Genomic DNA, 42,141 nt, shown 5'->3' on the forward strand with positions numbered 1-42,141 from the left:
AACAAATTATTTTGGGATGCCAGAGCAAAAAGCTTAGAAGAACAAGCTGTGGGTCCATTGTTTGCTAAGAACGAAATGGGTAATGATGCAGCAAACTTACTAAAAGGTTTACGTGCCAATCAAACCTATGTGTCTTTGTTTAAGCAAACCTTTCCAGAACACACTCAAATCGATTTAGCACAGGTTATTAAAGCCTTAGTGGCGTTTCAAAGTTCGTTGATTTCTCTCAATAGCCGCTACGACCAATATGCTCATGGTTATCATCAAGCTTTAAATGAAAATGAGATTGCAGGTCTAAATATTTTCCGATCTTTTGTTGCTCGCTGTGCTGAGTGTCATCAGCCGCCGTTATTTACTAATAACCAAATTGCAGTTATTGGGGTGGCTGAAAAAAACGGAGATGAATTTGATCCGGGTGCTCAAATTACTTTTAACGCTTCTAAGCTAAGAGGTGGTTTTAAAGTTCCCACCCTTAGAAATATTGCAAAAACTGCACCTTACATGCATGCAGGAAACTTCACAGATTTAAGGGATGCAGTAGAGTTTTATAATAAAGGGCGAGGACATGAAGTGCCAGAAGGAGAGTCTTTGCAGTTACATTGGCATATTTGGGAGCCAAACTTAACTGATAAAGAATTAGACCTAGTTGTTGAGTTTCTAGGAGCCTTAACGGATGAAAGTTTAGTCCCAAGAACACCTAGAGTTGTTCCATCAGGTTTGCCGGTAATTGATGTTAAATATCAACAAAACCAACAAGAGCAGCAATAATAAAAATAGCACTCTTTTTTAAGGAGAGAGACAGTATGAAAGCAGGAAAAACCATAGCGATTGTATTCATCCTAGCAGCCTTTGTAGGTGGTATTTATTTGGGTAAAACCGGCTCAGTGAATACACTTATTACCGACAGTTCAGATGGAGCAAGTTATTCTGGTGGCTACGATAAATCGGCAGATAATCAAAGTTCAACTAAGAAATCTGCGGTGGCAAAACGCACCGAACAAGGCGAAATTATAGTGGTCAATCCAGGTGACTTGATTATGGATGCGGTTAAAAGTGCAAACCCTGGAGATACTATCCAAATCATGCCCGGTATCTATTCTGAAACAGTTTACATTGATAAAGATGATATTCGAATTGTAGGTGTGATCAAGGAAGGCGAACGCGCCACTATGGACGGTAAAGGCAAGTTAAATGATGCCATCTTGTATTCAGGTAACAATGTGGTAGTTGAAAACTTGCTTATCACTAAATACAAAGGTAACGGTATCATGGGACAAGCGGGCAACAATTTTGAGATCCGCAATAACATCATAGTTGATACTGGTGTGTATGGTGTTTTTCCACAATTGGGTAAAAATGGTATTGTTGAACACAATATTATTTCAGGTATCGAAGACGCTGCTATTTACATAGGTATGAGTGACAATATTCATGTTGCCCATAATGAAGTATTTGATTCTGTAGCTGGGATTGAAATCGAAAACAGTCGTCACGCTATAGTTGAAAATAACTATGTACATAATAATACAGGTGGGGTTTTAGCCTTTATTACGCCGGGGTTGCCAATCAAAACCACTTTTGATGTGATTATCCGTAATAACTTTATCACTAATAATAATACCGCTAATTTTGGTGCACCAGGCTCTACTGTCGCGGGTATTCCTGCCGGTACAGGTATATTAATTATGGCTGCCGATGAAGTCATTGTTGAAGATAACATTATTACCAATAATAAAACCGCCGGTATTATTATAACGGATCATGAAAATGCGCCTAATACGACTATCGATCCTGAATCTGATACTAAACCTGATCGCGTCATGATATTAAATAATCTGATGACAAATAATGGTTATGACACTTTAGACGATGTAAAGGCACTCATGCTAACTGAATTTAAACAAGGAAATCCGGATATTATTAGAGTTGGGACGTCCCGTGATAGTTGTATTATTAACCGTCATAGATATGTGACTACAGGTGTGTCTGATTGGGCAGAGTGTAATTTCACTAATACTGATAACATAGTGTCATATATTTTAGATGAGCCGGTTGCGCCTCGTGAAATAAAAGGCAGTGAGAAAGGTAAAATTGCTTATTTGGGTATATGTGCTGGTTGCCACACTTACACAGGCAGAATGATTGGCCCTCCTGTACAAATCATTCAAGCTTTATACATGGATAACCCTGAAGGATTAGCTAAATTTATCGCTAACCCAACTAAGAAGCGTGAAGACTATCCAGAAATGCCTCCACAAAATTATCTTGATGAAGAAACTAGATTAGCGGTAGCGAAATATATGTTGGGTGTGATTCGATAATTCGCCATCCAATAATTTAGGGATGAATAAAAGCCGTGTTTATCACGGCTTTTTAGTTTCTAGGTTTTAGCATTTAACGGGACATTCTAAATTTAACAGCAATAAAAAACAGAGATAAGCTAATCAACCATATTGGCCAGTCACCTAATTTTCTATAGGGTGTTTCTCCACTAACTAATTGAATTTTATCAGTTAATACAGCATCTTCAAATTGTGGTAATTGACTTTGAATGGCACCAGTGTGGTCAATAAAGGCAGTGATGCCATTATTGGTTGAGCGAAGTACAGGTAAACCAAATTCTTTAGCTCGAACTTGGGCAATTTCTAAATGTTGTGCGGGGCCATGTGAGGCGCCAAACCAAGCATCATTGCTGACTGTAATTATAAAGTCAGTGTTAAAATATAAATTACTGGCTATCTGCCGTGGAAAGGCTATTTCAAAACAAATAGCGGGGGCAAAGTTAAATCCGTTTGCTTGAATATTGGCCTGTTGGTAATCACCACGAGTAAAAGACGACATGGGCAAATCGAAGATAGGTGCTAAACCACGAATCCAGCTTTCTAAGGGAATAAACTCGCCAATTGGCAATAAGTGATGTTTAGCAAAACGATTGGCATGTAAATAGCGATAATGACCAACTGTCACGCCATCTATCTGATTAGAAGACGCTGAGTTCTTAACACCTAAACCAATTAAATTGTTGTAAGCTTGTTTAGTTTCAAAATTGTAATTAACGATACCGGTAATTAAGCCTGTGTTGCTGGCTGCAGCAATGGAGTCCAAATCTCTGAGGTAATCCAAGGCTATTGGCTCTAATTGTGGAATGGCCGCTTCAGGCCAAATAATCACATCGTTGTTCAACCAATGGTTGGAAGTCATCTCCAAATATTTGTCCATAGTGGGTTGATCTTGCTCTGGTGTCCATCTGAGTTCTTGACGAATGTTACCTTGTACCATAGCTATTTGAGCAGTATTGCCCGTAGGGGTTGCCCAATTAACTTGATCCAAAACCACACCAGATATAAAAATTATTCCAGTTAAGCTTAGATTTGAAAGCCAATGCTTACGGATAAAGCTTAAGGCTAAACTACTACAAATGATAAGGATTAAAGCATTTAAGCCAAACTCGCCGATTAATGGGAGCCAACCAGCAAGTGGGCTGTTGATTTGACTGTAACCAAGAGACAACCAAGGGAAGCCTGTAAATAACCAACTTCTCAACCATTCAATACTTAACCAAACAAAAGGTAGGGCTAATGGCCAAAGCTTAAGACTGAAATATCGCTTAATTAGATAACTGGCCAAGGCAGGAAACAAGGCTAGGTAAGAGCACAATAATAACATCAAACCAATTGAGGCGATGAGTGGTAAACCACCAAAATCAGCGATACTTACATGTACCCAGCTAATACCCGCACCAAACCAGCCTAAACCAAAAGCAAAACCTATTTTGAAACTTTGCTTGGGCTGGGTTTGGGCTAGTAGGTATAAATATATGGGAAGGCTAACAAATAGCACAAGCCAATAAGAAAAAGGCGCATACCCAAAAGTCATAAGCGCACCAGCCAAAAAAGCCAGTGCGAATTTAAACTTAGTAGCAAACATTGTCATGGTGAGAGTGATGCTCAGATAGGAAATTAACCGTTAACTTAATGTTTCATCTAAGTCAGGAAGTGTAACTTTAAGTTGGACTAAACGTCTTTTGTCAGAGTTAGTCACTTTAAAGTTAATATTGTTTACCTCTACTTCTTCATCTCTTTGTGGCATATGGCCGAAAGCTTTTAACACTATACCGCCAATAGTATCGGCTTCTTCGACATCAAATGAGGTCTCAAAAAACTTGTTAAATTCATCCAATGGAGTGAGGGCTTTTACCGAATAAGTATACTTGTTTAACGGGCGAATACCGTCGTTTTCATCTTCTTCAACATCGTGTTCATCTTCAATTTCACCCACGATCAACTCTAAGATATCTTCAATCGTGACTAAGCCTGATACACCACCATACTCATCTACGACTATGGCCATATGATAACGTTGCTGGCGAAACTCTTTTAATAGCACATCCACGCGTTTGCTCTCAGGCACAATTACAGCGGGGCGTAATATGTTTCTAAGTTCGAACTCTTTGCCAGGGATAAAGGCATATTCAAGCAAGTCTTTTGCTAGCAACACTCCTTCAATATGGTCTTTGTCTTCGTTGATGACCGGGAAACGAGAGTGGGCAGATTCAAGTATAGTGGGTAAAAACTCTTCAACGGTTTGATCAATTTCTATGGTTCTCATTTGTGCTCTAGGGATCATGATATCCCTGACACGCATTTCACTGACTTCCATCACACCTTCCATCATCTCGCGAGTTTCTGGATTAATGACTTCTCGTTCTTGAGCGTCAGTGATGACCTCAACTAATTCTTCTTTACTATTCGGCTCTCCTGTAAAGTTTTGGACTATTTTACCAATCCAGCTCTTATTAGCAGAACCGCTTGTAGACGGGGGATTATCTTCGCTCATGATCTCGTTATTTGGTTAACTATACTTAAGTATATATTGTTGGATTAGCATCATTAATGATCTTGGTAGGGGTCGTCAATGGCTAATTGCTTTAAAATTGTAATTTCTAGTGTTTCCATCTCTTCGGCTTCATCATCTTGAATATGATCAAAACCAAATAAATGTAAGGTTCCATGTACAATCATGTGTGCCCAGTGATCTAAATTTTGTTTATTTTGTTGTTCGGCTTCATTTGCTACAACTTGAGTACATATGACTAAATCACCTAACAAATTTGGAACTTCAATATCATCAGTACTTTCATAAATATCAGAGCCATCTGTATTGTCTGGTAAGAAAAGTTCTGGCATTTCAAAAGGAAAAGACAATACGTTAGTGGGTTTGTCTTTTCCTCTATATTGATGATTTAATTCACAGATTTCGTCCTCATCCACTATACGAACGGTAATTTCTTTTTCATCTGCATTCAGATGGGAAAATACGGTATCTAGCCAAGTTTGGATCTGTTCTTGTGTTGGGATCTGCAGATTGTCAGTGGCAATTTGCAGGTCAAGTAATGCGCTCATATAGCTATCATTGATCGTTGCGATTTTGTTGACTGGATTGTTCTTGGTTTTGCGCTTCTTGTAACGCTTTTTTCTCAAGTCTTTCTTTTTCGCGCTGTTTGTCATGTGCTTCATAAGCCATAACGATCCGCGCAACCACAGGATGGCGCACTACATCGCCAGCACTGAAAAAGTTAAATGAAATTTCTTCAACATCACTTAACACATCAACCGCGTGTCTTAGCCCAGAACGTATGCCTCTAGGTAAATCTACTTGTGTGATGTCTCCAGTAATGACAGCTTGAGAATTAAACCCAATCCTAGTTAAGAACATTTTCATTTGTTCTACTGTGGTATTTTGACTTTCATCCAAAATAATAAAGGCATCATTTAAAGTACGACCACGCATGTAGGCTAATGGCGCTACTTCAATAACATTACGTTCAATTAGTTTTTCGACCTTTTCAAAACCTAACATTTCAAATAGAGCGTCGTATAAAGGACGTAGGTATGGATCGACTTTTTGTGACAAGTCACCAGGTAAAAATCCCAGTTTTTCACCAGCTTCTACCGCAGGACGAGTTAATAAAATACGTCGTACATCTTGGCGCTCTAATGCTTCAACGGCGCATGCTACGGCTAAATAGGTTTTACCAGTTCCTGCTGGGCCCACGCCAAAACTGATATCGTGAGTAAATATATTTTTTACATAGTCAGATTGGTTGGGATTACGAGGTTTGATCACACCCCGCTTAGTTTTTATATGGATTTCTTTGCCATAGTTTTTAGGGGCGGCTTGTTCTAAACCTTTTAATTCTTGAATAGCTAAATGTACTTTTTCAGAGTCAACATCAGCTAACTGACCACGCACAGGCTGGGTTTCTATATATAAATCTTTTAGAAGTTTAGTGGCACTTTTTACCTGTAATTCAGCACCCACTAGCTTAAATTCGTTATTTCGATAGGTAATCTCTATACCAAGTCGACGTTCAATCTGTTTTATATTGTCGTCTAACGGGCCACATAAGCTGGCTAAACGTTTGTGATCAGAAGGTTCGAGTGTTAATTCGTTACTAACTAGGTTACTCAATGATTATTCTCTTAATTATCTTTAGATTTAAGCTTTTAACTTTTAAATTTATTTATACGGCTGGGGTAAATGAACCCACGCCTAGATCGTCGATAGCAGCAGTGCTTTTAGCCATTATAGACTCTGGAGATAAGTCATTACGTAGATCCATCTCCGCTTCTGTTCTAATAACATTGCCCCGCAAAGAGTTAGCAAATACGTCAGTAATTTTGATATCCACAAAACCACCTATCATATCTGGCGTACCTTCAAAATTGACTACACGGTTGTTTTCAGTCCGTCCTGACAACTCCATAGGATTCTTTTTAGACGGGCCTTCAACTAATACTCGTTGTTCGGTATCCACCATGTTGCGGGCGATACGCAAAGCTTGTTGGTTAATACGTTGTTGTAACAAACTTAAACGCTGCTTTTTAGTTTCTTCAGTTACATCGTCAGGCAAGTCTGCAGCTGGTGTGCCTGGACGAGCGCTATAAATAAAACTAAAACTCAAATCAAAATCCATAGCCTGAATTAAATCCATGGTGGCTTCAAAGTCATCGTCTGTTTCACCAGGGAAACCAATAATAAAATCAGAGGACATGCTCAAGTTAGGACGAATTTTACGTAACTTACGAATTTTAGATTTATATTCTATGGCAGTATGGCCGCGTTTCATAAGGTTTAAAATACGATCTGCGCCTGATTGTACCGGTAGGTGTAAATGGTCTACTAATTCAGGGATAGTGGCATAGGCGTCGATAATATCGTCGGTAAACTCTACTGGGTGAGAGGTGGTATACCGGATACGATCAATACCGTTAATCGAAGCAACTAATTCTAATAATTCTGCAAAGGTACACACACTGCCGTCAAAATTAGGGCCACGGAATGCATTAACATTTTGGCCTAACAAGTTAACTTCTCGAACACCTTGTTCAGCTAACTGGGCAATTTCTAACAATACATCATCAACCGGGCGGCTAACTTCTTCACCTCTGGTATAAGGCACCACACAGAAAGTACAATATTTAGAACAGCCTTCCATGATTGACACAAAAGCAGATGGGCCATCGGCTTTGGGTTCAGGTAAACGGTCAAATTTTTCAATTTCTGGAAAGCTCACATCAACCACTGACTTACTGCCACCTTTAATTTGATTGATCATCTCAGGTAAGCGGTGCAAGGTTTGTGGTCCAAAAATCACATCAACAAAAGGAGCTCGTTTGCGTATGGTGTCGCCTTCTTGAGAAGCCACACAACCACCTACACCTATTATCAACTCAGGTTTGTCTTTCTTCAGGTTTTTCCAGCGGCCTAGTTGATGGAATACTTTTTCTTGAGCTTTCTCACGGATAGAGCAGGTATTTAGTAATATGATATCCGCATCTTCTGCTACTTCAGTCGCCTCGTAACCGTGTGTCGAGTCGAGTAGGTCTGCCATCTTCTCCGAGTCATACTCGTTCATTTGGCAACCCCAAGTTTTAATAAATAGCTTTTTTGTCATGCGGATCTTACTAACCTTTGTTTTACATATTCCAATAAGCGCAATAAAAATAATATCATTTCACTACGCTAAAAATCGAACCGCGCATTTTACGTGGTATTTACCTTAATCGCTACTTTTATGCAGCTTATTTATGCATATTTGTTTTCTAACAAATAGCTATATTTGAGTACCTTCTACGTAATGGGCTTGATATGCTTAAAGGAGACAATAATTAAGGCAGAACCCTTTACCTATGCAAAATCTACAAAATCTTTCTATTCAAAGCATTGAAGTTGCCAATGATAAACCCTTTGTTTTATTTGGTGGCATGAATGTTTTAGAGTCTCGTGACTTGGCCATGCGTATTGCTGAACATTACAAAGAAGTCACCACTAAACTTGGCATTCCTTATGTATTTAAGGCGTCTTTTGACAAAGCTAATCGCTCGTCAGTGAATTCTTACCGTGGCCCTGGAATGGAAGAGGGCTTAAAAATATTTCAAGAGATCAAACAGACTTTTGATGTGCCATTGATTACCGATGTACATGAACCTTTTCAAGCGGCACCTGTGGCAGAAGTAGTGGATGTCATTCAACTACCGGCATTTTTAGCACGGCAAACCGATTTAGTTGTGGCAATGGCTAAAACCAATGCCATTATAAACGTGAAAAAACCGCAGTTTTTAGCCGCCCATGAAATGCGTCATATCATCACTAAGTTTGGTGAAGCAGGTAATGATAAAGTGATTCTTTGTGAAAGAGGCTCTTGTTACGGCTATAACAACTTAGTGGTAGATATGTTAGCTATGGATGAAATGAAAGCCTATGCGCCTGTGATATTCGACGCTACTCATGCTTTACAAAAACCAGGCGGTCGAACAGATTCTGCCGATGGTAGACGTGCTCAAGCGGCACAATTAGCCAGAAGTGGCATGGCATTAGGCATAGCTGGATTATTTATTGAAGCTCACCCGAATCCAAACGAAGCAAAATGTGATGGACCATGTGCTTTAGCTCTGGACAAATTAGAACCATATTTGCAACAAATGAAAGCTCTGGATGATTTAGTTAAAGGGTTTGATGATTTAGATACAAGTGCCAAATAAGCTGGAGTTGTAATTAAAGTAATTAAGAATGGGATAAGTGTTTAAGGATAAACACTGGTAAGTTCTGCTGTGTGACCTAGCCACGCCATTGTTGGGGGCAGGTTGCACACAGCGCTAAACTTACTAAAGAGTTGTTAACACACAGAAATTAAAAATTACGAATTTTATTAAATTAGTCTTTAATAACGACTTTAAATTTGAATTTCGGTAATGTTTTATCTAGATCTTGTACCATTTCATTTGCTTTTAGTTCTACTCGGTCTGCATTAAGTTGTTTAGCAATAGTTTTCTTAATAGCTGGCTTTTCAACGTCACCCATGACTGTTTTAATCACATCGTTGATTTCAGCTATTAGGTCAAAATCGAATTTGTTTTCAACTTGAGTCTTAGTTGAACTGGGTTTTTCAATTTTAGCATTGGCTGTTTGAGTGAATAGAGCAGTGGCTAAGACCAATGCACTTAAAACTGTTTTTGTAAATAATGTTTTCATTTTGTTAACCTTAAGTTTAGTAATGTTAAGTTTGTATTTTAGTTCGTATTTGTTTATCTGTGTTTAGTGGTTAGATATTGTTTTAAAACAAATATTTCTTTCCACTGAATGAATTGTATACAAGTGTTTTTCCATATTAAAATGACTTTTTTTATTGTTGTTCATTAGAAAAACTAATGCTTTAATGTGTGTTCTATGTGCTGTTTGACTGAGTAACCCATGAATCGTCGACTACCTCCACTAAATTCTCTAAAAGCCTTTGAAGTTGCTGCAAGGCACTTAAGTTTTACCCGCGCTGCAGATGAGTTATTTGTGACTCAAGCGGCTGTGAGTCATCAAATAAAAGCATTAGAAGAATTTTTATCCATGAAACTTTTTGTGCGTAAAAAAAGATCTCTATATTTGACTGAGGAAGGGCAAAGTTACTATTTAGACTTAAAGGATATTTTTAAAGCACTAAACGATGCCACTGAAAAACTCTTGGTTAAAGGCGAAAAAGGTGCCATCACAGTCGCCCTGCAAACTAGTTTTGCTATTCAATGGTTAGTGCCTAGAATCAATGGTTTTAGCCAAATGAATCCAGATATTGACGTTAGGATTAAAGCTGTCAACGATAATGAAGGCTTTTTAACTGACGATGTTGATGTTGCCATTTATTACGGTCGTGGCAAATGGCCCGGTATAGTGGCTGACAAGTTACACACCGAATATCTTACTCCCGTTTGCGCACCTTCTTTGTTTCAAGGCGATAAACCTTTACAAGCGTTAGACGATTTAGGCCAGCATACGCTGCTACACGATTCTTCAAGGGAATCATGGCAAGAATGGTTAAGGCATTTTAATGTATTAGGGGTAAACGTAAACCATGGGCCTATTTTCAGTCATTCTATGATGGTTCAACAAGCCGCTTCATTGGGGCAGGGTATTGCATTGGGACATAGTGTTTTGGCTCGCTCTGAAATAGAAGCAGGGCGGTTAATTTGTCCATTTGAAGAAAAGTTAGTCACCAAAGAAGCCTACTATTTAGTTTGTGAACAATCTCAAGCCGATTTAGGCAAAATAACAGCGTTCCGTGAATGGTTATTACAACAGGTAAAATTAGAACAAGATGATCAAGACTTTAGTTGATCAAGCGGTTTCAGATAAAGATGAAAAACCTTTAGCCAATTTTGTGTTTGCTCATGGCGCAGGTGCCGGCCAAAACAGCGAGTTTATGCAAGATATAGCACTGCAACTAAGCCAACAAAACATCAATGTCATTCGATTTAATTTTGCTTATATACAATTGGCAATAGACACAGGTAAACGACGGCCACCTGAAAGGGCCGATAAACTGCTAATTCAATACAAACAAGTGATTGACCAAGTTAATTCTGAAATCCCCCTTTTTATTGGTGGTAAATCAATGGGGGGAAGAATGGCCAGTATGCTGGTGCAGGACTCTCCTGCTAAAGGCTGTATTTGCATGGGATATCCTTTTCACCCACCAGGTAAACCAGAAAAACTGCGTACTGCTCATTTAGGAGAGATGCAAAAACCACTTTTAATTATACAAGGGGAGAGAGACACCTTTGGAACCAAACACGAAATACCAAACTATCCGCTATCGTCAAAGGTTCAACTAGCCTATTTAACCGATGGAGATCACAGTTTTAAGCCTCGTAAAAAGTCAGGTAAAACGTTAGAGCAAAATATGCAACAAGCCGTCTTTCATATAACCGACTTTATAAAATCTCAGGTCGGTAGATAGTTGAGTATTTGATACAATACATTAATCGACGTTAGAAATATCTTTACAAGAACCTATATTCATTATGAAAATCATCTTATCTATTAGCGCTTTTAGCGGCATGCTGGCTGTTATATTAGGGGCGTTCGCAGCACATGGATTAAAAAGTAAATTGCCTGAGGCGTTGTTAAATGCCTTTCAAACAGGTGTGCAATATCAAATGTTTCACAGTTTAGCTTTAATCTTAATTGTGATTATGTACCGCCAAATGCCACAAGGATTATTAGTTTGGAGTGCTGGCTTTATGTTGGCGGGCATTTTATTTTTTAGCGGCAGTTTGTATATGTTGGCGTTAACCCAAGTGAAATGGTTTGGGCCAATTACCCCTCTAGGTGGCGTGTGTTTTATTGTTGGGTGGGCCTTGTTAGCAGCATCTGCAATAAAAGGCACTAATATAATCGAAGGGGCCAGCTAATGGCTGGTTTAATACTTTATTGCCGTGCTGGTTTCGAAAGTGACGTAGCTAATGAAGTACAAGAAAAAGCCAGCCAAATAGAAGTGTATGGCTATCCTCAAACCCAAAATAATACGGGCTACGTTCTTTTTAATTGTTATCAGCCAGAACAAGCTGAAATGCTGGCTAAAAAACTAAAATTTGCAAGCTTAGTGTTTGCTAGACAAATGTTTGCTTGCCAACACGTCATTGAAGACATGGATCCTGAAGATAGAGTAGGGCCAATCATTCAAGCCTGTGTTGACTTTCCTTTGTGTGGTGATTTACGAGTAGAGTACGCCGATACCACTGACGGCAGAGAGTTGTCTAAGTTCTGCCGAAAAATCAGTGTGCCGTTAAGGCAAAGTTTACGTAGAAAGAATAAATTAACCAATAAAGAAAACTCAACTAAACCCGTACTTCATGTGTTTTTCACTAGCAACAACAAAGCCTATGTTGGATATTCATTCAGCAATAATAACTCACCACTAGCACTTGGGATCATGCGTTTAAAGTTTCCTCATGCGGCGCCTAGTCGCTCTACTTTAAAACTAGACGAAGCCTTTCAAACTTTTATTCCAAAAGAAGAGCAGGATGTAAGATTGCAAGGCGGATTATATGCGGTGGATTTAGGTGCATGCCCAGGTGGATGGACTTATCAATTAGTTAACCGGGGCATGTTTGTGCAGGCGGTAGACAATGGGGCAATGGATCAAGCCTTAATGGAAACAGGGCAGGTGACCTACTGCCCTGAAGATGGCTTTAAGTTTAAACCTAAAAAGAATAATGTTTATTGGTTAGTCTGCGACATGATCGAACAACCCCAAAGGGTGGCTAAACTTATGGCGACTTGGGTAGCAGAGGGACGCTGCAAAGAAGCCATGTTCAACCTTAAACTGCCCATGAAAAAACGTTATGAGTCAGTACAAGGTGCACTAGAGATAATTGAACAAGTTATGCAGGCTAATCAAGCTGGCAGATATTTACTCCAAGCTAAACACCTGTATCACAACCGAGAAGAAGTCACTGTGCATTTAAGGTTGATATCTAAATAGGTAGCGGATTATAGACCTTGTTTTAATAAGCACAGTGTGTTCACTAAGACTTGGAACTCTATTGGTGAAGTGGATCTACACAAAGCTGCTAATCCAAACTCTTCAGTAAAACTTGTCACTCCCCGTTGATGATCTAGATGACTCGAACATTTCGTTAGTTAACATTCTAAATTACACATAATTTTTTTCGAAATATATTGTAATACAAATGGGTGTTTGTCACAATTCAGTTACATTATTGCTACATGGTTTGAATTATATATAAAATGAAACGATTACTGATAGGTTGCACACAAGCTTTACTTCTAGTGTTTTACGCGAATACAGGTATTGCCCAGCAAGGTAAAGCTGTTATCGATGCAGATGATTTAATGTTGCAAGGTAGCGGTTTTTTTATACGGGAAGGCTTAATTGGCTTTAGGGTTCAAGATGGTAAAACTCAAGGTGAAGTTAGTTCTACTGTGCCTTTAGGCAATAGTCGTTTCGATATTCAGTTACACACGGCCGGTGATAAGAATGGTCAGTCGACCTATACCTTAAAAGTGGGTGACAGTGTGGTTGGCAAGTTCACTTCACCCAAAACAACCAAGGATATCGATAAATCAGCTTCATATATTGCTAGCTTTAATAAGGTTGAAATTAACGAAGGTGAAAAATTTACTGTTTCTGTAGAAAACTCAAGCACTAATGGCAAAGACTACAGTCGTGGATATTGGTCAAAAATTGTGTTTAGTGCCATTGATTATGATCCGGGCAAAGATAAAGCCGATGTGTCTGCAATGCGCCTTCAAGAAGAAATTGAATCTGGACCAGCGTTAGTATCGCCAAGACAAACTGACGGCGACGGGACTGTGGTTATCTCTGGTGAACAAAAACAATGGCATGATGTGGTACTTACCTTAGATGGACCATTTGCCTACGAGCAAGATATTAATCCAAATCCTTTCTTAGATTACAGAATGTCTGTCACTTTCGCTCATGAATCAGGCGTGCCTACTTATACTGTACCAGGTTACTTTGCTACAGATGGCAATGCCGCCGAAACATCAGCTGTTTCGGGCGTTAAATGGAGAGCTCACGTATCGCCTGATAAACCTGGTTTATGGAGTTATCGTGTTTCTTTTGTTAAAGGTGAAAATGCCTCTGTGACGCCATCAGTAGGTGAGTATGTTTATCCTTTCCAAGGCAAGTATGGCACCTTTAACGTTGCTAAAACCGACAAAAAAGGTCGGGATTTTAGAGCCAAAGGCCGCTTAGAATATGTAGGCGGACATTACTTACGACACGCTGGAACGGGTGAATACTTCTTAAAAGCAGGCCCAGATGCACCAGAAACTATGCTGGCTTATGCCGACATAGATAACACTTTGGGTGTTAAACCAAACCTTGCCATTAAAACTTGGCAACCTCACGCTCAAGATGCCAAAAGTAGTGATCCCACTTGGCAAGATGGTAAAGGCAAAAACCTACTTGGTGCGTTTAATTATTTGGCAGATAAAGGGTTAAATGCATTTTCGTTTTTAACCTATAACGCTGCCGGTGATGGTGACAATATTTGGCCATATGTAGAGCGTAACGGTAAGTTTCATTTTGATACGTCTAAACTTGATCAATGGGGAATATTGTTTAGCCATGCACAAAAATTAGGTTTGTATCTGCACTTTAAACTGCAAGAAAATGAAAACGATGATAATCGCAAAGGTAAAAAGCCGATTGTTATTAAGGAATCATTAGATGGTGGATTACTGGGGATAGAGAGAAAACTCTATTTACGTGAAATTATCGCCCGTTATTCTCATCATTTGGCCCTTAACTGGAATCTAGGTGAAGAGAACACCCAAAGTTATGAAGAACAAAGAGATATGGCCGAATACATATTGAATGTTGACCCCTATGATCACAACACAGTGATACATTCATTTCCAAATCAACAAGAAAAAGTGTACTTGTCGATGTTAGGCAGCCAGTCAGTGTTAACCGGTGCGTCTTTGCAAAACAGTTGGAAACATGCCCATCAAAAAACGTTACGCTGGGTTGAGCAATCTCGTGCCGCTGGCAAGCCTTGGGTTGTAGCCAATGATGAACAAAATCCAGCTGGTATGGGCGTACCACCTGATCCTGGTTATAAAGGTTTTGACGGTTGGGCTCAAGATCGTGAAATGAAATACAACCTGCATGATGTTCGTAAGAAAACCCTTTGGGGTAATCTGATGGCAGGTGGTGCGGGTGTAGAGTATTACTTTGGCTATCGTCTGTTAGAAAATGACTTAGTTGCTGAAGACTTTAGAAGTCGTGATATGTCTTGGGACTATGCCGGTATTGCAGTCAAATTTTTTGCTGATAATGACATTCCTGTGCATAGAATGAGAAACATGAATGATTTAGCTGTTACAGATAAAGGTACTGAAAAACCATATGTATTCGCTAACGAAGGTGAGGTTTATTTGGTGTATTTACATGCAGCTAATAAAACGACCCTTGATCTCAGTTTAGATAGAGGTCGTTACAGCATTCGTTGGTTTAACCCAAGAATAGGCGGTGACTTAAGCAAAGGTACTATTTCTAAGGTCTCCGCAGGCGGTGTGGTTGACTTAGGTTTACCTAAGTCAGAACGAAATGAAGACTGGTTGGTTGTGGTTAAAAAGATATAAATATTCCACTTTTCACATATTTTAATTATATGACTGGTTGTCTTTTACAACCGGTCATTTTTTATTTTGGGCGTAGTAAACTTATTTAAGATGAATTATTGGTATTTGATGCTATTTAGTTGAAATTGTTGTATTTTATATAAAAATATAAAATACTCTTTCCCCGATTAGGACACGTTAAATGGCAAATTTTGCTAGCAGTAAAAATTTATCCCAAAGAATGACTATTGAATTGGGAAGAGCCATAGTCTGTGGTGAATATCCTAGAGATAAAAGTCTACCTACTGAAGCAGCTTTGTGTGAAAAGTTTGGCGTGAGCCGCACGGCTGTGCGAGAAGCGATTAAGATGTTAACCGCTAAAGGCTTGATTACAAGTAAACCTAAACAAGGGATTAGAATTCAGCCTGAAGAAAACTGGAATATTTTAGACCCTGAAATGTTGAGTTGGTCACTTGAGGCCAAACCTTCATTAATTGTTTTAAAAGAATTTACCCAAATGCGTATGGCTGTTGAACCTGAAGCCTGTGCTTTGGCGGCTCGTCACGCATCTCCAGAACGTTTAGCTGCAATAGAGAGTAGTTTGGTTAGAATGGAGCAAGCTGTACAGAATAATGATCTTGCTGCTGAACTTGAAGCCGATATTGATTTTCATGTGGCCATTTTGTATGCCAGTGAAAACCGTTTCTATATCCGTATGCGAGATTTTACCCGTACCGCATTAAACGTCAGTATTCAGCACACTACGCCTGCCATTGATAACTCTGAAAGTATAGTCGATGAGCATGCTAGAATTTACAACGCTATCAAATCGGGGAACGCAGAACGAGCTAAAAATAGTATGTTTTTGTTAATCGATGAAGCCCTGAGTATTATTGAAGATAAACTAAGTAAAATTTAACCTCCTGTGAAATAAGTAGAGCAATTCAAGCTATTCATAGTTAAGTATTGAATTACTCTGCTTAGTATCTATTCCTCACTACTTCACTCCTAGTTCGCATTTCATTTACAATTTATTAATATTATGTGTAAATTTAATTTCTAAATGTATTATAATATACGTATGTTTGGCGGCACGTGCGCCGTAAATATTCTTTAAACAATATAAGCGAGATTAACTAAATGAAATTATTGCCTTTAAGTTTGATTGGATTAAGTATTTTGACGGTGAGCTGTGCCAATACTAAACAGCAAATTGAAATTGAAAAAGAAGTGGTAACGGTAAATAAAAATTATGCTGAAAAAAACGGTTTAGTGGTTATTGAAGCAGAAAATTTTTCTACGCAAGTCTTGTCAGATAAAAGACGTTGGTTAATTTTTGACGAAAATGGAACGGCAAGTGAGCCTGGCTTATATGCCGATCCTGATACTCCTCATTCTGCAGGCGCTAGTGGTAATAGTTATATAGAAATTTTGCCAGACAATCGAACCAATCATGATGAAAAACTCATTCCAGGTGAAAACTTTATGCCTACCCCTGGGGTTATGGCTGTTTTAACTTATCCAGTATATTTTAGTGAGCCAGGTCGTTACATTATTTGGGGCAGGGCGTTTAGTACTGGACCTGAAGATAATGGATTTCATTTTGGCTTAGACGGTGTGTGGCAAGAAAAATCTCAACGGTTACAGTTCTGTCAAGGCAAACACCAGTGGACATGGTCTTCTCAACAAAGAGTGCCGGAAAATCATTGCGGTACCCCAAAAACTCTCTGGCTTGATGTAGAAAAAGCGGGGCAACATACACTTATGCTGTCAATGCGCGAAGACGGTGCAGAGCTGGATAAAATTATTTTAAGTAAAGATCAAAGTTATACGCCAGAAGGCCTTGGCCCGGCTGAAACTTTTTACCAAACACCTAAATTAGAAGAAAAGAAAGTTTATAAAGATATTGATAATTACGCATATATCTTAAATTCTAAAGACAGTTTTAATTTCGAAAATGGCACTGCGGATAGTTATTATTTTGATAAAGGCCGGGGTGTTTTAGCCATTAATGCAGGTAAGCCAGAATTAAGAAATAAATTCATTTCGGCTAGTTATATTCACAAAAAACCTAAACCACAGTCATTTAACATGAAGTTAGTGACGTTAACTGAATTAGATGGTGAGTCTGAATATAAAGTCTTGTTAAATGGAAAACTAATTGGTGACTTTAAGAACCCTGAAACCAATCTAGATTATAAAGAAGCGGTATTTGATTTAGGTTTAATAGAGCTTAAAAAGGGTGACGAAATTACCGTAAAATCTAACGCTGTGACTAATGGTAAAATCCCAGAAGGTGATATAACAGCCTTTGCACGTGGCAGATGGCGCGGTGTGGTTTTACAGCACCCATAGCCATAAAACCAGTTTTAAGAAGCCAGCTAGGCAACGTGCCTAGTTGGCTTTTTATGTTTGTAGCGTCCCAAATTTGTAGCATAGAGTTGATAGTCTGAAAGGCAACAAATTTACAGGCACGACATGTCTATGGTCGAGGTCATGTTCGGTAACCCATGTTCGGTAATAGTGTGACCAACAAAAAGCTCAACAGATTTAGCCTACGAGGTAAAAGGAAAGTGCAAGGCCAATGGCACTTGTTCTGTTTGCTGCACAACCTTGAGAAACTCAACAATTACCGACAGTTATCGGCGTAGTCACCCCAACATCACACGAAATAAGGCCCTTCAAACTACCTGGAAATAGCTACATGCGAGCACCAAGGATGGTCGAAGGTAGGGTAACGCAGTACGCAGTTATAGAGAGTGCGGTGAACTAAGTGAAAGCTTTGACTGCGCAGCTCATGCACAGTGTGCGTAGCACATAAATGACGAAATCTTGTTTAGTGAACCTAGTGAATAATACAAACACAAACACCTTCATAATGAAGGTGTTTAATCATTACATTATTTAAAAAACGTTATTGTTTGAGCGGAATGAATAACGAATGAGTATCACCGTTCTTCAAAAATATTCCTGCTGTCATTACCAGCGGTTTACCGTTTTCAGAATATATGCCCATTCGCTCATAGCGATGAACTTCCACGGTTTTCCCTGTTGTGGTGACATACTCTTTATCAGCCACTTTATAATGTTTGGCTCTTTCCCAATTTAAACCGTCGGTTGAGGTTAACATGCCCATATAACCAAATGCATGATACAAGTTATAATAACGCTTACGCTGGGCGTCATACCAAACTTCCGGATCTTCTGAATTATAATTAATTACCACAGGCTTAGGTTGCATTTTCCAAGGGCCTAGAGGGTTGTCTGCTAATAACGCAGCCTGCATTCGGATAATCTCATTCGGTTTTTGATCCGGTTGATCTCCGCGAATAACCATTAAATAGTCACCTTCAGGGCGCTTAGTCACCGTGACGTTATTTGACTGATTTGCAATGGGTAATTGAGGTTCAAATACGGGTCTATCAAAGCGTTTCCACGGTCCTTCAATATTATCAGCAACCGCCACCCCAATACGTTGATTTAACCGTAGCATATTTCTCAGATTACCAGGCTCCCAATCAGAACTGCGGGCTTCTTGAAGTTGCTCTTTCGTTAAGTCCGTAATACCTGAATTTGTCGACATATAATAAAGGTAATATTTGCCGTCAAATTCATACACTTTAGTACAATGCACTGTGTATTGATCCCAATAACCATCGCCTCTACCACCCATAACTTCTTGAACTTTTGTCCACGGCCCTGTTGGGCTATCAGAAACAGCACGAGATACAATGCCATCGGTTAACCAAGAATAAAAACCATGCTTTTTAGGCATTTGGTCGTAAAACAAATGATATTTTCCATCCTTGCCTTTAACAATGGTTGAACCCCAGTTGAAATATTCATCATCATGAAAAATATTTTCTTGCGCGACCGGCTGCATAGCTGCTGTCAAGTTATAATCGTCGGTGTCTTTTGCATTGGTTGCGATTGTGAATAACAATAAGGTTAGGGATAACAAAATCCCACTAAAACGGTGGTGAACAAACGGATGTTTTTTACTATTCTTCATTTATGAGTATTCCATATTATCGAGCTAGTTTAATTCGTATAGTGGTAAAATACGGTGCTATGAGTAATTTAAAAAAAGTGCTATTTATTCTAGATTACACATAGTATACAATATGCATTACACAATGTGCAATAATTGAGTCAATGGGAGCGATTGAATGACTAAGCCAACAAATTCTCGAAGAGATTTCTTTAAAGGTACAGCTGCTGCTTCAATAGGGCTGACTTTAGCACCCAGTTTATTGGCAGGAACAAGTACGCCAAAAATCACAAAATCTCTAGATAAAATCAAGCCAATTTGGCGTAATAAACAAGATGGTGTTACTTATCGCATGATGGGCAGGACCGGCATGATGGCTTCTGAGATAGTACTTGGCACATTCCCTTTTACTGACGACTCTTACGATGGAGTAATAGACTATGGGATTGATCAAGGCATTAATTACATAGATACGGCGCCGGCATATAGCAATGGACAAGTCGAGGCGACAATAGGTAATTATCTTAAAAAGTCAGGTAATAGAGACAAAGTCTTCTTATCGACTAAGTTAAGTTTTTATTATGGGTATATAGACAGAGTCATTCGAGATATCGAAAAAGGCTTACCCCAAGGTAAAAAAGACGCTTTGCTTAAAAAAGCTAATGCCATGATTGAGCAGCGTTCGGTAATGAAGCCGGGTTACCATATGAATTATTTTACTGGTCAAGAAGCGCAATTCCCAAAGACTTATTATCGGCATTTGATGCTTCAAGAGTATGGTTTTAAATCTGAGTGGCGAGCTAAAATTAAGCAGCACGCCTACAAATTACTCGAAGATTCACTTAGACGTTTACAAACCGATCATCTAGACGTATTACATTGCCCCCATGGTATCGCTATGCCCGAAATGATGGACGATGAAGTGCTTCAAGAAGTATTGGCAGAATTTAAACAAAAAGGTTTGATTAGCGCTTCAGCCGTTTCCTTTCATAACGATGTGGCAGGGCATTTGGCAAAAGCTATCGAGGTAGATTATTACGATATCACTATGTTTGCCTACAATATTGCCAATCATGCTGCCCTAGAAAATCTTATGTTCAAAGCCAAAGAAGCGGGAATAGGTATGGTAGCTATGAAAGTAGCTAAGTTACTGTGGCTAAAGGATCAGCCAGAATGGCGCCTCGAAAAATTAAACACCGCTATTCCCGAACAAGGCATGTCTAAATTTTCCAAAGCTTATCTGTGGGCTTTACAAAACCCCAACTTATCAGCTTGTGTTTCTGAAATGCATACAAAAGATATCATTACTGATAATTTAAAAGTTATGGGCAGGAAAGTAGACATTCAAACAGTGTAAAACCTAACACTGAGTCACTTATACCAATCCGTATTAAGCAAAAATAAAGTACTGTTGGTCTTAAACCCCACAAGTACTTTTTCTTTGTCTGTTATTAACATTAATTTAAATCGCTCACCTGAGTAGCCCATCTCAGTAAACATAGTTGATTGATAAAATGAAAACTAAAGTTGGAAATTCTCATATACATTTAGACATAGTGGGTGGTATTGCTGGCGACATGTTTATCAGTGCCATGTTAGACACCTTTGAGGATTTGCAATCACCCGTCCAATTAGCTGTTGCATGCGTCGTCCCTACCTCTATTGGCGCGGCAGAAGTATTAGCAGGTATAAATTCAGGGGTGAGTGGCAAGACGTTTTCTTTGAAGTTGAATGAAACTAATCACAGCCATAAAGTAGGGTCATCTAATTCTAAACTTGAAGGTGGGCATCAACACTCACCTCAACACCAGCATGAACATGAACATGTAAACAGCCATGAGCACTTAAACAGCCATGAGCACATGAAAAACCATGAGCATAGCCCTACAACAACTTACCGATATTTGTGTCAGTTAATTGCAGATAGTGAGTTAAATACTGATGTGATTAGTGCAGCGACAGAGCTACTGACAATTATTGGCAAGGCAGAAGCAAAGATCCACAATAAAACCCTCGATGATGTGCATTTTCATGAGTTAGCCGATTGGGACTCCTTGATGGATGTAGTGGCTGCAGCCGTTATTCTTAATGCTTTATCCTCTAGTAGTTGGAGTACCTCAAAGTTGCCTATTGGCGGCGGTTTAGTCAATACACAGCATGGTCTTATCCCTGTTCCAGCTCCTGCCACTGCAGAAATTTTGCTTGGTTTCGAGTTTTTTGATGACAATATTAAAGGTGAACGCATTACCCCAACGGGGGCCGCGATACTCAGATACTTGCATAATCATCAGTTGTTAATCCCTTCTGTTCAAGGAATGTTACTAGCGACAGGATATGGATTGGGCAGCAAAATATTTCCTGGCATGCCGAATATTTTGCGAGCTATGCACTTTGATACACAAAGTGGCCATCAAGGAGGCGACCAAAATAGCCAGCAAGATACAGTGGTTATTATTGAATTTGATATTGATGATATGACAGGTGAAGAAACGGCTTTATCTCTTGATTTACTAAGATCACACCAAGGTGTGATTGATGTAACGGTACTAACGGCGAGAGGTAAAAAAAACCGAGCGGTAGACGTGATCCGTATTTTGGCCTCCAGCCAATACTATAAAAATGTAATGGATGAGTGTTTTTTACAAACCACGACCATTGGCCTAAGGTATCGTTTTGAAACGCGACGTTATTTACCCAGAACACAGCACAAACATCAAGAGTACGCTTTTAAAAGTGTGTTGCGTCCCAAAGGACAACAGACACAAAAAATTGAACATGATGCATTAACCTCCTTAGAAACATTGAGTCAACGCAGGGCTGTAAAATATAAAGTTGAAACAGCTAAAAAACAGGGGCAGTCGTGAATACACATAAAGTAGATCAGTTGGTTGCTTATTTAGACAAATTTTCACAGTGTTCTATCGCTGTGAGTGGTGGCATAGACAGCATGTTACTTGCCTATATTGCTCATCGGTTTTCTACTGCACAAGTAAAGATTGTTCATGCTTATTCTCCTGCTGTGCCAATTAGCGCACTCGAAAGAGTGAAGGCTCATGCCCAGCAATATGGCTGGGATATGTTGATCATCGATGCCAAAGAATTCGATGACGAAAATTATATTAATAATCCGGTAAACCGTTGTTACTACTGTAAAAGTAATTTGTATACTCGCATTGGTCAACATACTAAAGGGGCTGTATTTTCTGGTACTAACATGGATGATTTAGGTGACGTAAGACCAGGATTAGAAGCCGCAGTTGAGCAAAATGTAAAACACCCCTACGTTGAAGTTGGCATTAATAAAGATGAGATTTATGCCATAGCAAAGTCTTATGGTTTATCCCAACTACATTCTCTTCCCGGGCAACCCTGCTTGGCTAGTCGAGTTGAAACTGGCATAACAATTAAATCAGATGACATGATTTTTATTGATCGTGTTGAAGAACAAGTTCGCCAACAGCTACCTTCTTTTAAGAAGATCCGCTGCCGTATTTCTCATCAAGGTATTTTTATCGAGTTAGATCAACTACCTGAACAAATAACATCAGAAAAACTGTCTGAGATATTAGGTCACTTTTGTGCCGAGCAAGGTAGAATTTTTTCAGGATTGAAGGTTTATCAAAAAGGCTCAGCATTTCTAAATGGCATCACTCATGAATAATTTTGTTTGGGATAAAGATCGAAAATCACGCACAGGTGTAGCCGAAGCCGTGTTTTGTTCCCATAAAAGTCATGCTGATTTACAAGATATTATTCGTTTTAATTTAACAAGCGAAAGCCCTGTGCTTTTCACTCGTTTATCCGTTGAGCAATGGCTAGCTTTACCCTCTGAATTGCAAACGCAGATGGACTACGACCAATGTTCTGCTACGGCATTACTCAACTTTTCATGTGAACTATCAAGCAAAAAGCAGGTGTGTATTGTGACTGCTGGTACCTCTGATTTGGCCATTGCAGCCGAAGCACAACGCACATTGGCCTTTAATGGATATCAAGCTCCCATTTTTTCCGATTTAGGAGTGGCTGGTTTGTGGCGTATAATGGAAAAAATAGATGAGATCCGTGAGTACAAAATAATCATTGCCTTAGCAGGTATGGAAGGGGCACTTTTTAGTGTGTTAGCCGGTTTAGTCAGAGCGCCCATTATTGCGGTGCCTACCTCAGTTGGTTACGGCGTATCCAGCGAAGGTAAATTGGCATTAGACAGCGCATTGGGCTCATGTTCGCCGGGGATTTTGACCGTCAATATTGATAATGGTTTTGGTGCAGCAAATGCGGCAATTAAAATTATTAATCAATTTTCTGTAGATTGAGGGAAGGGCAGTGGAAGATAATATTTTAAATGTGGTGGCCCTAGGGATGATGTTTGGTGTGATACATGCCTTTGATGTAGATCATATTATGGCTATGGCGACCTTCTCAGATCAGCAATCTAAACGAAAACATATATTAACCTACGCGTTTAAATGGGGATTGGGTCATGGCGGTATATTGTTATGTCTAGGCTTACTTCTGGCTTTTATTGGCTATAAGTTACCTAGCTGGTTTACCTATTATGCAGAAATGCTAGTAGGTGTGCTGTTAATCTATTTAGGCGCTAAATTATTACTCTTACTACACAAGAAAGATATTTTTAGTTTTAAGCAACCCCCTAATAAACAACTCAAACCCAATACCCATGATCATGCCCCTTTATTCATTGGGATGTTGCATGGTGTTGCCGGTAGCGCTCCACTATTAGCGTTATTACCTAATATGCTAGAGACACAGTTTCTGTTACATATAAGTATATTTTCATTAGGATGTTTATTCGGCATGTTTTGCTTTGGCTTGGTTTTTGGTTCATATCAGGTCCATATAAAACATGTAGGAGCTAATTTAGCTAACCGATTGACTCAGCTATTAGGTTTAAGCTCAATTGGATTAGGCACTTTTTGGGTATTAATGTGAGTTGTTTATTAAAAGCATGCACTTCGTTTATTGCCATCTTGGTAACGGCTCAATGCGTTACACTACCTTTTGGTGTCAATGGCGGTCGTATGCCAATTAACCTACTAATTCACCACAAAATTGGCTAGACTTGAGCCACGGGTAGATCAAAAGCACGTGCTTCGCATAAGGCATTCACTGCGTTCATAATGCATTGGGATTGTTGGCTAAGAATCAAATTTTCAGCCATGACGGGAAATGTAAAGCCTATCCCTAACGTCATTCCAGAGGTTCCTGTTAACAACATAATGGCTGACTTGGTTGTATCTTATTTAAAGAGCCCATCGCTATCTTTCGCATTACATTAAACACGAGTGGCCCCTGCTTTTTACGTATTCTTGATTCATCTTCTTTTAACCGAAAAGTGACACTAGCAATGGTGTCATGTTTAGGTATACCATATTTGAAAGTCCCGAATTGCTTCAACCAATCAAGCTTTAGTTGCCCAAAACCTTCAATGTCTTCCCAGCCTTGAGCGCCAAAAAGCACAGCACATACAGTCAGTAAAAGAATATCAATGAGTGAATGTTTTTTACAACGTTCAATGTGAGGGGCGGTAATTGAATCAAAGTGTGTTAGAAAAGTGGTGCTAATAATCGTGACCGAGAATAGTTTTAGATTTTGATCAGAGTACAACACAACTTATGACGATACTAACTACTGTCTTTTCTTTGCCAACGCCTAGAAACTTATAGGTAAGGTTTTCGCTTAACTTCTTTCTATTAACCATTGTTGATTTTTAGTGCAAAAAAAGCCAACCTGTAAAAACAGGTTGGCTTATATTGAACACCTAACTAAATGTTTTTAGAAAGAAGCTCTGATTGCTAATCTATATGTCGCACCTGTCGCCCATTCACGAACTGTTCTCGACTTGTTGGCTTCACCTTCTAGTGCATTGCCTTCAAGTACAAAATTCGCATCAACTAAGTTCGTGTAATATTGTCTATATATACGCTCGTTTAGGTTAACTGCATTGAATGTTAACGTGAATGTTTCATTTAGCTTATATGTTGCAGACAAGTCTAGAGATCCACCTCCTTCATTCCAAATTGCTCCATTTTTGTAAGAGCGACGTGATAACGAGTCACTTCTGTGATTATAAGCTAAACGGATTAAATTACCGTCTTGCTCCCAGAAAGTTGAAAGGTTGTATTGATGTTTAGATACGTTTTCCAATGGTAATGAAGAAAGCTGTGTATCAAATCCAATGATTTCTGCGTCAGTTTGTGAGTCTGAGTAAGTGTAGTTAGCTGCCACACCTAAACCGCTCCATATACCTGGTAAAAAGTCATAGTTTTGGTTATAGCCTAATTCCAAGCCTTGAATTGAAGCACCTTTACCATTTCGTATTACGTTTACGTTAATAGTGTCACATTGAGTAGACAAATCAAGGGCGTTAGACTCCCATCTATGACGGAGGTTAGGCATACAGTTTGGTTCTTCAAACACTGTTTTTGGTGAACCATCGGCATTCGGTTGAATTAAGGCTTCACCAAGAGGGTCAAGCGCTTCTAATTGCTCTTGAGTAAAATCACGTAAATCAATCCAGTGTTCACTTCGTGTGGCTATTTCCTCAAAGTTGGTCATATCTTTGTAGAAAATGGCTGCACTTAACGCGCCTCCATCGTTAAAGTACCACTCATAAGATAAGTCAAAGTTATTTGATTCTAAAGCAACCAAATTCGGGTTGTTAATGGTACCGCCAGAGTCTCCGCCACTCCATAGCAGGTAGTTTAAGGTGTAGCTAGGTTTTAAACTGTCAATTCTAGGACGTGCCATAGTGGTAGATGCTGCAGCACGTAATACCGTTTCGTCATCTAATTGATAGTTTAAGCTAATGCTAGGTAACCAGTTGTCGTAGGTATTTGAGCCTGTAGCTTTATACTGGTCAGGATCCTGCCCTAAGCCAGGGGCGTACCAGTAACGCGAACGAGCTAGAGGACTCGAGTTCCAATCTGCATCATAACAACTTTGTCCTGGAGCTGGGCCCCAGTTACCATTGTCATCTAAGGCACCAGCAAGGTTTGCCCCACTAACCCCATTAGCATCTTCATTATAGTCAACGCCATTAGCAAATAGCTGTGCTGGTGTACAAGCTGCTAAAGATGAATCAGCCGCTATTTGTAATAGTTTGTAATCAGAAGCAAATTGTCCAGTTTTGTGTTTAACACCTGAATAACCAATGCTGTCTACTGAGCTTTCAACATAACGAATACCAAGGTTACCGGTTAAGTCATCATCTAATAATGAGAAGTTCATTTTGAAATAGAGTGCTTTATTCTCTAATTCAACTTGTCTGTCATTAGATAAATCCGGTCTTCTGCGTACATCAGGAGTGGTAAATAATAAACTTAATGCTTTTTGACCGTCAATAGTATACCAACCATCAGTCGCGTTATCTCTTGGGTAACCCAATATAGCTAAGAAATCATCACCGTGTTTAGTTTGCCCTCTAGTGACTTCATCTAAACGTACAGAGGAAACCCCTTCGCCTAAACTAGGAGAAGGTAGTCCGTCTTCTACCCACGCATCATCAGCATTTTCAAAGAAGTTACCTTGGTTAAACACATCTTTGTTACGCTTTTGATATTTAGCCCCAAATTCAATTTTAGTGATTGGGCCCCAATCTGTTTCATAATCAAAATCTAAGAATACCTGTTTTTGTTCATCGCTCAAATCACGATCTCGAGTGTTCACTTGTTGCAGGTGAATACCATTTAAGTCATCAGGATTGAACATGGTTGTAGAAGTATTATCTAAAGAACTTTCTTCTGGTGCACCCGTTTGAGGTACACCGTCAATATCAGGGCCATAACCCACTATACCAGAACCAAAGCGAGCCAAACATTTTCCTGATGTGCAGTCGTAACCTACTGGTTCAACAACACCAACAGCTAAACCTTCGGTTTGAGTATCACTTACGTGCGCAAAGTTATTAGTATTTATGTAGGTGTAATAGTCATCATCTGCAACTGTTTTTGAATAACCCGCTCGAAATTGCATGCTAAAATCGTCTGTAAAATAATGATTAACATCAAGGTTATAAACTCGGTTTGTGGTTTCAATTCCGTTTTCTAGTTGGGCAATACGACCACGGGAGTACCGATTAAGTACTTTCTCAAACAATTGATTGTCGGGATTAAATACTACCCAAGGGTCATCGCCTGTTGCTATCGGATCCTCTGGTAAAAATTTATCGTTAGGGCCAATAACGGTAAATGTTGCTTCATCATAAGCAACATATTGGTCTGACATGGTGATATTTAGTAATACTTCTGTTTCTTCTGTTGGTAGCCATTGTACTGCTGTGGTAAACCCTTTGCGCTTTAACTGGTTAGTAGATAATGCATAACCATTTTGGTCATTTATAAGACCTGTAGTTGGGCCGCCCATGGGTTGCCCTGTGTTTTTATTGAAGGCGTCGTCAAAAGTTATTGTTTTATATCCATTAGCAAAAAAACGGTCTTGACGATAAGCCTGAGTTTCACTAAATGCTGTTACATAAACACCTAAGGTATCATCTAAGAATTTTTTAGAAAATGATCCTGAAATTTTATAATCTTGCTCGTCAGCAAAATCACTATGGCGGCCTTGAAGCTCTACCACTCGTTTGTCCTCACTTGCGTCTAAAGGACGAAATGTTTTTAACGATACAGTTGCACCTAAACTTCCTTCATTTTGGTCAGCCGTGGCGGTTTTTAAGACTTCAATAGAGTTCAATATATCTGAAGAAAATGCGCTTAAATCTACTGTTTGGTTTTCAGAGCTACTGGTTAATGTCACCCCGTTTAAACTGATAACGTTTAAATCAGGGCTGGCACCACGCACACTAACGGTTGTAGAGTCGCCGCCATCGCCAACACCACCACCACGTTGAATGGATACGCCAGTAATACGTTGTAAGGCTTCACCTATATCTTGGTCTGCAGATTTACCTATATCTTCAGAAAAAATAGAGTCGCTTATGGCGTCACTAGATCGTTTGTTATTAAGCGAGCGTAGTAGACTCCCTTTAAAGCCTTTTACTTCTATGACTTCAACTTGGGATTCGTCTGAACTTTCCTGTGCTAGGGCTAAATTAATACCACTTCCTAGTAAGGCCGGTAGCATGGCCAATGCTAATGGTTTTAGTTTGAATTTATTTTTCATTTTATTTCCGTGTGTTTGTTTATAAAAAGCATAATTTGTATATGCATTACACATAATAGTCTTATGTAAAAAATATGTAAAGATTGAAAGTGGGTTTATTGTATTTAAGTACTACTTGATTTTTTGGTTAAGATGCAAGTTTGCAGTGGGTTGGTTTAATTATTTACCGAGGTTTAATTATTTGCCTGAATTGAATATATTTAAAATATGTTGCTGAAAAACTGTGGTGATTTTTAGTGACGTATCTGTAGATTTTACGTGGTTTTATGCTGTTTATAATGTGTTTTAGCAGAAGTTTTAGACTTTTTCTTATTAAGGGTTTAGCGAGTTGGTCAAGTTAATGATGGTGTATTTTGTTATGCGTACATAATAAACATATTCATTTATGGTTGGAGGGTAAATAAGCAAAACGCTAAGATTGGAATCATTCTAATAATAAATACTACTAATAAGTTCAGAGTATGACTATTTGTTAATTAAGTGTTGCTGATTAATTTGACTATAAATTCCAGTGAGCTGGTTTTACTCCTGAAAAGTTGGTTTTAATTGTAGGGATTGAGTCGCCGAGTAAACAACCTAGTGCTATGTCAGTCATGTTCTTTCCATAAAATGCTAGAGAACTAACATTTTTAAGCTTGTGGCTTTTTACATTGTCTAGGTGAGGGCGGCCCATAGCATGGATCTTGTATGCCTCTTCAACCCAATCTATATGTTCTGGATCATTATCCGCTAGTATGACTTGGGATTCGCCTGTACTAGGGTTAACCCTTATTACAGTATTGCTAACAATACTGGTTACCCACAAGTGCCCTTGGGTATCCATAGTCAAACCATCAGGAAAGATCCCTTTACCGTATTTAGCTACAAGATTTGGGTTGATTAATTGATTGTTAGCTGTGATATCAAAACTTAAGGTTTCTCGAGTGAATGTCGCATTCACATATAGAGTGCGACCATCCTCAGTCACATACACTTCATTGGTATACCCTATATTATCAGCTACTATTTTTGCTTTTGCTGTTCCCTTTGGTATTGGCTCACCGTTTTCATATTCGCTTTCGTACTCAATTAAGGCAACAAATCCGTCGCTTACGTCTGAGCGGTAAGCTTTGGCTCTAGGTTGTTGCCTAGTACTAACGGTTAACCATAAACGATCTTGGTGATCCAAATAGATAAAGTTAGATGGCGGTAAAGGTTCTCCATCAATATGAGTGACAAATGGCGATACTTCTCCGTCTTGTGTCAACCGGTAAATTCCACCTACTTCATCCCCTAAGTGGGCAATTAGAAAGTCTCCGTTTTCTAATAAACAAATACCATTGGGTTTGAGTGGCGGGCAGTGGTCGTTTTGTTTAGGCAAAATAAGCTGTTGTTCGCCATTCGGCATTATTTTACATACGCCACCTCTAAAATCGGCGGTGTAAAACACACCATCAGCTGTGGCTAAAATACATTCAGGCCTAACCAGATCTTTAGCGAAAAATTGAATATCTGACAATGCTAACATAGTATTTTTCGTTGCTCAGAGGCTGATTGGTAAACGGCTTCTTCTAATTGAATATTGGTTAAATATTCTGCGCCTGTATTTTCTAACTGACCTTCTGCTAGATAGTATATAACTATATGTTCTATGGTATTAAATACACAGTCTCCACCAAAGTTTTGATCGTGCATAGGGTAACTAATCTCTTTTGCGTCGACATCGCCAAATTTTCTATGCCAAATTTTAGCTTCACCATCCAAGGTTAACTCGCCACAGGTACCTGCTATGTTTAGTTCTCCCATAGTACGTCTAGGGTTGCTGGTTGGGTGGTCTAATAAACGATTACCATCAAAAATAGCTCGTAAATTATCTTCAAATTCAAACAATATAATACCTGAATCTTCACCTTTGATATTGGGATTACAGCGGCGTAAATCTGCATACAGTGATTTAGGTTCGCCAAATAAAAAACGAAAGGTATCGATAAAATGAATGGCTGTTTCGTGGATCAAAAACTTAGGCATTTTTTGAAAATAGGGTTGCCTAGACAAATAGGCTTCTGGGCCTTGGCCATCACCCGTTCTCAAGCGAAACTCGGCGTTTAGGACTTCACCTAACATGCCACTGTTGAGCACTTGTTTAATTTTTCTAAACCAAGGCATAAAACGAAAATTTTCATGCACAATTAGTTTAATGTCAGCTTGTTCGGCAATCTCAACCATTTGCTGCGCCACCTCTAAGGTTTCACCAAAGGGCTTTTGACAAATCACATCTATACCCAATTTAGCCGCAATCTTGACTGAACTTAAGTGGGTGGCAGGGGGCGTGATGATGTCTAATAAATCTGGTTTAGTGTCTATCAGTAGGCTTTCTAAATCGTCAGAGCTATGGGGAATATCATACTTTTTAGCAAATTCATCGGCCGCGGTTTTGGTACGGTTGCATACACCAACAAGGTTTGCTTCACTAAGCCTAGTCCACGCATCGTAATGAAATTGACTAAAGTACCCTGTTCCAGAACACACTACTTTTAAAGATTGTTTACTCACTGTTTGTCCTTACTCTTAATCTTGTTAGACGAGCCAATAAAACTTTGAACCACTTAAATTGCGCTAAGATAAACAAGGTCATCACTATGACCAAAATAACCGCCACGGGTCGTTCAAAAATGGGCAGAAAGCTGCCTTCACTTAATAATAACGCACGGCGTAAACTTTCGTCTGCCATGCCGCCTAAGACTAGTCCTATAACCATAGGTGAAATTGGGAACTTCATTTCACCTAATACAAAAGCAATGATGCCAATAGGCACCATCAAATAAAGGCTAAACATATTTAGGTTTAAGGCATAAGCACCCAAGATACATAACACGGCGACTACAGGAATAAATAATGCAGTGGGCAGTTGTAATACTTTCAATACTTGTTTAGCCATAAGCAAACCATTTGCCCACATTGCAAAGGAGGCTAAAACCATAATGGCTGTGACTTCTAATAGAAAATTAGGGTGGTCAATTTCAATACTAGGGCCAGGCGTAATACCGTGTAATAACAAGGCGCCAAGTAACATAGCAGCGGGTGGGCTGCCTGGAATACCTAAAGTTAATAAAGGAATTAGTGCACCACCTACACAAGCATTATTAGCTGTTTCGGATGATACAATAGCTATTTCAGAGCCCTTACCAAACTCTGCTTGTTGTGCTTTAGTACTGGTTTTTTTGGCCGTTGAATATGACACCCAACCTGCAATGTCTTCGCCCACACCAGGCACTGCTCCTACGCCTACACCTATAGTTGCCGAACGAAATATATGTTTGATATTGCGTTTAATGGCTTTGAATTCAGGCATGATGTTGCCCACAAATGCAGGTGGAGTGGTTTGGTTTTTTGTGGTCAAGGCGCGAATAACTTGGGGGATACCAAAAGCACCAATAAGTACTGGTACTATTTCTAAACCACCATCTAATTGTGGTTGCTCAAAGGTGTAACGAGGGAAAAACTGTAAGGCGTCTCGGCCCACTGTGGCTAAAAACAATCCCAACAATCCAGTGATCCAACCTTTTATGACTAAATCTGGCGAGGTTAAACTACCACTTAACACTATGCCTAACAGGGCTAATAGGAAAAACTCCCAAGAGGTAAATTGTAAAGCGAGACTAGCAATAAGCGGTGACAAGGTAACTAAAAATAATAGTCCAATTATGGTACCAATAAAGGAAGCGGTAGTGGTTAACCCTAAAGCTTTGCCGGCTAATCCTTTTTGAGTTAACGGATAACCATCCATAGCAGTAGCTGCTGCTGCGGGGGTACCAGGGATATTAATTAAAATAGCGGGATACGAACCCCCATAAATGGCGCCAACATATAAGCCTAATAGCGCGAGAAGGGCGGTGTCTGCGCCTAAACCATAAGTTAAAGCGGTTAGTAATGCCACGCCTAACGTTGCGGTTAAGCCAGGCATAGCGCCGAAAATAATACCTAGAAAGCTAGCGACAAATAAAACAATTAAATTTGAAGGAGTACTAACAAGCTCAATTAAAATGCTAAAAAACTGCGAAAACTGTTCAATCACTACTAGATCCCTAACTGTTCGTAAATTAACCAGTTTAGAAAGCTGATCACACTACCGTATTCAACTGGCATAGGTACATACAATAAAAAGCTAAATGCCATGACTAATATCAACGGGACGATTAATACGGCAATTAGGTTATACATGACTCTAGGTTTATCGATTTTACTACCGCATATAACCTGCCATATCACCAAAGATATAAGGGTAAAACCGGTACTCAAATCACAATACAGGATGCTATTTTCAAGATCATTAATATCTAAAATTGAAATGGATGGATCTTCATTCAGTGTGCTACGAATTGTAACTAAGGTAGCCGCCAATAAAATATTAGCGGCAATCACTGTGCGTCTAGCCTGATCAATTTGTAAATAAAATATACTGGTTAACGAGCAGACAAACACTGCTGTGGCAAGATAAAAATCTGTGGCTGGGATCAGTAAATAAACATAACCAATTAATAAACCGATAATTAACCAGCGATCACGGACTTGTTGATTATCTTTATTGCCAAGCCAATGAGCTAAGCTAAAAAAATGTTGATGCCCTTGCTGTTTAATGGAACTCATTAATAATGAAATACAACACAAAAAAAGTGCAGTTAATAGTATTAACGGGAATAAAGCTGGAGAAACGTACCACTGGTTTTCGACTCCGCCGTAACTTCCTGACATAGGAAATGACAAAGTTAGTTTAAGTATATATGCCAGAATAACGAGTAGGGCAATGACAAACTTAAAGTCGTACTGGCGATAAGTTTGCTCGTTATTTTTCCCGTTACCTTTCTCGTTATTTTGATCGTTATTGTTCTGGTTAATTGGGAGCCCAGAGGCGTTGTCGGTCATATTATTAATCTTATTATTATTGTTGATTTAGTTAAGGTTAATTAAGGTTTTGCAATGCCAAATTTAGCAGGAGATATTTTATTTGCTCCTAAATCATCCAGCGTCCAAGTGAAGATAGACTCTAATCGTGCAAATTCTTGTTCTGCTTTTTCACCTGATAACCCTGACAATTCGTAATGGTTTTGTTTAGCCCACTCTTGGACTTTGGCCGAGTGCATGGCTTTATCAAAGGCTTTAGTCAAAGTGTTCTTTACATCTGCCGGCGCTTTACTGTTGATGGCAAAACCAATAGCTTGACTCAAAGGTAAGCGAGCTGAAAGTGATGGATAAGCTGCAAAAGCTGTGGGGATTTCACCTACACTATCTAAGGTATAACTTTGAGGATGCAACATAGCTAAAGCACGTAAACGTTTACCCCGTAATAAAGGTGCTTGTTCGGCCATAGAGGTGATCACAAAATCCACCTCTTTAGTAATGGTTGCCGTTTGCGCTGGCGCAGAGCCTGGGTATGGAATGTACTTAAACTTAACCCCTGTAGCTTTTTCAAGTTCTAACAAATATATATGGTGAATCCCACCCATTCCGCCGGCAGCTGCTTTTATATCTTTGGATTTTGCCGCTTTTATTAGCTCATCTAAGGTTTGATAAGGAGAATCAAAAGGAACAGAAACCACGTCAGGAGAGCTACCTACAATAAAGGGGCTCCATACATCAAATCTTTGTTGCCAACCGCCGTTTACTGCTGCTACCAAATTGGAGCTTGATATACCGACTAAGTTATAGCCGTCTGGTCTTTTTCTTAATATAGAGTTCATACCTATTGAGCCAGCTACACCACCTGTTTTATTGACCACATTGACTCTAACATCAAGCTCCTTGGCCATTTCGGCCATCAACATACGATTAATAGAATCAGTACCGCCACCGGCCGACCAAACAACAGTATTAGTGATAGGGCGAACGGGGTAGGGGCGTTTGGCATTTGCTTGCACTGCCACTAGGCACACTATTAAACTTATAAGGTAGGTAACTATTCTCATTATTATTCCTTCTGTTAGATTAAATCTATAATTTGGCTAACTCTGCAAATACTTTATCAGTGATAGCTTTTGTTCCAGAGTTTCCGCCTAGTTCGTAAGGCAATAACTCTTCGCTGGCATATGCATTTTCCACCGCTTTATTAACCAAGTTTGCAGCTTTAATTAATTGAACATTATTATGTTGATGCCCTAACCAATCTAACATCATTGCACCAGAAAGAAACATAGCGGTTGGATTAGCTTTGCCTTGGCCAATAATATCTGGCGCGGTGCCATGGCATGGCTGAAATACAGCTTTTTCAAATCCAATATCTGCTGAGGGAGCCATACCCATACCGCCCATAAGGCCTGCACCTAAGTCAGACAGAATATCGCCAAACATGTTTTCGGTGACTAATACATCAAACTGCCACGGTTTAGCGACTAGTTGCAAGGCCGCTGCATCTACATATATGTGTTCGGCTGTTATATCAGTATGATTTTTGGCTCTTTCATCAAATACTTGACGCATAAAGTAAAAAGAGCCTAATACATTGGCTTTATCAACACAGGTGACCTTACCTTGGTAGCCTTGTTGTTTGCGTTGTTTGGCTAAACCAAACGCAAAGTCAAATACCCGTTTACAACCTTGATAACTTATTTTTTGGGTGTCGTAAGCCGCTGCTGACTCTCCTTCGCCTTCTATTTTAAAGGTTTCACGACTAGCAAATAACCCTTCTGTACTTTCTCTAATCAATACAAAGTCTAAATTTTTAGCCGCATCAGAGGTTAAAGGTAACGGTAAGCCTGGCATAGTTTTAACAGGACGAACGCCTGCAAATAAGTCCATTTTTTCACGTAGTTCTAGTTGCGGTGCTATTTCTCGCCCATCAGGATAACGAATACTGGGTAATCCCATACAGGCTAGTAATGTTGCGTCACTATTAAAGGCGTGCTGCATAGCTTCTTCCGGTAAAGAAATGCCCGTTTCTTTATAGTGTGCAGCACCAGCAGCAAAAGAAGTGAATTCTAGTTGATTGCCGCCTACTTTGCTGACGACTTGATTGAGTAAATCAAGGCATATTTCTGTGATTTCATGACCAATACCATCGCCTGGTAAAACTGTGATTGTAAAATTTGTTTTTGTCATATTAGTTTAACTTTCTCTATATTTTCAGTTTAATTGTAATATAATATCTTTCATTCTTGTAAATATAAAGTATAAAGTTTATTAATGCTATGTGTATTGTTAGGTGAAAAATGAATAACAAAGTAGTTTTAGGTCCTTGGTTAGGTTGTATTGCCGATGACTATACTGGTGCTACCGATTTAGCTAGTTTTTTAGTGGCCAGTGGCTTAAAAACCATTCAGTTAAATGAGGTTCCCCACACTAACGAAATTTTTGATTTGTCGCCTTATGATGCCGTGGTCATTGCATTAAAATCGCGTACATGTCCTGTAAATGAAGCAATATGCGATAGTCTACTAAGTACAGAGTATTTGATTGAACAAGGTTGTCAGAAGTTCTTTTTTAAGTATTGCTCAACTTTTGACTCAACCGAACAAGGTAATATTGGGCCGGTAATTGACGCCTTGATGGATAAGTTAAATGTCGAGTCGACTATAGTTTGTCCTGCTTTACCGGTTAATGGACGAACAGTTTATAAAGGTGACTTATACGTTAATGGTCAACCTTTGCATGAAAGTCCGATGAAAGATCACCCTTTAACGCCCATGAAAGACTCAAACCTTAAACGGTTAATTGAAGCCCAAGGCGATGGTAAGGCAGAAATAATAAACGTTGCGACTATTGATAGTGGAGAAACTGCCATAGTTGAGGCCTTAGAAAAGGCGAGTCAGCAATCTAAATATATTATATTGGATACATTAAATACCGAACACTTAGTCAATATTTCTCATAGTGTTCAGGCATTTAAATTTATTACTGGGGGCTCAGGTTTAGCCACTGATCTTGCCGAAGAGTTTAAGCGCTTGGGTGGTGTGCTTAAACCTCAAAAACAGCAAAGTGAACAAAGTCACTCTCCGGTGCTGATCTTTAGTGGTAGTTGTTCTGCAATGACTCAGCAGCAGGTTACTGAGTATAAAACCGATCATCCTGCATTGCAGTTAAATCCAATACAAATTGCCAACGGTGAACAATCGCTGGATAGCATTAGCCAATGGATGCTTGAAAATATTAGTGCTAGCCCATTAATATATGCCAGCGCAAATGCCGAGGCGGTTAATTTGGTGCATCAGACATTAGGTAAAAATGAGGCCGCTGAGTTAGTAGAAAATACTTTCTGTCAATTAGCTAAAATAGCAAAACAACACAAGGTACGAAATTTTATTGTGGCAGGGGGCGAGACCTCAGGTGCTGTAGTCAAAGCCCTTGATATTCAAGGGTTTGAAATTGGCCAAAGTATTGTACCCAGTGTACCAATTGTAACTACTTTGGGAGCAATACCTATAAACTTAGCCTTAAAATCTGGTAATTTTGGGCAACAAGATTTCTTTGTTAAAGCAAAAAGGAAACTAACATGTTCTTAGAAGAGCAAGACGCAAAGCAACAAATAGTGACCTTTGCAAAATCTATTTTTGATCGTGGGTTAACCTCTGGTGCCTCGGCAAATATGAGTGTCAGGATCGCTGATGCTTGGGTGATGACACCCACCAATACCTGTTTCGGTTTTTTGCAAGCTGACGAGTTATCAGTGGTGAGTTTAGACGGTACTTTATTAAAAGGCTTGCCGCCGTCTAAAGAGTTTAGATTGCATAAAGCCATGTACGATAAAAGACCAGATGATAGATGTATTATTCATTTACATTCAACCTATGCCACAGCTTTGTCTTGTCTTCCAGCTAAAGACATTTCAAATATTGTTCCGACTTATACCCCTTATTTAACAATGCGTTTAGGGCCGATTGCCATGGTGCCTTATTTTGCGCCTGGTGATGATGCATTAGCTAATGCTGTGGGCGAAATTGCCGCAGAGCACCCTGGTATAATCATGGCTAATCATGGGCCGATTGTTTCAGCGCAAAGCGTTGAGTCTTGTGTTTATGGTATGGAGGAGCTTGAAGAAAGTTGTAAGTTAGCTCTGTTATTACAAAATTTAGATGCCAACAAATTGACCGATGAACAAATAAACACGTTACTCACTCGGTTCAAAAAATAATAAAGAGATAAATCTATGTACCTAGTAACCGTAAAATTTGACGTAAAACCTGAACGACTAAATGAATTTTTACCTCTAATGCTTAAACAAGCTGAGGATTCCATAAGCCTTGAAGAAAACTGTTTACAGTTTGATGTAAGCGCAGATGAAAATAAATCGAGTTTGATTTTTTTATATGAGATCTATCAAGATAAACAAGATTTTAGTGCCCACCTAGATTCCCAACACTTTAAAACCTTTGCCCAAAACGTAACTGATATGGTGTTAGACAAAAAGGTAGAGTGTTTTGACACACTCAAAACCTCATTCGATTAATTGTTAATTTGAGAATAAGTACCACTAGAAAGGTTATTTCTGGCCTTTCTTAAAAATAACTCTATTATTCTGTGCAAAAATAACCCAACCCTTATTGTTTCGCTTTTGGATCACCTTTGAATGATTTATGCTGAGGCAATATTTATATTGTTTACATTAATGCCATGAAGTTGCTTAAACGTAAAACATCGACCCGCGTGTCAAAAATACAAAAAAAGCCAACGCTAAGTAAATGTCGCTGTGGTGGTAAAGCAAATAAACCTAAACCTGTGGAACGATGCCAAGATAGATGGATAATTAGCTGTCAGGTTGAACGTTGTTTTGCAACTAATATTGGCCAAGGATTAGTTGATACTATTAATGGTTGGAATAGGTTAAGTACCCATTTTTATCGATAAAAGCACAGTTAATACTATTTTTTATGAGGTTTTATTTTGATCCGATTGTTACTTGTTGATGACCATGAATTGGTAAGGACAGGCGTTAGACGCATTCTAGAAGACGTTGAAGATTTTACTGTGGTGGCAGAGGCAACTAACGGTGAAGATGCTGTGAAACTGTGTCGTAAACATGCTCCAGATTTAGTCTTAATGGATATGAATATGCCGGGTATGGGAGGGTTAGAAGCCACCAAACAAATACTGCGCTTTTCAGAAGATACCCGCGTTATCGTGTTGTCTGTTTATAAAGAAAACCCCATTCCGGCTAAAGTCATGCAAATGGGCGCGTCAGGATACTTAACCAAAGACTCGGGCCCAGAAGAGATGATCCGCGCTATTTATAAAGTACATTCAGGACAAAAATATATCTCTCCTGACCTGGCTCAGCAAATCGCCATAGGTCAACTTAATTTACAAGAAGGTAATCCATTTGAAGCCTTGTCTGACCGAGAGTTAGAAATTACCTTAATGTTGACTAAAGGCGCCAAAGTGCCTGACATTGCGGTGTTCTTAAACATCAGTGCTAAGACTGTGAATACCTATCGATACCGTATGTTTGACAAGCTTAACGTGAGTACAGATGTTGAGCTAACCCATTTGGCCTTAAGGCATAAGTTGATCCACTCAGAACAGTTATAGTTTAATCATAAATAATGAGTGTTACCGAACCTTTTGATCACCAATCATTTTTAAAACACCTTACCAGTCAACCGGGTGTTTACCGTATGTACAATCACAAACAAGAAGTGATTTATGTAGGGAAAGCCAAAAATTTAAAAAAGCGTGTTTCTAGTTATTTTAGAGCTAAAGTTGATAGTGCTAAAACTCGTACTTTAGTTAAACAAATCGCTGAAATGGATGTGACGGTTGTCCACAGCGAAACCGAAGCTTTTATTCTTGAAAACAACTACATCAAAAAATATAAGCCTAGATACAACGTTTTATTACGCGACGACAAGGGTTACCCGTTTATATTTTTATCAGAACACACTCATCCCAGATTAAGCAGTCACAGAGGCCCCAAGAAGCTAAAAGGTGAATACTTTGGCCCTTATCCTAGTGCATGGGCGGTGCGCGAAAGCCTGAATACTATGCAAAAGTTATTTCCTATTAGGCAATGCGAAGATAGTTATTACCGAGCTAGAACCAGGCCATGTTTACAATATCAATTACAACGTTGTGCAGGTCCATGCGTTGAAGGGCTTATTTCTGAAGATGATTACGCACAACAAGTGCAGTTAGCCAGGCTGTTTTTAAAAGGTAAAAACAAACAAGTTATTGATTCTTTGATTGAAAAAATGGAACAGGCCAGTACTGAATTAAAGTTCGAATCGGCAGCCCGTTATCGCGACCAAATTGGCGCACTAAACAAAGTGCAAGAACAACAATGGGTGAGTGGCGAGCAACAAGAAATGGACGTGTTTGGTTTTGCTTACCGTAATGGTATTGCCAGTATTCAAGGTTTGTTTATTCGAGATAACAAATTACTTGGCAGTAAAAGTTTTTATCCTAAAGTACCTAGTGAATCCTCTGCACAAGAAGTATTTCAATCTTTTATTTTACAATTTTATTTAGCCGGCAATAAAACCATACCCCAACAAATCGTGATCCCTTGTGAGTTAACAGAACAAGCGTCAATTGAAGCATTATTAACGAAAGAGGCAGGTCGAAAAATACAGTTTTTTAAAGGGGTAAGAGAAGAAAAACGCCGTTACTTAGATTTAGCTAACACCAATGCAGAAACCGCCTTGGAATCAAAACAGAATCAACAAAAGTCAGTATTTGCCCGTTATCTTGAATTAGAAAAAATATTAGAATTCGAACAACCTATTCAACGCATGGAGTGTTTTGATATTAGCCATACCTCCGGCCAGCAAACTGTAGCCTCATGTGTGGTGTTTAATCGAGAAGGCCCTTACAAACAAGACTATCGAAAATTTAATATAGAAGGCATTACCCCTGGCGATGATTACGCTGCTATGGCCCAAGCTTTAGCTCGGCGTTATCGAGATGTAAAAGACGAGTCAAAAATTCCGGATATTTTATTTATTGATGGCGGTAAAGGCCAATTAGCGCAAGCTGAGGAATATTTTGCAGATTGGAAACAAGCCAAAAAGCCTATATTGATTGGTGTGGCTAAAGGTAGTAGCCGTAAAGCTGGCTTAGAAACCCTTATCTTGGCTGGTAGTCATCAGACTATTCCTATGCAGGCTGATAATGCGGGGCTACATCTTATTCAACATATTCGTGATGAATCACACAGGTTTGCTATTACAGGTCATAGACAAAGAAGACAAAAAGAGAAAACCACATCCAAGTTACAATCCATACCGGGAGTAGGGGCCAAGCGCCGTCAAAGCTTATTAAAATACATGGGCGGATTACATGGTGTTTTACAAGCAAGCAAAGATGAAATTGCAAAGGTACCGGGCATAAGTGGTGAATTAGCAGATATAATATATGAACATATTCATAATTAAGCTTTGAAAAACAAGCTTGTTATGGGTTAATACCCTAAATTGAGTTTACGAAAATTACAAAAAAATACTGAGAAAATCGATGTGGACAATTCCTAATATTATAACCGTGATCAGGGTTTTGCTGATCCCAGTATTTGTTGTGGTGTATTTTTTAGATTGGAAATGGGCCCACCAAGCAGGTGCTTTTATTTTTTGGTTTGCCGCCATCACCGACTGGGTTGATGGATACTTAGCTAGAAAACTAAATCAAACCACAGCGTTTGGAGCGTTTTTAGATCCCGTGGCAGATAAATTAATTGTAGCTGCGGCTCTCATTCTTATTACGCACACGTATGCGAGTATTTGGATCACCATTCCAGCTGTACTTTTGATGTTTAGAGAAATTTATATATCAGCTTTGCGTGAATGGATGAGCCAACAAGGTAAACAAGACTTAGTTAAGGTCAATTTTACTGGGAAAGCCAAAACCATGGCACAGATGTTAGCCTTAATTGGTTTATTGTCGGAATTAGAAGTATTTATGGGGATCCCAATTTATTGGGTCAGCCTAGGATATGGTTTATTATATTTTGCCGCAATATTATCGTTTTGGTCTATGTATGAATACACCTTAGCGGCTTGGAAAGATTTAAAAAAGGCCTAATTAAACGCTCATAATAAAATCAAATTGTGTGTTTTTAATGCTTTCGGTTTAAAATTCAGCCAGTCAGTTCAAAAAGATACTTTTTGTTGTTGACACTTCTGATTCTGGATGTAGAATGCCCCCACAGTTTGAGGAGAGCAAGACGAAACGCCAAAAACGTTAGTCTTAAATCACCAAGAAAACTTGTTGCGAAGCGGGAATAGCTCAGTGGTAGAGCACAACCTTGCCAAGGTTGGGGTCGCGAGTTCGAATCTCGTTTCCCGCTCCAAATTTTGTAATTCAAATCGAATTTGTTTTATAAATAAAGCGAAGGCGGAATGGCAGAATGGCTATGCAGCGGATTGCAAATCCGTGGATCTCGGTTCGACTCCGGGTTCCGCCTCCATAAACGCTAAGCAATACCAGCTTACTCTTTCGAGTAAGTACCCCCGATGCCCGGGTGGTGAAATTGGTAGACACAAGGGATTTAAAATCCCTCGTTCGTAAGGACGTGCCGGTTCAAGTCCGGCCCCGGGCACCATTTCTTGAGTAAACCCTTTGTAAACCAGCGATACAGACGAGTTTAATCATTACTAGTATGCTTACGTTGACCA

General features: G+C 39.2%; 38 protein-coding genes, 3 tRNA genes and 1 pseudogene (1 of these 42 cut by a window edge). 26 read left to right on the forward strand and 16 right to left on the reverse strand.

The window, feature by feature from the left end:
• Both L0668_RS18450 and L0668_RS18455 read left to right on the forward strand, forming a co-directional pair.
• Positions 1-768 carry the 3' portion of a cytochrome-c peroxidase gene (locus L0668_RS18450; RefSeq protein WP_235314203.1) on the forward strand. 420 nt of this gene lie to the left of the window's left edge, so only the last 768 of its 1,188 coding nucleotides appear in the window; its start codon lies off the left edge, out of view; the stop codon is at positions 766-768.
• 35 nt (positions 769-803) lie between these two features.
• Complete coding sequence (locus tag L0668_RS18455) at positions 804-2,321, forward strand: parallel beta-helix domain-containing protein (RefSeq protein ID WP_235314204.1); 1,518 nt, start codon at positions 804-806, stop codon at positions 2,319-2,321.
• A 73-nt stretch (positions 2,322-2,394) separates the two neighbouring features.
• Here the strand turns inward: L0668_RS18455 and lnt are convergent, their stop codons facing one another.
• From lnt to miaB, 5 genes are read right to left on the reverse strand one after another with little or no spacing between them, the layout of a single operon-like run.
• On the reverse strand, positions 2,395-3,927 hold the full coding sequence (lnt, locus tag L0668_RS18460) for an apolipoprotein N-acyltransferase (protein WP_441295210.1): 1,533 nt from the start codon (positions 3,925-3,927) through the stop codon (positions 2,395-2,397).
• A 39-nt stretch (positions 3,928-3,966) separates the two neighbouring features.
• A complete protein-coding gene (locus tag L0668_RS18465; protein ID WP_235314206.1) occupies positions 3,967-4,836 on the reverse strand; it encodes a CorC family transporter in 870 nt (289 codons plus the stop codon).
• A 53-nt stretch (positions 4,837-4,889) separates the two neighbouring features.
• Complete coding sequence (gene ybeY, locus L0668_RS18470) at positions 4,890-5,402, reverse strand: rRNA maturation RNase YbeY (protein WP_235314207.1); 513 nt, start codon at positions 5,400-5,402, stop codon at positions 4,890-4,892.
• Between the two features lie 7 nt (positions 5,403-5,409).
• Positions 5,410-6,471 carry a PhoH family protein gene (locus L0668_RS18475; RefSeq protein ID WP_235314208.1) on the reverse strand — a complete coding sequence of 354 codons (1,062 nt, stop codon included), beginning with the start codon at positions 6,469-6,471 and terminating at the stop codon, positions 5,410-5,412.
• A gap of 52 nt (positions 6,472-6,523) precedes the next feature.
• On the reverse strand, positions 6,524-7,957 hold the full coding sequence (gene miaB, locus L0668_RS18480; RefSeq protein WP_235314209.1) for a tRNA (N6-isopentenyl adenosine(37)-C2)-methylthiotransferase MiaB: 1,434 nt from the start codon (positions 7,955-7,957) through the stop codon (positions 6,524-6,526).
• Between the two features lie 235 nt (positions 7,958-8,192).
• On the opposite strand from miaB, the gene kdsA reads away from it, so the two are divergent.
• Positions 8,193-9,044 (forward strand): 3-deoxy-8-phosphooctulonate synthase, encoded by an 852-nt coding sequence (kdsA, locus tag L0668_RS18485; RefSeq protein ID WP_235314210.1) that lies wholly within the window; start codon positions 8,193-8,195, stop codon positions 9,042-9,044.
• A 172-nt stretch (positions 9,045-9,216) separates the two neighbouring features.
• On the opposite strand, the gene L0668_RS18490 is transcribed toward kdsA, so the two are convergent.
• On the reverse strand, positions 9,217-9,534 hold the full coding sequence (locus tag L0668_RS18490) for a hypothetical protein (RefSeq protein ID WP_235314211.1): 318 nt from the start codon (positions 9,532-9,534) through the stop codon (positions 9,217-9,219).
• Positions 9,535-9,753: 219 nt separating this feature from the next.
• Here L0668_RS18490 and L0668_RS18495 point away from each other — a divergent pair, with 219 nt between their 5' ends.
• From L0668_RS18495 to L0668_RS18530, 8 genes are all read left to right on the forward strand, one after another.
• Entirely contained in the window at positions 9,754-10,662 is a 909-nt protein-coding gene (locus tag L0668_RS18495; protein WP_235314212.1) for a transcriptional regulator GcvA, read from the forward strand.
• Positions 10,643-11,284, forward strand: coding sequence for an alpha/beta family hydrolase (locus tag L0668_RS18500; RefSeq protein WP_235314213.1), 642 nt, complete (start codon positions 10,643-10,645; stop codon positions 11,282-11,284). Before L0668_RS18495 ends, L0668_RS18500 begins: the two co-directional genes overlap by 20 nt.
• A 64-nt stretch (positions 11,285-11,348) precedes the next feature.
• A complete protein-coding gene (locus L0668_RS18505) occupies positions 11,349-11,738 on the forward strand; it encodes a DUF423 domain-containing protein (RefSeq protein WP_235314214.1) in 390 nt (129 codons plus the stop codon).
• The gene (rlmM, locus tag L0668_RS18510; RefSeq protein ID WP_235314215.1) at positions 11,738-12,811 is read left to right on the forward strand and encodes a 23S rRNA (cytidine(2498)-2'-O)-methyltransferase RlmM; all 1,074 of its coding nucleotides are present in this window, start codon (positions 11,738-11,740) and stop codon (positions 12,809-12,811) included. The genes L0668_RS18505 and rlmM overlap by 1 nt, the downstream gene beginning before the upstream one ends.
• A 266-nt stretch (positions 12,812-13,077) precedes the next feature.
• Complete coding sequence (locus L0668_RS18515) at positions 13,078-15,462, forward strand: glycoside hydrolase family 140 protein (RefSeq protein ID WP_235314216.1); 2,385 nt, start codon at positions 13,078-13,080, stop codon at positions 15,460-15,462.
• A 181-nt stretch (positions 15,463-15,643) separates the two neighbouring features.
• Positions 15,644-16,360: a FadR/GntR family transcriptional regulator gene (locus L0668_RS18520; RefSeq protein ID WP_235314217.1), complete on the forward strand. Its 717-nt coding sequence runs from the start codon at positions 15,644-15,646 to the stop codon at positions 16,358-16,360.
• A gap of 221 nt (positions 16,361-16,581) precedes the next feature.
• A complete protein-coding gene (locus tag L0668_RS18525) occupies positions 16,582-17,796 on the forward strand; it encodes a hypothetical protein (RefSeq protein ID WP_235314218.1) in 1,215 nt (404 codons plus the stop codon).
• A 155-nt stretch (positions 17,797-17,951) separates the two neighbouring features.
• Positions 17,952-18,092, forward strand: coding sequence for a transposase (locus tag L0668_RS18530; RefSeq protein WP_235314219.1), 141 nt, complete (start codon positions 17,952-17,954; stop codon positions 18,090-18,092).
• Positions 18,093-18,355: 263 nt separating this feature from the next.
• Here the strand turns inward: L0668_RS18530 and L0668_RS18535 are convergent, their stop codons facing one another.
• The gene (locus L0668_RS18535) at positions 18,356-19,453 is read right to left on the reverse strand and encodes a glycoside hydrolase family protein (protein WP_235314220.1); all 1,098 of its coding nucleotides are present in this window, start codon (positions 19,451-19,453) and stop codon (positions 18,356-18,358) included.
• 157 nt (positions 19,454-19,610) lie between these two features.
• Here L0668_RS18535 and L0668_RS18540 point away from each other — a divergent pair, with 157 nt between their 5' ends.
• From L0668_RS18540 to L0668_RS18560, 5 genes are all read left to right on the forward strand, one after another.
• A complete protein-coding gene (locus L0668_RS18540) occupies positions 19,611-20,789 on the forward strand; it encodes an aldo/keto reductase (protein ID WP_235314221.1) in 1,179 nt (392 codons plus the stop codon).
• A gap of 157 nt (positions 20,790-20,946) precedes the next feature.
• Positions 20,947-22,296: a nickel pincer cofactor biosynthesis protein LarC gene (gene larC, locus L0668_RS18545; RefSeq protein WP_235314222.1), complete on the forward strand. Its 1,350-nt coding sequence runs from the start codon at positions 20,947-20,949 to the stop codon at positions 22,294-22,296.
• Positions 22,293-23,093 (forward strand): ATP-dependent sacrificial sulfur transferase LarE, encoded by an 801-nt coding sequence (larE, locus tag L0668_RS18550; protein ID WP_235314223.1) that lies wholly within the window; start codon positions 22,293-22,295, stop codon positions 23,091-23,093. Before larC ends, larE begins: the two co-directional genes overlap by 4 nt.
• Positions 23,086-23,745 carry a nickel pincer cofactor biosynthesis protein LarB gene (larB, locus tag L0668_RS18555; protein WP_235314224.1) on the forward strand — a complete coding sequence of 220 codons (660 nt, stop codon included), beginning with the start codon at positions 23,086-23,088 and terminating at the stop codon, positions 23,743-23,745. Before larE ends, larB begins: the two co-directional genes overlap by 8 nt.
• A gap of 10 nt (positions 23,746-23,755) precedes the next feature.
• Positions 23,756-24,382, forward strand: coding sequence for a hypothetical protein (locus L0668_RS18560; protein ID WP_235314225.1), 627 nt, complete (start codon positions 23,756-23,758; stop codon positions 24,380-24,382).
• A gap of 124 nt (positions 24,383-24,506) precedes the next feature.
• Here the strand turns inward: L0668_RS18560 and L0668_RS18565 are convergent, their stop codons facing one another.
• From L0668_RS18565 to L0668_RS18605, 9 genes and pseudogenes are all read right to left on the reverse strand, one after another.
• Complete coding sequence (locus L0668_RS18565) at positions 24,507-24,644, reverse strand: hypothetical protein (RefSeq protein ID WP_235314226.1); 138 nt, start codon at positions 24,642-24,644, stop codon at positions 24,507-24,509.
• 119 nt (positions 24,645-24,763) lie between these two features.
• A pseudogene (locus L0668_RS18570) lies at positions 24,764-25,015 on the reverse strand (transposase family protein); the annotation flags it as partial.
• A gap of 210 nt (positions 25,016-25,225) precedes the next feature.
• Positions 25,226-28,570 carry a TonB-dependent receptor gene (locus tag L0668_RS18575; RefSeq protein ID WP_235314227.1) on the reverse strand — a complete coding sequence of 1,115 codons (3,345 nt, stop codon included), beginning with the start codon at positions 28,568-28,570 and terminating at the stop codon, positions 25,226-25,228.
• A gap of 499 nt (positions 28,571-29,069) precedes the next feature.
• On the reverse strand, positions 29,070-30,077 hold the full coding sequence (locus L0668_RS18580; RefSeq protein ID WP_235314228.1) for an SMP-30/gluconolactonase/LRE family protein: 1,008 nt from the start codon (positions 30,075-30,077) through the stop codon (positions 29,070-29,072).
• On the reverse strand, positions 30,071-31,102 hold the full coding sequence (locus L0668_RS20960; protein ID WP_235314229.1) for a Gfo/Idh/MocA family protein: 1,032 nt from the start codon (positions 31,100-31,102) through the stop codon (positions 30,071-30,073). Before L0668_RS20960 ends, L0668_RS18580 begins: the two co-directional genes overlap by 7 nt.
• On the reverse strand, positions 31,095-32,624 hold the full coding sequence (locus L0668_RS18590; protein WP_235314230.1) for a tripartite tricarboxylate transporter permease: 1,530 nt from the start codon (positions 32,622-32,624) through the stop codon (positions 31,095-31,097). The genes L0668_RS20960 and L0668_RS18590 overlap by 8 nt, the downstream gene beginning before the upstream one ends.
• 2 nt (positions 32,625-32,626) lie before the next feature.
• Positions 32,627-33,472 (reverse strand): tripartite tricarboxylate transporter TctB family protein, encoded by an 846-nt coding sequence (locus L0668_RS18595; protein WP_235314231.1) that lies wholly within the window; start codon positions 33,470-33,472, stop codon positions 32,627-32,629.
• A 41-nt stretch (positions 33,473-33,513) separates the two neighbouring features.
• Positions 33,514-34,512, reverse strand: coding sequence for a Bug family tripartite tricarboxylate transporter substrate binding protein (locus L0668_RS18600; RefSeq protein WP_235314232.1), 999 nt, complete (start codon positions 34,510-34,512; stop codon positions 33,514-33,516).
• Between the two features lie 25 nt (positions 34,513-34,537).
• Entirely contained in the window at positions 34,538-35,641 is a 1,104-nt protein-coding gene (locus tag L0668_RS18605; RefSeq protein ID WP_235314233.1) for an isocitrate/isopropylmalate dehydrogenase family protein, read from the reverse strand.
• Positions 35,642-35,751: 110 nt separating this feature from the next.
• Between L0668_RS18605 and otnK the strand changes: the two genes are divergently transcribed.
• The 10 genes from otnK to L0668_RS18655 all read left to right on the forward strand — a co-directional run bounded on the left by otnK (position 35,752) and on the right by L0668_RS18655 (position 42,068).
• Positions 35,752-37,041, forward strand: coding sequence for a 3-oxo-tetronate kinase (gene otnK / locus L0668_RS18610; protein ID WP_235314234.1), 1,290 nt, complete (start codon positions 35,752-35,754; stop codon positions 37,039-37,041).
• Positions 37,032-37,670, forward strand: coding sequence for a class II aldolase/adducin family protein (locus L0668_RS18615; protein WP_235314235.1), 639 nt, complete (start codon positions 37,032-37,034; stop codon positions 37,668-37,670). Before otnK ends, L0668_RS18615 begins: the two co-directional genes overlap by 10 nt.
• Before the next feature lie 15 nt (positions 37,671-37,685).
• The gene (locus L0668_RS18620) at positions 37,686-37,985 is read left to right on the forward strand and encodes a putative quinol monooxygenase (protein WP_235314236.1); all 300 of its coding nucleotides are present in this window, start codon (positions 37,686-37,688) and stop codon (positions 37,983-37,985) included.
• Between the two features lie 164 nt (positions 37,986-38,149).
• Positions 38,150-38,383: a hypothetical protein gene (locus L0668_RS18625; protein ID WP_235314237.1), complete on the forward strand. Its 234-nt coding sequence runs from the start codon at positions 38,150-38,152 to the stop codon at positions 38,381-38,383.
• 36 nt (positions 38,384-38,419) lie between these two features.
• On the forward strand, positions 38,420-39,064 hold the full coding sequence (uvrY, locus tag L0668_RS18630; protein WP_235314238.1) for a UvrY/SirA/GacA family response regulator transcription factor: 645 nt from the start codon (positions 38,420-38,422) through the stop codon (positions 39,062-39,064).
• A gap of 14 nt (positions 39,065-39,078) precedes the next feature.
• Complete coding sequence (gene uvrC / locus L0668_RS18635) at positions 39,079-40,905, forward strand: excinuclease ABC subunit UvrC (RefSeq protein WP_235314239.1); 1,827 nt, start codon at positions 39,079-39,081, stop codon at positions 40,903-40,905.
• A gap of 79 nt (positions 40,906-40,984) precedes the next feature.
• Positions 40,985-41,548: a CDP-diacylglycerol--glycerol-3-phosphate 3-phosphatidyltransferase gene (gene pgsA, locus L0668_RS18640; protein ID WP_235314240.1), complete on the forward strand. Its 564-nt coding sequence runs from the start codon at positions 40,985-40,987 to the stop codon at positions 41,546-41,548.
• 193 nt (positions 41,549-41,741) lie between these two features.
• Positions 41,742-41,816, forward strand: a tRNA-Gly gene (locus tag L0668_RS18645).
• A gap of 43 nt (positions 41,817-41,859) precedes the next feature.
• A tRNA-Cys gene (locus tag L0668_RS18650) sits at positions 41,860-41,933 on the forward strand.
• A gap of 48 nt (positions 41,934-41,981) precedes the next feature.
• A tRNA-Leu gene (locus tag L0668_RS18655) sits at positions 41,982-42,068 on the forward strand.
• Positions 42,069-42,141: the final 73 nt, after the last annotated feature.

Source organism: Paraglaciecola algarum, assembly GCF_021532655.1.
Taxonomy (GTDB): domain Bacteria; phylum Pseudomonadota; class Gammaproteobacteria; order Enterobacterales; family Alteromonadaceae; genus Paraglaciecola; species Paraglaciecola algarum.

Bases quoted from the DNA above. Each gene is read 5' to 3' on its own strand.
- L0668_RS18455 (WP_235314204.1), top strand. From the start codon at position 804: ATGAAAGCAGGAAAAACCATAGCGATTGTATTCATCCTAGCAGCCTTT.
- lnt (WP_441295210.1), bottom strand. From the start codon at position 3,927: ATGTTTGCTACTAAGTTTAAATTCGCACTGGCTTTTTTGGCTGGTGCG.
- L0668_RS18465 (WP_235314206.1), bottom strand. From the start codon at position 4,836: ATGAGCGAAGATAATCCCCCGTCTACAAGCGGTTCTGCTAATAAGAGC.
- ybeY (WP_235314207.1), bottom strand. From the start codon at position 5,402: ATGAGCGCATTACTTGACCTGCAAATTGCCACTGACAATCTGCAGATC.
- miaB (WP_235314209.1), bottom strand. From the start codon at position 7,957: ATGACAAAAAAGCTATTTATTAAAACTTGGGGTTGCCAAATGAACGAG.
- kdsA (WP_235314210.1), top strand. From the start codon at position 8,193: ATGCAAAATCTACAAAATCTTTCTATTCAAAGCATTGAAGTTGCCAAT.
- L0668_RS18490 (WP_235314211.1), bottom strand. From the start codon at position 9,534: ATGAAAACATTATTTACAAAAACAGTTTTAAGTGCATTGGTCTTAGCC.
- L0668_RS18495 (WP_235314212.1), top strand. From the start codon at position 9,754: ATGAATCGTCGACTACCTCCACTAAATTCTCTAAAAGCCTTTGAAGTT.
- L0668_RS18500 (WP_235314213.1), top strand. From the start codon at position 10,643: ATGATCAAGACTTTAGTTGATCAAGCGGTTTCAGATAAAGATGAAAAA.
- L0668_RS18505 (WP_235314214.1), top strand. From the start codon at position 11,349: ATGAAAATCATCTTATCTATTAGCGCTTTTAGCGGCATGCTGGCTGTT.
- rlmM (WP_235314215.1), top strand. From the start codon at position 11,738: ATGGCTGGTTTAATACTTTATTGCCGTGCTGGTTTCGAAAGTGACGTA.
- L0668_RS18515 (WP_235314216.1), top strand. From the start codon at position 13,078: ATGAAACGATTACTGATAGGTTGCACACAAGCTTTACTTCTAGTGTTT.
- L0668_RS18520 (WP_235314217.1), top strand. From the start codon at position 15,644: ATGGCAAATTTTGCTAGCAGTAAAAATTTATCCCAAAGAATGACTATT.
- L0668_RS18525 (WP_235314218.1), top strand. From the start codon at position 16,582: ATGAAATTATTGCCTTTAAGTTTGATTGGATTAAGTATTTTGACGGTG.
- L0668_RS18530 (WP_235314219.1), top strand. From the start codon at position 17,952: ATGTTCGGTAATAGTGTGACCAACAAAAAGCTCAACAGATTTAGCCTA.
- L0668_RS18535 (WP_235314220.1), bottom strand. From the start codon at position 19,453: ATGAAGAATAGTAAAAAACATCCGTTTGTTCACCACCGTTTTAGTGGG.
- L0668_RS18540 (WP_235314221.1), top strand. From the start codon at position 19,611: ATGACTAAGCCAACAAATTCTCGAAGAGATTTCTTTAAAGGTACAGCT.
- larC (WP_235314222.1), top strand. From the start codon at position 20,947: ATGAAAACTAAAGTTGGAAATTCTCATATACATTTAGACATAGTGGGT.
- larB (WP_235314224.1), top strand. From the start codon at position 23,086: ATGAATAATTTTGTTTGGGATAAAGATCGAAAATCACGCACAGGTGTA.
- L0668_RS18565 (WP_235314226.1), bottom strand. From the start codon at position 24,644: ATGACGTTAGGGATAGGCTTTACATTTCCCGTCATGGCTGAAAATTTG.
- L0668_RS18575 (WP_235314227.1), bottom strand. From the start codon at position 28,570: ATGAAAAATAAATTCAAACTAAAACCATTAGCATTGGCCATGCTACCG.
- L0668_RS18580 (WP_235314228.1), bottom strand. From the start codon at position 30,077: ATGTTAGCATTGTCAGATATTCAATTTTTCGCTAAAGATCTGGTTAGG.
- L0668_RS18595 (WP_235314231.1), bottom strand. From the start codon at position 33,472: ATGACCGACAACGCCTCTGGGCTCCCAATTAACCAGAACAATAACGAT.
- L0668_RS18600 (WP_235314232.1), bottom strand. From the start codon at position 34,512: ATGAGAATAGTTACCTACCTTATAAGTTTAATAGTGTGCCTAGTGGCA.
- L0668_RS18605 (WP_235314233.1), bottom strand. From the start codon at position 35,641: ATGACAAAAACAAATTTTACAATCACAGTTTTACCAGGCGATGGTATT.
- otnK (WP_235314234.1), top strand. From the start codon at position 35,752: ATGAATAACAAAGTAGTTTTAGGTCCTTGGTTAGGTTGTATTGCCGAT.
- L0668_RS18615 (WP_235314235.1), top strand. From the start codon at position 37,032: ATGTTCTTAGAAGAGCAAGACGCAAAGCAACAAATAGTGACCTTTGCA.
- L0668_RS18620 (WP_235314236.1), top strand. From the start codon at position 37,686: ATGTACCTAGTAACCGTAAAATTTGACGTAAAACCTGAACGACTAAAT.
- L0668_RS18625 (WP_235314237.1), top strand. From the start codon at position 38,150: ATGAAGTTGCTTAAACGTAAAACATCGACCCGCGTGTCAAAAATACAA.
- uvrC (WP_235314239.1), top strand. From the start codon at position 39,079: ATGAGTGTTACCGAACCTTTTGATCACCAATCATTTTTAAAACACCTT.
- pgsA (WP_235314240.1), top strand. From the start codon at position 40,985: ATGTGGACAATTCCTAATATTATAACCGTGATCAGGGTTTTGCTGATC.